The 53,423-nt window shown below is 66.1% G+C and carries 59 protein-coding genes (1 of these 59 running past the window's edge); 28 read left to right on the top strand and 31 right to left on the bottom strand.

What is annotated here, in order from left to right:
* The 9 genes from BLV97_RS15635 to BLV97_RS15595 all read left to right on the top strand — a co-directional run.
* Positions 1-2,103: the 3' portion of a phage tail protein gene (locus BLV97_RS15635; protein ID WP_092164139.1), read on the top strand. 237 nt of this gene lie to the left of the window's left edge; 2,103 of the gene's 2,340 nt are visible here — the last part of the coding sequence; the start codon falls outside the window, past its left edge; its stop codon occupies positions 2,101-2,103.
* Positions 2,100-2,645, top strand: coding sequence for a hypothetical protein (locus BLV97_RS15630; protein WP_051645829.1), 546 nt, complete (start codon positions 2,100-2,102; stop codon positions 2,643-2,645). Before BLV97_RS15635 ends, BLV97_RS15630 begins: the two co-directional genes overlap by 4 nt.
* Entirely contained in the window at positions 2,642-4,663 is a 2,022-nt protein-coding gene (locus BLV97_RS15625) for a tail fiber domain-containing protein (protein ID WP_035838082.1), read from the top strand. Before BLV97_RS15630 ends, BLV97_RS15625 begins: the two co-directional genes overlap by 4 nt.
* 19 nt (positions 4,664-4,682) lie before the next feature.
* Entirely contained in the window at positions 4,683-4,973 is a 291-nt protein-coding gene (locus BLV97_RS15620; RefSeq protein WP_035838083.1) for a hypothetical protein, read from the top strand.
* Positions 4,970-5,287, top strand: coding sequence for a DUF7936 family protein (locus tag BLV97_RS15615; protein ID WP_035838085.1), 318 nt, complete (start codon positions 4,970-4,972; stop codon positions 5,285-5,287). Before BLV97_RS15620 ends, BLV97_RS15615 begins: the two co-directional genes overlap by 4 nt.
* Before the next feature lie 302 nt (positions 5,288-5,589).
* Positions 5,590-6,093 (top strand): type III secretion system chaperone family protein, encoded by a 504-nt coding sequence (locus tag BLV97_RS15610; RefSeq protein ID WP_035838087.1) that lies wholly within the window; start codon positions 5,590-5,592, stop codon positions 6,091-6,093.
* A gap of 220 nt (positions 6,094-6,313) precedes the next feature.
* The gene (proC, locus tag BLV97_RS15605; protein WP_035838089.1) at positions 6,314-7,138 is read left to right on the top strand and encodes a pyrroline-5-carboxylate reductase; all 825 of its coding nucleotides are present in this window, start codon (positions 6,314-6,316) and stop codon (positions 7,136-7,138) included.
* Complete coding sequence (locus tag BLV97_RS15600) at positions 7,135-7,470, top strand: tRNA-binding protein (RefSeq protein WP_035838090.1); 336 nt, start codon at positions 7,135-7,137, stop codon at positions 7,468-7,470. The genes proC and BLV97_RS15600 overlap by 4 nt, the downstream gene beginning before the upstream one ends.
* Positions 7,470-8,423, top strand: coding sequence for a 2-hydroxyacid dehydrogenase (locus BLV97_RS15595; RefSeq protein WP_035838092.1), 954 nt, complete (start codon positions 7,470-7,472; stop codon positions 8,421-8,423). The genes BLV97_RS15600 and BLV97_RS15595 overlap by 1 nt, the downstream gene beginning before the upstream one ends.
* Before the next feature lie 130 nt (positions 8,424-8,553).
* On the opposite strand, the gene BLV97_RS15590 is transcribed toward BLV97_RS15595, so the two are convergent.
* Positions 8,554-8,973, bottom strand: a complete 420-nt coding sequence (locus BLV97_RS15590; protein WP_051645830.1) for a hypothetical protein — start codon at positions 8,971-8,973, stop codon at positions 8,554-8,556.
* Positions 8,970-9,314, bottom strand: a complete 345-nt coding sequence (locus BLV97_RS15585; RefSeq protein WP_051645831.1) for a PAS domain-containing protein — start codon at positions 9,312-9,314, stop codon at positions 8,970-8,972. Before BLV97_RS15585 ends, BLV97_RS15590 begins: the two co-directional genes overlap by 4 nt.
* Before the next feature lie 383 nt (positions 9,315-9,697).
* On the opposite strand from BLV97_RS15585, the gene BLV97_RS15580 reads away from it, so the two are divergent.
* The 4 genes from BLV97_RS15580 (at position 9,698) to BLV97_RS15565 (ending at position 13,202) form a co-directional block, all read left to right on the top strand.
* Complete coding sequence (locus tag BLV97_RS15580; protein ID WP_092164140.1) at positions 9,698-10,093, top strand: hypothetical protein; 396 nt, start codon at positions 9,698-9,700, stop codon at positions 10,091-10,093.
* Positions 10,090-11,100 (top strand): sterol desaturase family protein, encoded by a 1,011-nt coding sequence (locus tag BLV97_RS15575; protein ID WP_051645832.1) that lies wholly within the window; start codon positions 10,090-10,092, stop codon positions 11,098-11,100. The genes BLV97_RS15580 and BLV97_RS15575 overlap by 4 nt, the downstream gene beginning before the upstream one ends.
* Before the next feature lie 160 nt (positions 11,101-11,260).
* Complete coding sequence (locus BLV97_RS15570) at positions 11,261-12,424, top strand: aromatic ring-hydroxylating oxygenase subunit alpha (protein WP_035838108.1); 1,164 nt, start codon at positions 11,261-11,263, stop codon at positions 12,422-12,424.
* Between the two features lie 106 nt (positions 12,425-12,530).
* Entirely contained in the window at positions 12,531-13,202 is a 672-nt protein-coding gene (locus BLV97_RS15565; protein ID WP_035838110.1) for a DUF1028 domain-containing protein, read from the top strand.
* A gap of 3 nt (positions 13,203-13,205) precedes the next feature.
* Here the strand turns inward: BLV97_RS15565 and BLV97_RS15560 are convergent, their stop codons facing one another.
* On the bottom strand, positions 13,206-13,409 hold the full coding sequence (locus tag BLV97_RS15560; protein WP_035838112.1) for a YgaP family membrane protein: 204 nt from the start codon (positions 13,407-13,409) through the stop codon (positions 13,206-13,208).
* Between the two features lie 116 nt (positions 13,410-13,525).
* On the bottom strand, positions 13,526-14,680 hold the full coding sequence (gene argE, locus BLV97_RS15555; RefSeq protein WP_035838113.1) for an acetylornithine deacetylase: 1,155 nt from the start codon (positions 14,678-14,680) through the stop codon (positions 13,526-13,528).
* 162 nt (positions 14,681-14,842) lie between these two features.
* Here argE and cueR point away from each other — a divergent pair, with 162 nt between their 5' ends.
* Positions 14,843-15,280: a Cu(I)-responsive transcriptional regulator gene (gene cueR, locus BLV97_RS15550; protein WP_051645833.1), complete on the top strand. Its 438-nt coding sequence runs from the start codon at positions 14,843-14,845 to the stop codon at positions 15,278-15,280.
* 119 nt (positions 15,281-15,399) lie between these two features.
* Here cueR and BLV97_RS15545 read toward each other — a convergent pair whose 3' ends face one another.
* Positions 15,400-16,137 carry a 3-methyl-2-oxobutanoate hydroxymethyltransferase gene (locus BLV97_RS15545; protein ID WP_092164138.1) on the bottom strand — a complete coding sequence of 246 codons (738 nt, stop codon included), beginning with the start codon at positions 16,135-16,137 and terminating at the stop codon, positions 15,400-15,402.
* Positions 16,138-16,390: 253 nt separating this feature from the next.
* Between BLV97_RS15545 and BLV97_RS15540 the strand changes: the two genes are divergently transcribed.
* Positions 16,391-17,863: an ABC transporter substrate-binding protein gene (locus BLV97_RS15540; RefSeq protein ID WP_035838114.1), complete on the top strand. Its 1,473-nt coding sequence runs from the start codon at positions 16,391-16,393 to the stop codon at positions 17,861-17,863.
* A gap of 31 nt (positions 17,864-17,894) precedes the next feature.
* On the opposite strand, the gene BLV97_RS15535 is transcribed toward BLV97_RS15540, so the two are convergent.
* The 10 genes from BLV97_RS15535 to efp form a co-directional block, all read right to left on the bottom strand.
* Positions 17,895-18,917 carry a response regulator gene (locus tag BLV97_RS15535; protein ID WP_051645835.1) on the bottom strand — a complete coding sequence of 341 codons (1,023 nt, stop codon included), beginning with the start codon at positions 18,915-18,917 and terminating at the stop codon, positions 17,895-17,897.
* 57 nt (positions 18,918-18,974) lie between these two features.
* Entirely contained in the window at positions 18,975-19,994 is a 1,020-nt protein-coding gene (locus BLV97_RS15530; RefSeq protein WP_035838118.1) for an alpha/beta fold hydrolase, read from the bottom strand.
* Positions 19,995-20,138: 144 nt separating this feature from the next.
* Positions 20,139-21,026 (bottom strand): polysaccharide deacetylase family protein, encoded by an 888-nt coding sequence (locus BLV97_RS15525; protein WP_035838120.1) that lies wholly within the window; start codon positions 21,024-21,026, stop codon positions 20,139-20,141.
* Entirely contained in the window at positions 21,023-21,448 is a 426-nt protein-coding gene (locus tag BLV97_RS15520) for a nuclear transport factor 2-like protein (RefSeq protein WP_035838122.1), read from the bottom strand. The genes BLV97_RS15525 and BLV97_RS15520 overlap by 4 nt, the downstream gene beginning before the upstream one ends.
* A gap of 2 nt (positions 21,449-21,450) precedes the next feature.
* Entirely contained in the window at positions 21,451-22,116 is a 666-nt protein-coding gene (locus BLV97_RS15515) for an aspartate/glutamate racemase family protein (protein WP_035838189.1), read from the bottom strand.
* An 11-nt stretch (positions 22,117-22,127) separates the two neighbouring features.
* Positions 22,128-23,027 carry an ABC transporter permease gene (locus BLV97_RS15510; RefSeq protein WP_035838124.1) on the bottom strand — a complete coding sequence of 300 codons (900 nt, stop codon included), beginning with the start codon at positions 23,025-23,027 and terminating at the stop codon, positions 22,128-22,130.
* Between the two features lie 3 nt (positions 23,028-23,030).
* Positions 23,031-23,909 carry an ABC transporter permease gene (locus tag BLV97_RS15505; RefSeq protein ID WP_035838126.1) on the bottom strand — a complete coding sequence of 293 codons (879 nt, stop codon included), beginning with the start codon at positions 23,907-23,909 and terminating at the stop codon, positions 23,031-23,033.
* Positions 23,910-23,986: 77 nt separating this feature from the next.
* A complete protein-coding gene (locus BLV97_RS15500; protein WP_035838132.1) occupies positions 23,987-25,270 on the bottom strand; it encodes an ABC transporter substrate-binding protein in 1,284 nt (427 codons plus the stop codon).
* 57 nt (positions 25,271-25,327) lie between these two features.
* Positions 25,328-26,311 carry an ABC transporter ATP-binding protein gene (locus tag BLV97_RS15495; RefSeq protein ID WP_035838133.1) on the bottom strand — a complete coding sequence of 328 codons (984 nt, stop codon included), beginning with the start codon at positions 26,309-26,311 and terminating at the stop codon, positions 25,328-25,330.
* Positions 26,312-26,724: 413 nt separating this feature from the next.
* A complete protein-coding gene (gene efp / locus BLV97_RS15490; RefSeq protein WP_035838134.1) occupies positions 26,725-27,291 on the bottom strand; it encodes an elongation factor P in 567 nt (188 codons plus the stop codon).
* 99 nt (positions 27,292-27,390) lie between these two features.
* On the opposite strand from efp, the gene epmA reads away from it, so the two are divergent.
* Positions 27,391-28,428 (top strand): EF-P lysine aminoacylase EpmA, encoded by a 1,038-nt coding sequence (gene epmA / locus BLV97_RS15485; protein WP_035838136.1) that lies wholly within the window; start codon positions 27,391-27,393, stop codon positions 28,426-28,428.
* A gap of 171 nt (positions 28,429-28,599) precedes the next feature.
* Here the strand turns inward: epmA and BLV97_RS15480 are convergent, their stop codons facing one another.
* From BLV97_RS15480 to BLV97_RS15470, 3 genes are read right to left on the bottom strand one after another with little or no spacing between them, the layout of a single operon-like run.
* Positions 28,600-29,217 (bottom strand): class I SAM-dependent methyltransferase, encoded by a 618-nt coding sequence (locus BLV97_RS15480; RefSeq protein ID WP_035838137.1) that lies wholly within the window; start codon positions 29,215-29,217, stop codon positions 28,600-28,602.
* Positions 29,218-29,233: 16 nt separating this feature from the next.
* Complete coding sequence (gene pssA / locus BLV97_RS15475) at positions 29,234-29,974, bottom strand: CDP-diacylglycerol--serine O-phosphatidyltransferase (protein ID WP_035838138.1); 741 nt, start codon at positions 29,972-29,974, stop codon at positions 29,234-29,236.
* A gap of 2 nt (positions 29,975-29,976) precedes the next feature.
* Positions 29,977-30,669 (bottom strand): phosphatidylserine decarboxylase, encoded by a 693-nt coding sequence (locus BLV97_RS15470; RefSeq protein WP_035838139.1) that lies wholly within the window; start codon positions 30,667-30,669, stop codon positions 29,977-29,979.
* Between the two features lie 208 nt (positions 30,670-30,877).
* Here BLV97_RS15470 and BLV97_RS15465 point away from each other — a divergent pair, with 208 nt between their 5' ends.
* Positions 30,878-31,504: a DedA family protein gene (locus BLV97_RS15465; RefSeq protein ID WP_035838141.1), complete on the top strand. Its 627-nt coding sequence runs from the start codon at positions 30,878-30,880 to the stop codon at positions 31,502-31,504.
* Between the two features lie 89 nt (positions 31,505-31,593).
* Here the strand turns inward: BLV97_RS15465 and BLV97_RS15460 are convergent, their stop codons facing one another.
* Together BLV97_RS15460 and rpmB are read right to left on the bottom strand one after the other, a co-directional pair.
* Positions 31,594-32,064, bottom strand: a complete 471-nt coding sequence (locus tag BLV97_RS15460; RefSeq protein ID WP_035838143.1) for a copper chaperone PCu(A)C — start codon at positions 32,062-32,064, stop codon at positions 31,594-31,596.
* A gap of 157 nt (positions 32,065-32,221) precedes the next feature.
* Complete coding sequence (rpmB, locus tag BLV97_RS15455) at positions 32,222-32,509, bottom strand: 50S ribosomal protein L28 (protein WP_035838145.1); 288 nt, start codon at positions 32,507-32,509, stop codon at positions 32,222-32,224.
* Between the two features lie 211 nt (positions 32,510-32,720).
* Here rpmB and BLV97_RS15450 point away from each other — a divergent pair, with 211 nt between their 5' ends.
* Positions 32,721-33,068, top strand: a complete 348-nt coding sequence (locus BLV97_RS15450) for an antibiotic biosynthesis monooxygenase family protein (RefSeq protein ID WP_035838147.1) — start codon at positions 32,721-32,723, stop codon at positions 33,066-33,068.
* Positions 33,069-33,103: 35 nt separating this feature from the next.
* On the opposite strand, the gene meaB is transcribed toward BLV97_RS15450, so the two are convergent.
* Positions 33,104-34,084, bottom strand: coding sequence for a methylmalonyl Co-A mutase-associated GTPase MeaB (gene meaB, locus BLV97_RS15445; RefSeq protein WP_035838149.1), 981 nt, complete (start codon positions 34,082-34,084; stop codon positions 33,104-33,106).
* A gap of 128 nt (positions 34,085-34,212) precedes the next feature.
* Here meaB and hrpB point away from each other — a divergent pair, with 128 nt between their 5' ends.
* Positions 34,213-36,681 (top strand): ATP-dependent helicase HrpB, encoded by a 2,469-nt coding sequence (gene hrpB, locus BLV97_RS15440; protein ID WP_035838191.1) that lies wholly within the window; start codon positions 34,213-34,215, stop codon positions 36,679-36,681.
* 51 nt (positions 36,682-36,732) lie between these two features.
* Here the strand turns inward: hrpB and gndA are convergent, their stop codons facing one another.
* The 3 genes from gndA to BLV97_RS15425 all read right to left on the bottom strand — a co-directional run bounded on the left by gndA (position 36,733) and on the right by BLV97_RS15425 (position 40,402).
* Entirely contained in the window at positions 36,733-38,130 is a 1,398-nt protein-coding gene (gene gndA / locus BLV97_RS15435; RefSeq protein ID WP_244521043.1) for an NADP-dependent phosphogluconate dehydrogenase, read from the bottom strand.
* A 90-nt stretch (positions 38,131-38,220) separates the two neighbouring features.
* Positions 38,221-39,147 (bottom strand): ornithine carbamoyltransferase, encoded by a 927-nt coding sequence (gene argF, locus BLV97_RS15430; protein WP_035838153.1) that lies wholly within the window; start codon positions 39,145-39,147, stop codon positions 38,221-38,223.
* A gap of 79 nt (positions 39,148-39,226) precedes the next feature.
* On the bottom strand, positions 39,227-40,402 hold the full coding sequence (locus BLV97_RS15425; protein ID WP_035838155.1) for an aspartate aminotransferase family protein: 1,176 nt from the start codon (positions 40,400-40,402) through the stop codon (positions 39,227-39,229).
* Between the two features lie 411 nt (positions 40,403-40,813).
* Here BLV97_RS15425 and BLV97_RS15420 point away from each other — a divergent pair, with 411 nt between their 5' ends.
* The 3 genes from BLV97_RS15420 to BLV97_RS15410 all read left to right on the top strand — a co-directional run bounded on the left by BLV97_RS15420 (position 40,814) and on the right by BLV97_RS15410 (position 43,054).
* On the top strand, positions 40,814-41,251 hold the full coding sequence (locus BLV97_RS15420; protein ID WP_244521042.1) for a DsrE family protein: 438 nt from the start codon (positions 40,814-40,816) through the stop codon (positions 41,249-41,251).
* Between the two features lie 302 nt (positions 41,252-41,553).
* The gene (locus tag BLV97_RS15415) at positions 41,554-42,597 is read left to right on the top strand and encodes an aldo/keto reductase (protein ID WP_035838158.1); all 1,044 of its coding nucleotides are present in this window, start codon (positions 41,554-41,556) and stop codon (positions 42,595-42,597) included.
* A 109-nt stretch (positions 42,598-42,706) separates the two neighbouring features.
* On the top strand, positions 42,707-43,054 hold the full coding sequence (locus tag BLV97_RS15410) for a hypothetical protein (RefSeq protein WP_035838160.1): 348 nt from the start codon (positions 42,707-42,709) through the stop codon (positions 43,052-43,054).
* Positions 43,055-43,157: 103 nt separating this feature from the next.
* On the opposite strand, the gene BLV97_RS15405 is transcribed toward BLV97_RS15410, so the two are convergent.
* Positions 43,158-44,018, bottom strand: coding sequence for a helix-turn-helix domain-containing protein (locus tag BLV97_RS15405; protein ID WP_035838161.1), 861 nt, complete (start codon positions 44,016-44,018; stop codon positions 43,158-43,160).
* 83 nt (positions 44,019-44,101) lie between these two features.
* On the opposite strand from BLV97_RS15405, the gene BLV97_RS15400 reads away from it, so the two are divergent.
* The 3 genes from BLV97_RS15400 to BLV97_RS15390 all read left to right on the top strand — a co-directional run bounded on the left by BLV97_RS15400 (position 44,102) and on the right by BLV97_RS15390 (position 46,224).
* Entirely contained in the window at positions 44,102-44,317 is a 216-nt protein-coding gene (locus BLV97_RS15400; protein WP_035838162.1) for a DUF2061 domain-containing protein, read from the top strand.
* Positions 44,310-45,242 carry a fatty acid desaturase gene (locus BLV97_RS15395; RefSeq protein ID WP_035838164.1) on the top strand — a complete coding sequence of 311 codons (933 nt, stop codon included), beginning with the start codon at positions 44,310-44,312 and terminating at the stop codon, positions 45,240-45,242. Before BLV97_RS15400 ends, BLV97_RS15395 begins: the two co-directional genes overlap by 8 nt.
* Positions 45,243-45,312: 70 nt before the next feature.
* The gene (locus BLV97_RS15390; RefSeq protein ID WP_035838166.1) at positions 45,313-46,224 is read left to right on the top strand and encodes a DMT family transporter; all 912 of its coding nucleotides are present in this window, start codon (positions 45,313-45,315) and stop codon (positions 46,222-46,224) included.
* Between the two features lie 8 nt (positions 46,225-46,232).
* Here the strand turns inward: BLV97_RS15390 and BLV97_RS15385 are convergent, their stop codons facing one another.
* The 3 genes from BLV97_RS15385 to BLV97_RS15375 all read right to left on the bottom strand — a co-directional run bounded on the left by BLV97_RS15385 (position 46,233) and on the right by BLV97_RS15375 (position 47,863).
* Positions 46,233-46,910 carry an NUDIX hydrolase gene (locus tag BLV97_RS15385; protein WP_035838167.1) on the bottom strand — a complete coding sequence of 226 codons (678 nt, stop codon included), beginning with the start codon at positions 46,908-46,910 and terminating at the stop codon, positions 46,233-46,235.
* A gap of 1 nt (position 46,911) precedes the next feature.
* A complete protein-coding gene (locus tag BLV97_RS15380) occupies positions 46,912-47,376 on the bottom strand; it encodes a DUF983 domain-containing protein (RefSeq protein ID WP_051645836.1) in 465 nt (154 codons plus the stop codon).
* A gap of 79 nt (positions 47,377-47,455) precedes the next feature.
* Entirely contained in the window at positions 47,456-47,863 is a 408-nt protein-coding gene (locus BLV97_RS15375) for a VOC family protein (RefSeq protein WP_035838169.1), read from the bottom strand.
* Positions 47,864-48,022: 159 nt separating this feature from the next.
* On the opposite strand from BLV97_RS15375, the gene BLV97_RS15370 reads away from it, so the two are divergent.
* A complete protein-coding gene (locus BLV97_RS15370; RefSeq protein WP_035838171.1) occupies positions 48,023-48,604 on the top strand; it encodes a GcrA family cell cycle regulator in 582 nt (193 codons plus the stop codon).
* A gap of 151 nt (positions 48,605-48,755) precedes the next feature.
* Here the strand turns inward: BLV97_RS15370 and yghU are convergent, their stop codons facing one another.
* Complete coding sequence (gene yghU, locus BLV97_RS15365; RefSeq protein WP_035838173.1) at positions 48,756-49,628, bottom strand: glutathione-dependent disulfide-bond oxidoreductase; 873 nt, start codon at positions 49,626-49,628, stop codon at positions 48,756-48,758.
* A 340-nt stretch (positions 49,629-49,968) separates the two neighbouring features.
* On the bottom strand, positions 49,969-50,715 hold the full coding sequence (gene fnrL, locus BLV97_RS15360) for a transcriptional regulator FnrL (RefSeq protein ID WP_035838175.1): 747 nt from the start codon (positions 50,713-50,715) through the stop codon (positions 49,969-49,971).
* Between the two features lie 58 nt (positions 50,716-50,773).
* Between fnrL and hemN the strand changes: the two genes are divergently transcribed.
* Positions 50,774-52,129 (top strand): oxygen-independent coproporphyrinogen III oxidase, encoded by a 1,356-nt coding sequence (gene hemN, locus BLV97_RS15355; RefSeq protein ID WP_035838177.1) that lies wholly within the window; start codon positions 50,774-50,776, stop codon positions 52,127-52,129.
* 190 nt (positions 52,130-52,319) lie between these two features.
* On the opposite strand, the gene BLV97_RS15350 is transcribed toward hemN, so the two are convergent.
* Entirely contained in the window at positions 52,320-53,084 is a 765-nt protein-coding gene (locus BLV97_RS15350; protein WP_035838179.1) for a DeoR/GlpR family DNA-binding transcription regulator, read from the bottom strand.
* Positions 53,085-53,249: 165 nt separating this feature from the next.
* On the opposite strand from BLV97_RS15350, the gene BLV97_RS15345 reads away from it, so the two are divergent.
* A partial coding sequence (locus BLV97_RS15345; protein ID WP_143037557.1) for an FAD-dependent oxidoreductase occupies positions 53,250-53,423 on the top strand: 174 nt, incomplete at its 3' end.

Raw genomic sequence — 53,423 nt, 5'->3', positions numbered from 1 at the left:
ATGCTCGGCCGGTTCATGACGCCCGGCTGGATCTCCACGCCCGATCGGGATCACGGCACCGCCGGGGGCGTGCCGAATGCCTATCACACCCAGGTGCGGGAATTGTGCGGCGTGCCCGGGGCGCAACTGACCCGCGTCGCCCTGAACGGCGAATGGGTGACCCTCGGCCCCGACGACGGCAGCGGGTATGGGCAGCCCGTTCAGGGCAAGTATGCGGGCTATGCCTGGATCAAGTATTATGACGGCAGCCAGACCGTCGCGGATCCGATGCTGCTCACGAAATACGGCGGCGCCGCCGAGCGGCCCTGGACGAACACGATGATCGGCCACGGCCTCTGCTACGCGATCGCCACCTTCCGCATAAATCGAGATCTGTTCTCGACGGTACCGCAGGTTCTCTATGAGCTGCAGGGCATCCCGCTCTATGACCCGCGTTCCGACAGCACCGTGGGCGGCACCGGGGCGCAACGCTGGTCCGACAGCACCACCTGGGCGGCAACCGACAACCCCATGGTGATGTGCTACAACATCGCCCGCGGGATCACGGTCGGCACCGAGGTCTGGGGCGGCGAATACTCGGCCGACGACCTGCCGCTTGCCGACTGGTTCACCGCGATGAATGCCTGCGATGCGACTGCGACCAATGGCGGCGGCAGCCCCGAGCCGATGTTTCGGGCGGGCTACATGGTCTCGGTCGACATGCAGCCGGCAGATGTCATGGAGGCGCTGGCGGCGACGTGCTCGGCCGAGTTCGCCGATGTGGGCGGCGTGCTGAAGCCGCGCGTGGGCGGCCCCGGGCTTCCGGTCTATTACTTCACCGACGACGATGTCCTGGCCACCCAGCCCGAGGACTACCAGCCGTTTCCCGGCCTCGACCGCACCTACAACGCGGTGAGCGCGAACTATCCCGATCCGAGCACGCTCTACCAATCGCGCGGCGCGCCGCTTCGGACCGATGCCGCCTACCAGGCCGCGGATGGCGGCCGCCTGCTGGCCGCGGACCTGCAGTTGCAGGCCTGTCCCTACGAGAACCAGGTGCAGCGCCTTCAGACCTTCTTGCTGAAGGACAACCGCCGGTTCCGCCAGCACACGGTCACGCTGCCCCCCGACGCAACGCCACTGGAGCCGCTGGACGCGGCCGGCTGGACCTCCGCAGAGAATGGCTACACCAGCAAGACCCTCGAAATCACGGCCACTGCCGAAGACCAGGCAACGCTGGTGACGACGCTGAGCCTGCGGGAGCGGGACGGCGCCGATTACAATTGGGCGGGCAGCGACCAGATCGCGACCACGCCGGCGCCAGCGCTCGGCATGGCGGTCGTTCCCGCCCAGTCCCTGAGCGGATTTGCCGCCGCCGCGACGACGGTTGACGATGCTGGGGCCGTGGCGCGCATCCCCGGGCTGCAGATCAGCTGGGCCGCGACCGGCTCGGACGATATCCGCGCGATCCGCATCGAGATCCGGCGCCAGAGCGACGGCACGATGATCAACGCGATCGAGGTGGCTCCGGAAAACGCCTCGATCATCGCCACCCAGGGCATCGTCGCCGGTATCACCTATGAAACGCGGGGGCTCATTCTGCCCTATTCGGGCCGGGCGACCACATGGACGGGCTGGGTCGCCGTGGTTGCCCCCACGGCCGTCGTCACGCCCTCCACCAACGAGGTCACCACAGACACGATCGCGCCGAACGCTGCCACCCAGGATGGCACGATCGATGCGAGCATCAGCTTCACGTCGGCCGATCCCGACCCCTATGAGGTTGCCAGCGTCACAATCGCCTCGATAGGTGGCCGGCCGCTTCTGATTTCCGCGAAGGGCAGCCTGAGCTTCTACCAGGATCCGGTGCCGGCGGTCAGCAACCAGTCCTACATCGGCCTCCTCGTGCAGATCTTCCAGGGGGCGACAAAGATCTACGAGTCGATGACCTATTCGTTCAGCCAGTCGACCTCGACGCAGACCTGGACCTTCCCGCCGATCTCGATTTTCGGCACGTCCGACGCCGGCTCGTCGGCGGTCAGCATGAAGATCCGGCACTATGGTGGCCAGAACATCAACTACACCTTCACCGGGTCGCTTTCCCTGCTGGAGGTGAAGCGATGAAGCCTTGGGTGATCTATCACAAGAAGACGGGCGCCATCCGCGGCATGTTTCGCTTCGTCAACGAGAAGGCCGTCAACCTGCAGATCCGGCCCGGCGAAGCCGCGATTGAAGGCACGGCAGACCCCCTGCGAGATCGTGTCGAAAAGGGCAAGGTGGTGGCATGCGCGCGCCTGGCAGGTGATGCCGCGACGCGCGCCACCCGGCAGCTGACTGGCGACATGTCGCGCGCGTGCGGGCAGGCGATCCGTGCCGGCTTCTATTCCTCGGCACTCGGCGCGGCGCATTTCTATCGGAACCGCGAGTCGGATCAGCTCACGCGCCTCACCGCGCTGACGCTCGAAATGAGCATGGATCTGCCCTGCACGGACACCGCCGGAAACCGGACCTTGCGGCGCCACTCACCGACGCAAGTTCAGGCGGTATGTCGCGACCAGCTCGCATGGATCACCGCCTGCCACCGTCACCTTGAAAAATCGAACGCCGATCGCGGCGTGACCAACTGGACCACACCCTCGACCGATCACGCGGAGGCCGATCAATGACCAAGATCACCATGAAACGGGGCGACACCTTCGCCGTCTACTGCCAGCGCCTCGATCCCGATGGGAACCCGAAACCATTGACGGGCGTGGCGATCAACTCGACGATTTCCGTGCTCACTTTCAGTGACACGCTGACCGCAACGGTTACCGACGCAGCCAACGGGAAGTTCACCCTGTCCGCGACACCGGCCGCAACGGCGATTTGGCCGGTTACCGGATCACAGCAGATGCTCTTCGACGTGCAGTTCGACGACGGCACCTATGTCGTCAGCACCGACAGCATTCAGGTCGTGGTTCAGCAAAGCCAGACGCAGGTGGCCTCCACCTCCACGGGCCTCCCCGGCCAGAGCGGCAATCCGCTGATCTTCCAAGATATGCCGAACGCTGCCGGCAACATCGCGGCTGGCGCCAACGTCCAGAGCGGGAATGCCCTCTACAAGTTCGCCGCCGCCTACATGGGCGCCCTCGTTGCCGACCCGGCGACCCGCCCAGATGGGTCCGCCCTGCAGACCGGCGACATCTACTGGAATACCGCGCTCAACGAGCAACGGACTTGGAACGGCACAACCTGGCAGGTGGTCTACACCCCCAGCCCGACGACGACCGGCGACATCAATTACACCGGCACACTGACCGGCGGCACTGGCGTGATCAACATCGGTGCGGGGCAGGTCTACAAGGATGCCTCGGGCAATATCGGGATCGGAACAACTAGTCCTTCGCAGGCTCTGGAGATTGCGGGCAATATGCAGCTTCAGAACGGGCAGTATCTTTACGGCCGAAACTTCGCCGGTAGCGCCGTACGCCTAGTCGGCATAAACGCTTCGGATGTCGCATATATTGGGCCTATCGACGCCGGGACGACCACGACTATTATTTCGGCTTCAAGTTCAAATACCACGACTGCATTCTACACCTCCGGGGCAGAGCGGATGCGGATCACCAGTGCCGGCCGCGTCGGGATCGGGACGGCAAGCCCAACGTCACGATTGCAGCTTGGTGACGGAACAGTCTCGGCTGACAATGTCATTACTCTCGGGAAAACCGTCACTGCGGCCGAGGGGGGACTTCCGACTATCAAGCAGATTTCGCTCACCATTGCCGGTACGGTAAATGACATCGAGATTGCAGGCAACGGATCTGGTGGCGGCGTTGTTTTGTCTGGTAGGACCATCGTTTTACGTAGCAATGCCGCGAACGGCAATGTCGAGCGTCTTCGCGTAGACTCCGCCGGCAACCTTGGCCTCGGCGTCGTGCCGAGCGCTTGGGATAGTGGGACTGGCTGTCTCGAGATCGCACCCGGTTACGGATTTGCAGCTGGGTCCGCGCAGGGGCTCAACGTCACCTACGGCACATATTACTCGGCCACTGGATGGCTGTATGCTGTCGCCAGCCCCGTCACGAGGTATAACCAGATTTCAGGATCGCACCGCTGGTACATTGCGCCCACGGGGACAGTCGGTGCCGCTGTCAGCTTCACCCAGGCGATGACACTGGACGGCAGCGGAAACCTGCTTGTAGGGGCTACTTCGACCACGGGCATGAACACCGGCACCTCGGTCAATACCGGATTTGCACTCGCGCCGCAGGGTACCCTTTTGGCTCAGCGCAACGACGACAGCTGCGTGTATCTGAGTAAGGCGACGGGCTACACCAGCGGCTCCTTCCAGCAGTTCTATGTCAATGGTGCAGTTGTTGGCGGCATCTCCACCGACGGCACGACGACAACCTTCGCGACCACCTCCGATGCTCGCGCGAAGTCCGACATCATTGATGCGACGCAGCCTGGCAAGCTGATCGATATGATCAGGGTGCGTCAGTTCAGGATGAAGGCCGACAACTCCTATCACCGGTTTGGCTTCATCGCGCAGGAACTGCGTCAGATCGTGCCGGAGGCGGTAACCCGTCCCGCCGCCGCGCATGAGATGCTCGGTGTCGATTATTCGAAGATCGTCCCGATTCTCACTAAGGAAATCCAGTCGCTACGCAAGCGAGTGGCCGCACTGGAACCCGCTTAACCAAAGGAGAACGAGAACCATGGCAAGAGCCACCGCAGCGGCGAAGAAGGCCGCACCGCCGCGCGCGAAGAAGACCGAGGCCGTGGCGCCGATCCCGACGCGCCAGCAGACCAAGGTCATGATCGAAGGCCGCGAGGTGGTCTTCGAGAACCTGACGCCGGATCAGCAGTACCTGTTCCGCATGGCAATGGATCTCGACGAGAAGATCGCGCGCACCCGCATGGAGCTGGATCAGTTCAGTATCGCCCGCCAAGTGGCCGGGCAGCAGTTGGCCGGGTCGCTCGGCATCAGCCAGGGGGATGCGAAATGACCGCGCCCGTCATCACCTGGCTCGTCGAGAACATGGTCCGCGACACATCCGATGGCATGGTCACGGTGCTGAGCTGGCGGGCCAACGCGACCGATGGCACCAATACCGCGACCCGCTATGGCACCGTCGAGCTTCCGCCCAAAGCCCCGACCGACAAGACCTTCGTGGCCTATGCCAGCATCACCGCCGACCTCGCGGTGACCTGGGCCAAGAATCAGATCGGCGCGGACACCGTTGCGGCCCACGAGGCGGCGCTGACGCAGGAGCTGGCCGACAAGGCCGCACCTGTGACCGCTTCCGGTGTGCCGTGGTAGCGGCATCGCGCATGGCACCCATCGAGCAGGCGGTAACGCCACATTGAACGCCCTGTTTACGCCTTTGCCATCGAAAACCGCTGTGCTGCAGGTTTGCGTGTCAAACTCTGCCGAAATCGGTGGCGAGCTACAAAAAATACACGGTTTTCCACAGATATTTTCGGAAATAGTGCTTTACAGAACCCCTCGCCACATACACCATATATAGTAAGGACGGACGCAAACAAACGCCGCTCCTTGTAGGGCGCCCATGGTTTTGTTGGGGTTCCCCTGCAGGGGGATAGATTTCGAGAGGCCGGGCCATGTCAGTTTCAGAAGAATTCGTGCTCAGTGACGAACTCCACCCAATCGACATCGTTGAAACGCTTGCCGAATATCGTGACTGGGATTTCGACCGCATCACCGACGACCAGATCACGATGCAGGTCGAGGCGCAGTGGCGCAGCTACTCGATCACCCTCGCCTGGTCGCCGATGGACGAGACGCTGCGCCTGATCTGCACCTTCGAGATGGACCCGCCCGAGGCGCGCATGTCCGAGATCTACGAAACCCTGAACCGTATCAACGATACCTGTTGGGCCGGCGCCTTCACCTTCTGGGAAGAGCAGCGCCTGATGGTCTGGCGCTACGGCCTGGTGCTGGCGGGCGGGCAGATCGCGTCGCCGGAACAGATCGACCGGCTGATCGCGGTCGCCGTCGGCACGGCCGAGCGCTTCTATCCGGCCTTCCAGCTTGTCGCCTGGGCCGATCGGGCACCCGCGGACGCCATGCAAGTCGCCATTGCCGAAGCCTACGGGCACGCCTGAACACCGAAACCTTGCAGTAGGTCAGACCTGCCCGCCTTTCGAGGCGGGCGCTTTTTTCCAAGACCATACCAGCCCGCCCCTGCCGAACATCGACCCTGGCTCAGGGGCCGCGAAGGCGCGCTTGGATACGGGCGGGCATGCCCCCACAAGACTTTTTCCGCGCCACCTCTTCCGCCTTTCGCAGATGCGCACTAGTCTCCGCGCCGCAACGGAGGGCGGGATGAACGGACTGGAACTGGTGGCGGCGCGCGGGCTGGTATTGCTGGGCTGCGGCAAGATGGGTTCGGCGATGCTGGCGGGCTGGCTGGAACGAGGGCTGGCGCCGGGCGCGGTCTGGGTGATCGACCCGCGTCCGTCCGACTGGCTGCAAGGGTTGGTGGGCACGGGTCTGCATCTGAACGACGAACTGCCGAAGGATCCGGCAATCGTGCTGATCGCGGTCAAGCCGCAGATGATGGAGACCGCGTTGCCTGCGCTTGCCCCGCTGGGTGGCGGTGGCACGCTGTTCCTGTCGGTCGCCGCGGGCACCACGATCGCGCATTACGAATCCGTCTTCGGCGTCGATACCCCGGTGATCCGCGCCATGCCCAACACCCCCGCCGCGATCGGTCGCGGCATCACGGCGCTGACCGGAAACGCCTGCGCCTCGGCCGCCGATATGGACCTGGCCGAGACGCTGCTTTCCGCCGTGGGCCAGACCGTGCGGCTGGAGGGCGAGCATCAGATGGATGCGGTCACCGCCGTCTCGGGCTCTGGTCCCGCCTATGTGTTTCATCTGATCGAGACATTGGCCGCCGCCGGCGCGGCCGAAGGCCTGCCGCCGGATCTGGCGATGACACTGGCCCGCGCCACCGTCGCGGGCGCCGGCGCGCTGGCGATGGAGGCGGCGGAAGACCCGGCACAGCTGCGCGTCAACGTGACATCTCCGGGCGGCACGACCGCGGCGGCACTGGCGGTGTTGATGGATGAGGCAACCGGTTTCCCGCCGCTTCTGAAACGGGCGGTGAAGGCGGCGGCGGATCGCGGACGGGAGCTTGGCAAATGACGATTACCTTCGATGATTTCCTGAAGGTGGATATCCGTGTCGGCCGCATCGTGCAGGCCGAACCCTTCCCCGAGGCGCGAAAGCCCGCCATAAAGCTGTGGGTCGATCTGGGGCCGGAACTTGGCGTGAAGAAAAGCTCGGCCCAGATCACCCGGCATTACACGCCGGAGGCGCTGATCGGCCGCCAGGTGCTGGCGGTGGTCAACTTCCCCCCGCGCCAGATCGGCCCGGTGATGTCCGAGGTTCTGGTGCTGGGCGTGCCCGACGCCGAAAACGAGGTCGTGCTGCTTGCGCCCGACCAGGACGTGCCGCTGGGCGGGAGGCTTTATTGATGAAACTGCTGATCACGCGCCGCCTGCCCGATCCGGTGCTCGAAGCGCTTGCCCCCGAGTTCGACGTCACCCTGCGAGACGATGTCCGCCCCCTCGACCGCGACGAGATCCACGCGGCGCTGCGCGACTACGACTGTGTCCTGCCGACCCTGGGCGATCGCTTCGATGCCGCCGCCTTCGCCGCGGTGCCGGCCCCGCGCGCCAGGCTGCTGGCGAACTTCGGCGTGGGGTACAACCATATCGACGTGGCTGCGGCGAAGGCCGCCGGCATTGCCGTGACCAACACGCCCGGCGCCGTGACCGATGCCACTGCCGATATCGCCATGACCCTGATGCTGATGTCCGCCCGCCGCGCGGCGGAAGGTGACCGTCTGGTGCGCGCGGGCCGCTGGCAGGGCTGGTACCCGACCGAGATGCTGGGCCTTCACGTCACCGGCAAGACCCTGGGCATCGTCGGGATGGGCCGCATCGGCCAGGCAATCGCAAAGCGCGCGCACCATGGCTTTGGTATGGGCGTGGTGTTCTTCAACCGTTCGCAGGTGGCCGATCCCGGCGTGCCCGCGCACCAGCTTGCCACCCTGGCCGAGGTGATGGCCGCCGCCGATGTGGTGGTGATCGCGGTGCCCGGGGGTGCGGGCACCCGCCACCTGATCGACGCCGCCGCACTTGCCGCAATGAAGCCCACGGCGCATCTGGTGAACATCTCCCGCGGTGACGTTATCGACGAACAGGCGCTGATCGGCGCGCTGCAGTCCGGGCAGATCGCCGGCGCCGGTCTCGACGTATACGAGAATGAGCCCGACGTGCCGCAGGCGCTGCGCGATCTTGACTGCGTTACGTTGCTTCCGCACCTGGGCACCGCCGCGCTGGAGGTCCGCACCGCGATGGGAATGGTCGCGGTGGACAACCTTAAAGCCTTCGCACGCGGGGCGCCTCTTCCGACGCCCGTCTGAGGCGCTCTGCCGCCAATGCGCCCGGGGTCGGTTGCCCACGCCGGCTGATCCGAGATCCGTTCAAGCCGCCCTTCGGTGTCGACATGGAAGGAAACGAGTTGGCGGCCTCGGTCGCCATCAGGCGGAAATTCTAGGAGATCGCGGTGATCGGCCCGCCCGCCGGTTCCAGCCGCGAAGCGGCGATGCGCATGTTGGTCGGCATAAGCCGGATCGTCACGAAGCTGTCGAACAGGGTGATGATCTCGCCATGGATGCGGGCCAGGGCCTCCTCGATCATGCGGATCGCCGCCAGCACCGGATCGCCGGCAAGCCCCATCGCCGTGTCGCGCGCGGTCAGCTCCTCGGCCAGGGCGTGGGACATGAAGCCATCGCAATCGTCGAAGCCGAGCGCCTTCAGCCGCCCGAGCAAGCGAGTTGCGCTATCCTCGGGGGTAGGATCCTGCGCGTTTTCGGCCTCGCGGATGGCGGCCAATTCCTCCGTCACGGTGGCAAACAGCTTGGAGCTGGGCTTGATCCGGATCGAGAGGTAGCCGCCCTCGATCGGCGTCATGGCGGCGAAGACCCAGTAATGCAGCCCGTCGGATGGCGGTTCTTCACATAGGCGCCGATCGGGCGGCCTTGCTGAATGGTCTGCCACAGCAGCCAAAACACCGCGCGCGGCATGTCGGGGTGACGGATCACCTTGTGCGGCGCGCCGATCAGCCGGTCCCAGGGATAGTCCGCAACCCGCTGAAACACGTCGTTGCCCGACTGGATCACGCCGCGCGGATCCGTACGGGAATAGAAGATCTCGTGAATCGCGAAAGGCGCTTCTCCCGCGTTCGGCCGTGAGCTGGACCGTATGCTTCGCGTATCGGGGCTGGTGTCCGGTCCCATGACCGTGTTTTTCATTCCTGCCCCTGTTTGCCGCCCCACGATCGCGCGCCTTCGGGGAATATCGCCAGATAATCTCGCGGTCGCATAAATGATACCCGCAGGGCGATGCCGGAAATGCCGACCGCAGCCTTGGGGCGCATGCCGATCGGTCAGGCATGCCGGTGCGACCGGGCGATGATTTTCCGAAGGAGCGGGCGCCAATCGAAGCGCCCGGCAACAGGTGTTGCCCCATCCCTCGTGTCCCGCGCCAAGGGTGTTTCGCGGGGCCCGCGTCTCGGCGCGGTCCGCTTTCCGTGGCGCGCCCCGAGATCAGGCTTTCGGACAGGTCCGTTTCGCCGCCGCAGAGGTTGACACTCCCCCCCGACACAGGGCCATTGTTTACCTCTATGGAGGGCAAGATGCCGCTTGAGATTCTGCTCATCGTCGTCGCCGCGGGCATGATCGGCATCACTTTGATGCTGCATCTGGCCGGCCAGACGCGCGCCTTCGAGATTGCCGACGAGGAAACCGCGCGCGGCGAATGGTTGCGCCACTTCCCCGACGACGAAATTCACGAGGTCACCCTTGCCCCCGGTAACAACGCGGCGCTGATCAGAACTGCGCAGGGCCCCGGGCTGCTGTGGTCGCTGGGCGCCGATACGGTGGCCTATCACATGGCCCATCCGAGCGCCCGCGCCTGCCGCAAAGGGCTGCGTGTCGAGATCGGCGATTTCGCCGCCCCCGCCGTCACCCTGCGCCTGCCGCCGGAAGAGCGCATCCGCTGGGCCGCCCGCATCGAAGGAACAACGCCATGACCGATCCGACCTTCCCAGATGTCGTGAACCTGTTCGTCCCCGGCTTCATCGGCCTGATCCTGATCGAATTCGTCTGGATCATGTTCAAGAAGCGCGAGGACCGTCACGCGGGCCGCTACGAGACGCTCGACTCGCTGACATCGCTGACGATGGGGGCGGTCAGCGTGGGGCTGGGGCTGGTGCTTGGGTTCATCACCTGGGGCTTTCTGATGGCGCTGTGGTGGATCACGCCATTCAATCTGGGCACCTCGATCTGGGCGATCCTGGCGTGCTTCATCCTCGATGACCTGCGCTATTACTGGGTGCACCGGATCGGACACCGTTCGCGCTGGGTCTGGGCAAGCCATGTGAACCACCATTCCAGCCAGCATTACAACCTGTCGACGGCGCTGCGCCAAAGCTGGACCGACACCTTCACCTTCATGATGATCGTGCGCGCGCCGCTGGTGCTGATCGGCTTCCATCCGGCGCTGGTGCTGTTTTGCGGCGGGCTGAACCTGATCTATCAGTTCTGGATCCATACCGAGGCGATCAAGAAGATGCCGCGCTGGTTCGAGGCGGTGATGAACACGCCCTCGCATCACCGCGTCCACCATGGCCGCAACCCCCGCTATCTGGATGCGAACTACGCCGGCGTCTTCATCATCTGGGACAAGATGTTCGGCACCTTCGTGCCCGAACTGGAAGACGACAAGCCGGAATACGGGCTGGTCCACAACCTGGGCACCTTCAACCCGCTGCGGGTGGCGTTTCACGAATGGGTCGGCCTGTTTCGCGACGTGTTTCGCCCTGGTCTGACGCTGCGCCAGCGGTTGATGTATGCCGTCGCCCCCCCAGGCTGGAGCCATGACGGAAGCCGCGATGATTCCAACCACATCCGCGCCAAGTATGTCGCCCGCCACCCTGAGGCGCGCGGCACCCCAGGGCTGGAGCCGCACCGTCTGGGCAAGGTGTCCGAGGCCGAATTCGCGCCCCGCGTGTCGCCGGTCAGTGAGCCGGCAGAGTAGCACGGGGCGCTTCCGGCCTTCGGTCGCACAGGCGTGGCAGCCGGGGTGCGCAGCCGTCACTGCGGGCTGGCCGTGGTTCTGGACGCATTGATCATTCCTCATGACTTGTTTGTATGGAAATGATCTAATGCGCTGAAACTCAGGTCGGAGGACACTCGCCATGACCCATCACGACAGCCGCCTGACCCCGCTGCAGGAATTGCAGAAGAATGTCTCGGTGCCGTTCGAAGAAGCCATGGCGATGCCCAAATCTGTCTATACCTCGGCCGCGTTCGCCGAACTGGAACAGACGCAGATCTTCGCGCGCGAATGGCTGTGCGCCGGCCGGGCCGAGGCGCTGCCCAACCCCGGCGATTACCTGACCATGACCATCGCCGCAGAGCCGGTGATCGTGCTGCGCGACAACGACGGCGCGATCCGCGCCTTGTCGAACGTCTGCCGCCATCGGATGTCGACCCTGCTGGAAGGGCGCGGTCATGTCCGCGCGATCGTCTGCCCCTATCACGCCTGGACCTACAACCTGGATGGCGCGCTTCGCGGGGCGCCGGCAATGACGCTGAACCAAGGCTTCTGCAAGGATCAGATCGCTCTGCCACAACTGCGTTGCACGGTGTGGCTGGGCTGGATCATGGTCACGCTCAACCCGGATGCGCCGGACCCGGCCGAACGGCTGAAAGGCGTCGAAGCGCTGGTCGGCGATCTTCACATGGAGAATTACAGGGAGGCCTTTCGCGAAAGTTTCCACTGGCATACCAACTGGAAGGTGTTGGCCGAGAACTTCATGGAAAGCTATCACCTGCCGGTCTGCCATTCGGGGACCATCGGTCATACGGTGGATCTGACCAAGATGACCTGCCCCGAAGGCGACCCGGCCTTCAACTATCACTACATCATCAAGAACGACGCGCTGGACCTGACCCTGGCGCACCCGACCAACACCGCCCTGACCGGCGACATGCGCCGCACCACCTGGCTGATCTCGATCTATCCGTCGCTCATGATCACGCTCAGCCCGGGCTATTTCTGGTATCTCTCGCTTACCCCCGACGGGCCGGGTCATGTGAATGTGCTCTACGGTGGCGGCCTGGCGCCGGAATTCGTGGCCGACCCGAAGGCCAGGGACCATTTCGCGAGGCTCAAGACGCTGCTCGACGAGGTCAACCAAGAGGACAAGGGTTGCGTCGAGAAGGTCTATCAAGGTCTCTGCGCCGGTTTGTCGAAGCCCGGGCCGCTCAGCCATCTGGAGCGGCCGAATTTCGACTTTGCGCGCTACATCGCCGGGCGCCTGAGCGCTGAGGATGCGGCGCCCGCGAATACACTCTGATACCGCCCCGCCCATGGCCCGCGCCACCGGCGATTTGCCTTTTTGCGGCGGGCCCTGCTTCAAGCCCCGTGCCCCGCACCGCCCAGATGACAGGAGCGAGCCTCCCATGACCTTCTCTCTCGTCGCACGCTGCCCTGGGACCGGGCGCCTGGGAATGGTGATCAGTTCCTCCTCGCCGGCGGTCGCGGCCCGCTGCGCCCATGCGCGCGCCGGTGTGGGGGTAGTGGCCAGCCAGAACGTGACCGACCCGCGCCTGGGGACCCGGGCGCTTGACCTGTTGGAAGGCGGCGCCCGCGCGCCCGAAGCCGTGGCGATCCTGGCGCGCGAGATGGCGCATCCCGAGTATCGGCAATTGCTGGTCGTCGACCGCCTCGGCGGCGCGGCGATCCATTCCGGCACGAAAGCCCTGGGAACCTGGGCCGAGGCGGTCGGTGAAGGCGTGGCCGCCGGCGGCAATCTGCTGGCCGCGCCGGATGTGCCCGCCAAGATGGTCGCGGCCTTCGCCGCCACGCGCGCGGCCTTTGGCGACCGGCTGATCGCAGCTTTGGAAGCCGGCCTTGCCGCGGGCGGAGAGGCCGGGCCGGTGCATTCCGCGGGCCTGCTGATCGTCGATGCCCAGCCCTGGCCCTGGGCCGATCTGCGCATCGACTGGTCAGATGCCCCGATCGCGGAATTGCGAAAAGCCTGGGAGGTCTACGCCCCCCAGGCCGACGATTACGTCACCCGCGCCCTCGATCCGACCGCGGCCCCCAGCTACGGCGTGCCGGGGGACGAATAGCGATCAGCGAAAGGCGCAGCCGGCCTTCAGGCCGAACATCTTGAAGATCGCGGCCGCCGGGCACAGGCCGGTAAAGCCGGTCTGCAGCAGGTTCAGCCCGATGAAAGCCGTCAGCCACATCCACAGCGGCGAGACCCAGTAGGTCAGGGCAAGGCTGATCAGGATCATCGCCCCAGCGAAGGAGAATACGGCGCGCTCGACAGTCATTGGCGTCTCCAAACAATACAGCCGGGCACCCCGCCCGGCCTTTGGCCGCTGGTACCATTGCCACAAATTAAATTCAATATATTGAATGTGATTTCATCATGCGACATTATGTCGCATCAGGCGTCCTGTTCCAGACGATCGAGCAGTGCGGCGAGCATGGCATCACAGCCGGCCAGTTGGGCTTCGGTGACGAATTCATCCGGCTTGTGGCCCTGCGCCATGCTTCCCGGCCCGCAGATCACGGTGGGAATTCCGAGCCGCTGGTGAAACAGCCCGCCTTCCGTCCCATAGGCCACCTTGATCGTGCCGTTCGCGCCGGTTAGGGCCTTCACGAAGTTGACCACCTCCGCGTCGGTGGGGGTGCCAAGCCCGGGATAGGCCCAAAGCACTTCGATCGTGATCGCGGCTTCGGGGAAGTCGGACCTGTGGGCGGCGACGATCGTTTCGGCCTGCTCGCCAAGGATCGCCAGCAGCGCCTGGGGATCGTCTTCGGCGAGGGCGCGGATCTCGAATTCCAGGACGCAGCGGTTGGGGACGATGTTGACCTGCACGCCGCCCTGCATCTTGCCGACATGCAGCGTGGTATAGGGCACGTCGTAATCGCCGTCCTTGCGCCCGGTGGCGGCCAGTTCCGCCTGCAGCCCGCGCACGGCGTTCAGGAAATCCGCCCCCAGATGCAGCGCGTTCAACGCCAGCGGCGCCAGGGCCGAATGCCCCTCGCGCCCGGTGACGGTGGCGCGCAGGGCGGTCTTGCCCTTGTGGCCGGTCGCGACCTGCATCGAGGTCGGCTCTCCGACGATGCACATGGCGGGGCGGATCGGGGCTGCCTCTAGCATGTCGATCAGCGAGCGCACGCCCAGGCAGCCGACCTCCTCGTCATGGGAAAAGGCCAGGTGCAGCGGCGTCTTCAGGGGGCGCTTCGTGGCCGCCAGCGCCGCCGACAGCGCCGAGGCCACGAAGCCCTTCATATCGGTGGTGCCGCGCCCGTAAAGGCGGCCCTCGCCGCGCGACAGCCGGAATGGATCGCGCGTCCAGGCCTGGCCCTCGACCGGCACCACATCGGTATGGCCCGACAGCATGACCCCGGCGCGTTCCTGCGGTCCGATCGTGGCAAAGAGATTGGCCTTCGTGCCGCTCTGATCACGGATCAGCTGCGCCGTCACCCCCGCATCGGCCAAGACGTCGCGCACCCATTCCATCAGCGCGATATTGGGCAGGTGGCTGACCGTCTCGAAGGCGATCAGGCGGTCCAGGATGTCGATCGTGCGCATGTGAACCTCCGGCTGCGACCCTGACATACCTCAAAGCGCACGCGGGGGCACCCAGGTCGCGCATGTCAGAAGTCCGGCCCACCCCTTGACCTTCCCGTCACGGGAGCCTTTATCCAAGGCATGGCGGTACCAAACCGCCCTGTGCAGGAAAGGACTGCCCCCGTGAAGATCGCAGAGGTTGCCAGCCAGACCGGCCTGCCGGCCAAGACTATTCGTTATTATGAGGAAATCGGCCTGATCCATCCGGATCGCCACGCAAACGGCTACCGCGACTTTTCCGAAAGCCATCTGCACAAGCTGGCGTTTCTCGGCCGCGCTCGCTCACTCGGATTTTCGATCGAGGAATGCCGCGCGCTGATGGCGCTATACGAGGATCGTGACCGGGCCTCGGCCGATGTGAAGGTGATCGCGCAAGAACATCTGGGGGCGATCGATTCGAAAATTTCCGAATTGCAGGCAATGCGCCAGACCTTGGCGCATCTCGTGTCGTGCTGCGCGGGCGACGACCGGCCGAATTGCCCGATTCTAGCCGATCTGGCCGGCACCACGACCCCGATGCGCACCACCTCGCACGACAAGGAGAAGCTCTCTGCTGCATAGCGCTTGGGCCTTCGACCACCTGCCGTGACGACGGGCATGGAACCGGCCGGCGCCCCACGCAGCGGGCACGCCGCGCGGGCCCCGGGGCAGGATCCAGCCAGATGCCCGCCCCGTCGGCCCTATTCGGTCGGCGGGCTTCGAACTTCTTTGGCAAAGGCGGCGATCTTGCCGCTGTCCAGCGGGCCCAGCAACGCGTCAGCGTCGCGCAATTGACCGTCGCAGGTGGCCGGAACACCATAGCCGATCGCCGGGATCTCGACTTCGGCGCTGATCGCCGCCGCCAGCGGTGCGCTTAGCGATTCGAGAACCAGGGCGAATGCGCCGGCTTCGGCGACAGCAAGCGCGTCGGCGGCGATCCTCACGGCCTCTTCCCCGGGGCCGATGACAGCGGTATCGGATGCGGACCTGTCTGCGCGCGATGCCCCCCCGACATGGGCCATCACCGGGATACCGCGCGCCGACAGAAAGGCGATCGTTTCGGCCATCACCGCGCCGCCGCGCAACTTCACCGCCATGGCGCCGGTATCGGCCATCAGCGCGACGGCACTGCGAAAGGCCCGGCGCGGCGATTCCTGATAGCTGCCGAAGGGCAGGTCGATCACCGGCATCGCATGGCTCAGCCCCCGCACCACCGCGCGGCCGTGCAGACGCATCATCCCCAGGCTGGTCGCCATCGGAGAAGACAGTCCGTGCAACGCCGGCCCGACGCCATCGTCGATGATGACGACATCGCAATGCTGATCCGCGATCCGCGCCACGGGCGTCGTGTAGGCCGTCACGCAGACCAGCGGCCTTCGCCCCTTCCGGAACCGGATTTCCGCGGGCGCGGGGGCATGGCTGGGGGCCGTCACGCTCATTCTGAAGTCCTCGATTCCCTCACCTATATTTAGCCGCGGGCGGGGTCCGGGACCAGCCGTCCCTGTCGGCGTCAACGCTCCGTCCACGGGAACGAGACAGCCACGCACCCCGCGTGACGGCGTCAAGACGGGCCGCCGTTCCGGGCCACGCGGGATGAACCCGGCTTGATCCGGGGCGGCAGTCGGTGGATCATGCCGCCGTCGCCCGCGCCGGGACCCCCCGAGACGCGCGGCGCAGGACAGGAGGGTAGCAATGTTCAATCGCCTCACGCTGGTGGCGGCCGCACTGATGGCCGTCGCCGCGCCGGCCTATGCGGCCAAGGATTCGATCACCCTGGGCATGGTGCTGGAACCGCCGGGTCTTGATCCCACCTCAGGCGCCGCCGCCGCGACGGATGAGGTCACCTATGCCAACGTCTTCCAGGGCCTCACCCGCTTTGGCCCCGAGGGTCAGGTGGAACCCGATCTGGCGAAAAGCTGGGATATCTCGCCCGATGGCAAGGTCTGGACGTTCCATCTGCACAAGGGGGTGACGTTTCAGGACGGATCGCCCTTCGATGCCAGCGTGGTGAAATTCAGCCTCGACCGGATCAACGCGCCTGGGTCGACCAACGCGCAAAAACCGCTTTACGCGGAGATCGAGAAGGTCGAGGTCATCGACCCGCTGACCGTCAAGATCATCCTCAAGGCGCCGGTGGGCGATTTCGCGGCGAACCTTGCCTGGGGCGATGCCGAGATGGTCTCGCCCAAGTCGATCAAGGACGAGGCGACGCATCCGGTCGGCACCGGGCCCTTCATGTTCAAGGATTGGGTGAAGGGCGACAAGGTCGATCTGGTGGCCTATCCCGGCTATTGGGGCGAAAAGCCAAAGCTGAAGAAGGTGACGTTCAAGTTCATCTCGGATCCGACGGCGGCCTTTGCCGCGATGATGTCGGGCGATGTCGACGCCTTCCCGAACTTTCCCGCGCTCGAGACACTGAAGCAGTTCGAGAACAACCCCCGCTTCAAGGTGATGATCGGCAACACCCAGGGCGAGACGCTGCTGTCGATGAACCACCGCAACAAGTACCTGGCCGATATCCGGGTGCGCGAGGCGATCGCCCATGCGATCAACCGCCGTGACATCATCGACGGCGCGATGTTCGGCTACGGCACGCCGATCGGCACCCATTTCCCGCCCTTCAGCAAGGATTACGTCGATCTGCGATCGCTGTCGGCCTATGATCCGGCGCTTTCGCGCGAACTCTTGAAAGAGGCGGGCGTCAAGGACCTCAAGCTTCGGCTCGCGCTGCCGCCGCCGGCCTACGCGCGGCGTTCGGGGCAGATCATCCAACAGGAACTGAAGGCCGTGGGCATCGATGTGGAGATCACCAATCTCGAATGGGCGCAATGGCTGAGCCAGGTGTTCAAGAACCACGATTTCGACCTGACCATCGTCAGCCATACCGAGCCCAACGACATCGGCATCTACGCCCGGCCGAACTACTACTTTGGCTATGACAACCCGGGCTTCCAGGGGCTGATGAAGCGTCTGACGGTCGAGACCGACAAGACCAAGCGCGCGGCGATGCTGCGCGAGGCTCAGGCGATCATCGCCAAGGATTATGTCAACGGCTTTCTGTTCCAGCTGCCCAAGACGGGCGTCGCGAACGCGAAGATCATGGGCCTGTGGAAGAATGCGCCGACGCAGGCGAACGACATGACCCAGGTCTACTGGAAGGACTGAAGCCCTGGCTGAGCGGCCTCGCGCCGGCCGCTCAGCCGCTCACGAGTCCCAGCCGGATGCTGAGCGTTTCTTGCTCGGCATTCTCGATCGCGCGGTACATCGCCGTCACGTTCTGCTGTTCGTTCCGGCCGCCAAGGCGGTGCGATTCCATCATCATAACAGTGACATCGATGGCGCGACCCGCATCATCCGCAAGCGCCTGGGCGGAAAGCTCTGCATTGATCGCCGTCTCGATCGCATCGCGTTGTTCCGTGCTTATGGCGGCCGCGTCCGATACGATGAGAAAGACACCGGACCCGCAATAGGCGATGAAGGGATGCGGCAGCCGGGCATGCGCAAGTATCGCCCGCGCGGTCGCGGCAAGCACCCGGGTGAACGCCTCGGGCGAACACCGCCGATGCAATTCGGCCCCCTCGCGCATATGAAAGGTCACCACCGAAAGCTTGTTCTCGCTTGAACGAGACAGTTGCGCCACATAATTCGCCAGCGCGTCCAGTTTCACCGAACGCTTCACGCCCTCGATCTGGATCGGATCGAAATAGGTCGGCGCCCGCTGATCCGCCGCGCCGGCGCCGTCCGCCATCGCGCCCGACCGCGCGCCACTGCCGCCGCCCGCCAGCGCGATCTGCCGCGCCCGCGACAGCAACTCGGTGGCGTCGACCGGCTTGGTGATGTAGTCGGATGCGCCGGACATGAATGCCCGCTGCACGTCTTCCTTCTTCCCGCTTGCCGTAAGCATCACGATGCTTGCATCATGGTATTCCGGCAGACGCCGAAGCCAGCGGCAAAGGTAGTCTCCCTCGATTTCAGGCATCCGCAGATCGATAAAGGCACAGTCGAACGGCTGCGCGGCGCTCGACACGATCTGCGCCGCCTGCTGAGCCGAGACCGCCGAAGTCACATCGTTGAAACCGCCCGTGTCGAGCATCGCCTCCAGGATTTCCAGAAAGAACGGGTCATCATCGACCGCGAGAATTTTCATCGCCGGCTTCCCCTCCCTCGTCGGAGTCGAATTCTGGAACGACGAATGGCCTGTTTCGCCGCCGAGGTCCATCCAAGACTGATTTGCGCATCGATCTTCTTTGCAAATCAATCCGGTCAGTCACAGATATCACCTGTCGAACAGATCCGACACCGCCTTGCGCAAGGTAGTTTCATCGTCCGGATTGAAAACCGGATTTCCGGCCCGATGCCCCCAGATCGACTCGATGGGCCGGAATTCGGCATTGGGCATCATCGCGGTCTCGATCTCGCTGTCTTCAGGCGTGAAATACAGATCGGTGCGCGATGGCATGACGATCGCGCGGGCGGTGATCGCGCCGAGCGCCGCCGCCAGGTCGCCCTTGTAGATCTCGTTGTCGGATAGGTCCGAGCCCATCCAGGTTTCCAGGCCGGCCAGCAGATCATGCGCGTCGCGACGCAGAAAGTTCGCCTCCCACGAGCGCACCAGGAAATCTTCTAGCGAGGCGAAGCCCGCCCGTTCGTACAGCCGCTCGCGGTAGAACGCCTGCGACATCGCCCAGCCGGCATAGACCCGCCCCATGGCGCGAAGGCCACGCACCGGATGGGCATCGAAATGATCGCCGCGCCAGGCGGAATCGCCCGTCAGCGCGGCACGCACGCCTTGCAGGAACACCTTGTTGTGGATCGAGGTCCGGGCCGAGCCGCAGACCGCGCAGATCCGGGCCACGCGATCGGGGAAGATGGCGCCCCAGTGCAGCGCCTGCTGCGCGCCCATCGACCAACCATAAACCATCGCCAGACGGGTGACGCCGAAGACGGCCTCCAGCATCGTTGCCTGGGCGCGGACGTTGTCCCAATGGGTGAAGGTCGGGAAGCGTCCCGGGCCGAAGGGCGGATCCATGTTCGACGGCGAAGTCGACAGGCCGTTGCCGAACATGTTGGGGATGACGATGAACCAGTCACGCGGGTCCAGCACCCGGCCCGGACCGATCAACCATTCGGTATCCGTGTGCTGGGCGCCATAGGACGTGGGGTAGAGGATGACATTCGACTTGTCCGCCGCAAGCTTGCCATAGGTCTTGTAGGTGATCTGCGCGCGCGGCAGGGTAAGGCCGCGCTGAAGCGTCAGGTTCTCGAATTCAAAGATCCGGGGATCCGCAGAGGTCATGAGATGTCCTGCCTTTCGGCTTGCGTGGCGCGCCGGCGCCCCGGGTCTGACGTGTCCTAGCGCAACGGTGCGGGCCTTGGCAAAGCGCATCTTCGCCCCGCCCGACGCCCGCGGCTTCACCGCGACGGCCGCGAACTTTTGGCTTCAGCCCGGGAACAGGTCGGGCTGCGCATGGCAGAAGCGGCTGATCGCGCCCGCATGGGTGAACCAGACGTCATCTCGCCGTGCAAGCATGTGGGCGATGGCCGCGCGCAGATGGCGAAGCCGGAAGGGCTGCCCCACGATATACGGGTGCAGCGCGATCCCCATGACCAGCGGCTGCGCTTGCGCCTGGTCAAGCATTTCATCAAAACTGTCCACGATCATCGCGGCGAAATCCTCGGCCGATCCACGCCGCGCCGCGATCGCCGGGATATCGTTCAACTCCTGCGGATAGGGGATCGACAGGATCCGCCCCGAACGGGTGCGCATCCAGACGGGTTGATCATCCATGCACCAGTTCAGCGTGTAGCGATAGCCCGCCTCGGACAGCAGATCGGGGGTAACCGGGCTTTCCGCGATCCAGGGGCTCAGCCAGCCCTCGGGGGCCGCGCCCTCGGCGGCGGCGATCCGGCGCGTGGCCTCAGCGATCAGCGCGCGTTCCTCGGCCTCCGGCAGGGTGCTTTGACGTTCGGAATTGGTGCGGCCGTGACCCGCGATCTCGTCGCCGCGGTCGCGGAAAGCGGCCAACAGCGCGGGGGCATACTCATACATCGCGCTGTTGGCCAGCACGGTGACGGGCAGATCGAACCCCTCAAACAAGTCCAGCATCCGCCAGGCGCCGACGCGGTTGCCCCAGTCGCGCCAAGCGTAGTTCAGCACATCCGGCTGCGGGCCGCCCGGGGCCAGTTCGGCACCCAGCCCCTCGCCAAAGGCGAAATGCTCGAGATTCAGGCCGACATAGACTGCCAGGCGCTTGCCCTCGGGCCAGCTGAAATCCGGCCGGGCGACGATCGGGCTGTAGCCGTAGCGGCCATGTGTCGAAAGCTTCATAGCGGTGCCTCGCTCAGGGCGTGGCGGTCCAACAGGATCTCGGCGCTGTCGTTCCAGACCTGCGTTTCGGTGATGCGCCCGCCGCGGACGGTGAAGACATCGATATAGCGGTTGGTCTCGAACGGCGTGCCATCGGGCCATTCGCCGTAAAGATAACCGGTATTGTAGACGCGGACCTCGCCGGTTTCGGGGTCGATCGCGGCGTCGGTGCGCAGAAAACACTTTTTCACCCAGTTATAGCGCCTGACATTGAAGGCGGCGCTGTCGGCGGGCGAGGCAAAGCGCCGGCCGCCGGTGAAGATCATCCGAAATCCCGGCGCGACATGGCGCGCGGCACCCTCGGGGTCGGGGATCATGGAAAGATGCAGATAGGTCTCGACGATCTGCTTCGCCGCGGCGACCGGATCGGGCAGGTCGGTCATGGCTATCCCCCTTCACGAGCGGTGAAATCCACCGCGGCACGGGCCAGATGCGCGGCGGCGGCGACGCCGTCGATCAGCCGCATCCCGGTACGTGCGGTCAGTTCGGGCGCCAGCGCCGCCATCCCGGCGCAGCCCAGCACCACCGTCGCGGCGCCGTCCCGGTCACGGGCCAGGGCGATTTCCTCGGCCAGCCGGGCGCAGACCGCCGCACCGCCCGCGTCGATTTCCAGCACGGGCAATCCGCAGGCCCGCACCGAGGCACAACGCCCACCAAATCCCTGTGCCCGGATATTGCCCGCGATCACCGGGACCGAAGCGGCGGTCGAGGTGACGACCGAGAACCGCACCCCCAGCGTCGCGGCCATCAGATAGGCGGACTGGCCGATCCCCAGCACCGGGCAATCGGCGATGCCCTGTGCCTCGGCCAGGCCGGTATCGTCGAAACAGGCGATCACGATCGCCTGGGCACCCCCCGCCCGGGCCTTGGGAATGCGCGCCAGAAGGCCCGCGATCGCGGCCTCGCCATCCGCCGCGCCCTGGATCGCGGGTGGGCCGTCGGTATTGGTCGCGCCGGTGATCCGCGCCGCCGGCAGCGCCGCGCGGGCGGCGGCCACGATATTGTCGGTCATCGCCTCTGTCGAGTTGGGGTTGATGAAGGCCAGGTGGATCATGCGCCCCCTCACACACCCTTGCCCGCGTCCGATCCCAGCCGGCGCCGGCGCCGCTGCACGATCGAGACGATCGCCAGCATGGTGCCGATCACCGTGAAGGACACCGCAGTTGTCACCGTGCCCAGCGCATAGATCGCCGGGGTAGTCACGGTGGTGGTCAGCGCGCGCAACGTGATCGGCAGCGTGTTGTCGGCGCCCATCGCCTGGCTCGACCGGGCGATCTCGTCCCAGGACAGCGTGAAGCCGAACAATGCCACCCCCGCGATCGCCGGCGCGATGATCGGCAGCACGACATGACGGAAGGTCTGCCAGGGCGTGGCGCCCAGGTCGCGGGCGGCTTCCTCATAGGCCGGGTTGAAGCGGTTGAAGACCGCGAACATGATCAGAAGGCCGAAGGGAAACGTCCAGCTGAGGTGCGCGCCGAGGCCCGAGGTGAACAGCCCCATCAGCGTGGTGAAGTTGTTGTAGACCCACTGGATGTCGAAGGCGGCGCCGACGGCCTTGACGGTGTCGTCGGCGATGCGGAATTCCAGCGCGATGCCCAGCGAGACCACGATCGAGGGCACGATCAGGCTGGCGATGGCGGTATAGAACAGAAGTGTTGCGCCGCGGAACCTTCGCCGGAATGCCAGCCCCGCCATGACCGAGGCAACGACCGTCAGGATCATGACCGTCACGCCCAGGCGCAGCGAATTCCACAGCGCGGAGCCAATATCCACCACGCCGATGCCATGAAAAAGCTGCGCGAACCAGTGCAGCGACACCCCGCGCATCGGGAATGTCAGCCCCCCCTGCGGCCCTTGGAAGGACAGGATCAGGATGGTGATCGTCGGCCCGTAGAGGAAAACCACGAACAGCGCGAAGAACACGGCGAGCAGGTAGAAGGCGGGCGAGCGGCGCTCATGCATGGCTCATAGCTCCTTGCGGATGTCGACCAGCCGGGTCAGACCGAAGATCAGGGCCAAGACGGTCGCCAGCAGCACCACCGCGTTCGCCGCCGCCAGCGGGAATTGCAGGAAATTGGTCTGCACCTGGATCACCTTGCCGACCGAGGCGATTTGCTGCCCGCCCATGATGCCGATGGTGATGTAATCGCCCATCACCACGGTGATGACGAAAATCGAGCCGATCGCGATCCCCGGCTTCGACAGCGGAACCAGCACGTTCCACAGCGTCTGCCAGCCCGAGGCACCGCCGTCCCGCGCCGCCTCGATCAGCGACCGGTCGATGCGGGCCATGGAATTGAGGATCGGGATGATCATGAAGACGGTGTTGAGGTGCACGAAGGCCAAAAGCACCGAGAAATGCGAATAAAGCAGCCATTCGACGGGATGATCGGTGACCCCCAGCGCCAATAGCCCCTGGTTGATCAGCCCGTTGCGGCCCAGCAGCGGGATCCAGGAAATCATGCGGATGACGTTCGAGGTCCAGAACGGGATCGTGCAGATCAACGCCAGCACCACCTGCATCATGGGCGTGCGGACCTCGAACACCAGGAAATAGGCGATGGCGAAGCCGATCACCAGGGTCAGGGCCCAGACCTCGGCGCAGAAGATCAGCGTCTGCAGGTAGGTGGCGAAGGTGGTGCACAGATCCGGCAATTGGCGGACGCAGCCGCTGAAGATGTCGGTGTAATTGCTGAGGATGAAGGCAGGCGTGATCGAATACTGGTTGTATTGCCAGAAGCTGACGATCACGATCACTGCCAGCGGCACCACGAAGAACAGCGTAAAGACCGCCGCCATCGGCGCCGCCTGCCAGTAAGAGGTCTTGGTCGATTTTGCTTTCATCGCCGATCCCGCGTCAGGGGGCCGCCCATCCCGAAGGCGGAGCGGCCCGGTCATAGGCGCCTTGCGTCACCGTGGCCTTAGGCCGCGATGAACTGGTTCCACTTGCGCACCATGTATTCGTTTTGCTCCATGACCGAGTTCCAGCACGCCACATGGCCCATGCGCGCCGCGTAGGACCCGCCGTCGCGCACCGCGCCGGCCTTCTCGATCAGGGTGCCGTCGGGGGCGTGGATGTCATGCGCGGCGGGCTTGCCTTCCATCCAGAAAGCCCATTCATAGGGCTTCATGTAGTCCTTCGCCGTTTCCAGCACGGCCGAGTAATAGCCCTGGCGGTTCAGATAGGCCCCGGCCCAGCCCGACAGGAACCAGTTCACGAAGTCATAGGCCGCGTCGATCTTCTTGCCGCGCGTGGTCTTCGGAATGCCGAAGCCCGACGCCCAGCCGCGATAGCCCTCGACCAGGCCTGGATAGGCGCATTTGATGCCCTTCGAACGCACTGCGGTCACCGCCGGCGACCACATGGATTGCAGCACCACCTCGCCCGAGGCCATCAGGTTGACGCTTTCGTTGAAATCGGTCCAGAAGGCGCGGAACTGACCCGCCTTCTTGGCCTTGATCAGCGTGTCGATGGTGAAATCGATCTCGGCCTTGGTCTGGTTGCCCTTGTCGCCGTATTTGATCAGCCCCGCGGATTCGATCGCCATGGCCGCGTCCATGATGCCGATCGAGGGCACGTTGATCAGCGCCGTCCTGCCCTTGTATTCGGGGTCCAGAAGCGCCTTCCAGTGCTTCACCTCATGGCCGATCAGATCGGGCCGCATGCCCAGCGTATCGGCGTTGTAGGTGGTCGGGATCAGGGTGATCCATTCGGTCTGGTCCTTGGCGAACTTGGTAGAATGCTCGCCTTCCAGATAGAACACCTTGGCCGGTGCGGTGCCCTGCATGCCCACCTTCTTGCCGTCCACCGTGCCCTTGGTCAGCACCGTGGACAGCTTGTCGGCATATTTGATCTTGTTGGCATCCATCCCCACCAGGTTGCCCGAGGGGATCAGGTTGGGCAGCGAGAAATATTCGCTGTCGACCATGTCGAAGGAATTCGGCTGGGTGATGATGCGCTTGGCCACCTCGTCGGTGGTGACCGGGATATATTCGATGGTGATTCCGGTGTCTTCCTTGCATTTCTTGGCGATGTCGGCGGATTGGTTCACGGCGGTGCCCAGATAGCGCAGGGTCACACCGTCGGCGGCCAGCACCGCGGGCGCGCCAAGCACCTGCGCCCCCAGCACCGCTCCGCCCGCGGCCGCGCCGCCTTTCAGAAAGGTCCGTCGGTCGACCGATTTTCCGTTCAAGCGATAGCTCATGTCCAAACTCCTCTGTTGATTGCGTCCATTCTTGGGCGTCTGTGGATGGTTCGGGGATCAGGCCTCCAGCGGATGCACGTCCGTCTCGGGCCAGGCGACGCTTGCCAAATCGCCGACCTGCAGGGGCTGGCTGAAGAAGTCGCGTTCCGGAAGCACGACGGACAGCTCTTGCGCCTGCCCGGTCTTCAGCACCAGCTGCACCGTCGTGCCCTGGTATTCTATGCCGAAGATCGCGCCCTCGATCGTGCCGCCCGCGCCGCGTGTCAGGATCATCCGGTCGCTGCGCACCGCGATGGCGCGGCCGTCGCGGCGGATCACGTTGTGGCCCCCCAGAAAGCGCGCGACGAATTCGGTGCGCGGCGCGTTGAACAGCGCGCGCGGGGGGCCGGATTGCTCGATCACCGCGTTGTTCATCACGATCACCTCGTCGGCCAGCGCCAGCGCCTCGTCCTGGCCGTGGGTGACGTGGATGAAGGTAATGCCCAGCTCCCGTTGCAGCCGCTTCAGTTCCACCCGCATCCGGACGCGCAGGAACGGGTCCAGCGCCGAAAGCGGCTCGTCCAAAAGCAGCACCTTGGGCTGGGTGATCAGCGCGCGCGCCAGCGCCACGCGCTGCTGCTGCCCGCCCGACAACTGATCGGGGCGCCGCGCGGCATAGGGCGCCATGTCGACCAGTTCCAGCAGCTCATCGGCGCGCACGTGGCGCTTGGCCTTGGCGACGCCCCTCATCTTCAGTGAAAACGCGACGTTGTCGCGCACCGTCAGATGCGGGAACAGTGCGTAATTCTGGAACATCATCGCGGTGCCACGGCCGGCCGGTGGCAGCCCCGAGATATCCACCCCTTCCAGCAGGATCGCGCCTTCGGTCACGCTTTCATGCCCCGCGATCATCCGCAGGGTCGAGGACTTGCCACAGCCCGACGGCCCAAGCAGGCATACATAGGTGCCCGCCGCGATCAGGTGATTGAGATCCCGCACCGCGACGGTGTCGCCGTAGCGTTTCGTCAGGCGGAAAAGTTCAAGATCGTTCGCCGTGCGCATTCTGTCTCCGCGGCTGTTTCGCCTTGCAGACTGTCGCGACACGCCGGCCGCCGGCAGATTTTTCACACCGCCCCGGCACGACAGCGGACGGCTGCGGAATTCTTGGGCGGCCGTCGCGGCCAGTGCACAGTTTCAAGCCAGAAAACGCACCCCGCGGCAGGGGCGCAGGGACGGCGGCGATACCCCGAAGGCCCCCCGGGGCGGATTTCATTGCATCCAGAACCACCTGCGACGGCACGGCCTGGTTTCGGCCGCAAGGGGGCAAGCGGTCAGGCTTTCGCCATGCCGCGGGTTGGAAGGCGGGAAAGATCCCCGCCGCGACAAGAGACAAGCGCCAGAGAATAGACAAGGGCCAGGCGAGGGCGCCAGAGCGGCCCCGAACCGGCCGCCCGACGCGACTTCGCGCGGCGACCTCAGTCCTTCGCGCGCTCGACGTAGCTGTTGTCGGCGGTGTTGATCACCACGCGGGTGCCCGCGTCGATATGCGGCGGCACCATCACCCGCACGCCGATATTCGTCATCGCCGGCTTGTAGCTGGACGAGGCCGTCTGCCCCTTCACCACCGGTTCGGTCTCGGTGATCTCGACGGCGATCTTCTGCGGCAGTTCGATCGAGATCGGGCGCCCCTCATAGGTTTGCAGCATCACCTTCATGCCCGGCTCCAGATAGGGCGCGGCATCGCCCACGACCTCGGGGGTGGCGGCGACCTGGTCGTAGGTCTCGGGGTTCATGAAGTGAAAACCCTCGGCGTCGTCATAGAGGAAATCCCAGGTGCGTTCGTCGACATTGGCGCGTTCGACCTGCTCGGTGGTCTTCCAGCGCTCGGTCGTCTTCACGCCGTCGACGATGCCGCGCATGTCGACCGAGGTGGTAGGCGTACCCTTGCCGGGGTGGAAGTTCTCGGCCTTGAGAACGACATAGAGCTTGCCGTTCATTTCCACGACGTTTCCCTTGCGCAGGGAAGAGGCGATGACTTTCATCGGATGGTCCTTGTCGAAGCCTGCGGCGCAGCCTATGCGCCTGTCTGAACCCGGCCCTAGCCGAACTGGGCGGGGATTTCCAGTCAAGAGGTGCAGGCAATGACCGAGACCCCATGGTGGAGCCCTTCGCGCCACGCCGACCGCCGCCCCGTGTTGCTGGCCCGCAACCGCGCCCAGGCGGCGATCCGCGCCCTGCTGGCCGCCGAGGGCTTCGTCGAGGTCGACCCCCCAGCCCTGGTGACAAGCCCCGGAAACGAGGCGCATCTGCATGCCTTTGCCACCGATCTGATCGGCAACGACGGCGCGGCGCGGCGGATGTATCTGCACACCTCGCCGGAATTCGCGATGAAGAAGCTGCTGGCCGCGGGCGAGCAGCGGATCTTTTCCTTCGCCCATGTCTGGCGCAACCGCGAGCGCGGGGTACGGCACAGCCCGGAATTCACGCTGCTCGAATGGTACCGCGCGGGCGAGGACTACACCGTGCTGATGGAGGATGTTGCGCAGATGGCGCGCCGCGCCTGCGAGGCGGCGGGAACGGCGCTGCTGCGTTTCGGCGATCACGCCTGCGATCCTTTCGCGCCGGTCGAGCGGCTTTCGGTCAGTGAGGCCTTCGCGCGTCACGCGGGTGTCGATCTGCTGGCCACGCTGGGCCCGGGCGGGGTGGCCGACGGCCCGGCGCTGGCTGCGCAGGCCGGCGCGGTGGGGCTGCGCACCGCCCCCGACGATACCTGGTCCGACATCTTCTCGCGCGTGCTGTCGGATCGGGTAGAACCGCACCTGGGCCATGGCCGGCTGACCATGTTGGACCGCTACCCCGCAGTCGAAGCGGCGCTGGCGCGCACTTGCGCAGATGACCCGCGCGAGGCCGAGCGCTTCGAAGTCTATGCCTGCGGGGTGGAACTGGCGAACGGCTTCGGCGAATTGACCGACGCGGTCGAACAGCGCCTCCGGTTCGAGGCCGAGATGGACGAAAAGGCCCGCATCTACGGCGAACGCTACCCGATCGACGAGGATTTCCTGGCCGCCCTGACGATCATGCCGCCGGCCTCGGGCATCGCACTGGGCTTCGACCGCCTGGTGATGCTGGCCACCGCCGCGCCGCGCCTCGAAGACGTGCTCTGGGCGCCGGTGGATTAGCGCGCCGGGCAATCACCCCATCGCCGCCGCCCCGCGGGCGGCCACAAGAGGCACGTTGTCCAGGGCGATAGGCCCAGGGCAATCTTGCTTTCATCGTTCACGAAATACGCCGCTGAAGCAAAGTTCAGCGGCTTCGTCGCCGCCTGGGCCTTGCGAAAGGACCCGCCGTCCCTACCCCGCCTTGCGGAAGGCCAGGAAGGTCATCATCCGCAGCGGCGGAAATGCCCGGCGTTCCACCAGCGTCAGGGACGGCTCGCCCATCACGGTCGCCAGCGGGAAGTCGGAATGCCAGCCGATCAGGTTCGACAGCGGCGCCATCAGGCGCTCCAGCCCGGCAAGGACACCGCTTTCGCGCGCGAAATGGTTGGTGATCACGACGTTACCGCCCGGCTTGCAAACCCGGGCCATTTCCGCCAGCACCTTCTCGGGCTCGGGCACCACCGACATGATGTGCATGGCGACGACGGTATCGAAGCTTTCCGGCGGGAAGGCCAAGTCGCGCGCATCCATCTGCTGCAACGCCTTCACCTGGGTCAGGCCATGCACGCGCACCTTTTCGCGCGCCTTGTCAAGCATCTCCTCGGAATAGTCGACGCCGGTGACCTCGACCTCTCGCCCGTAGAACGGCAGCGCCAGCCCGGTGCCGACCCCCACCTCCAGCGCGTTGCCACCCTTGGCGTTGACGTAGGATACCGTCCGGCGGCGGCCACGTTGGGTCACTGCGCCGAAGGTGTTGTCGTACACCGGCGCCCAGCGCGCGTAGGATTTCTCGACGGCCCGTAATTCCATGACCAGGAGCCTTACCTCAGCTTAACGATTTTGCAACCCTCCAGGACCAGAGCATCCCGGCCAGATAGGCGAAATCCAGCACAGTCAGCGAAATCCACGGAAAGCTGAGCAGTGCCGCCAGCACGGCGACGAACCCGACGATGAACAGCCGCGCGTTCTCGCGGTAGATTGTCAGCGATTTCAGCGACCAGGTCGGAATGCGGCTGATCATCAGCATACCGACCGCCACGATATAGATCGCGATCAACGGTTCGGGCAGCAGCGGCACCTGCGACCAGGTGAAGGACGCGAAGATCGGCAAGAGAGCCAGAAAAGCCCCGGCCGGTGCAGGCACGCCGGTGAAGAAGCGCTTGGCCCCGCCGCCCGCGTCAGCCTTGCTGTCGACATTGAACCGCGCCAGCCGCAGCACGCAGCAAACGACATAGATCACCACGGCGACCCATCCCTGATCGCGCAGCTCGGCGAAGGCCCAGACATAGATCAGGATCCCCGGAGCCACACCAAAGTTCAGGAAATCGGCCAGCGAATCAAGCTCGGCCCCCAGCGGGCTTTCGCTTTTCAGCATCCGCGCCAGCCGCCCGTCGAGCCCATCGAACACCGCGGCCACGATGATCAATTGCACCGCGACGACATAATTGTGCTGCAGCGCGAAGCGGATCGCCGACAGGCCCGCGCAGATCGCAGCCACCGTGATCAGGTTCGGCAACAGGGTGACAAGCGGCAGCTCCACCCTGCGTCTGCTACGACGTTCGGGCATGCTCAGCTCACCCGGGCCTGGCGGCGGGGCTCATCCGCGCGCAGATCGGCAAGGATGGTTTCGCCCGCGACCATGGTCTGGCCCAGCGCGACCAGCGGCGCGACGCCCGCGGGCAGGTAGACATCCAGCCGCGATCCGAATCGGATCAGGCCAAAGCGCTCTCCGGTCTGCAGGCTTTGCCCCGGCTTGGTCCAGCACACGATCCGCCGCGCCACCAGCCCCGCGATCTGCACGACGGCGATATTGCGGCCGTCCTCCAGCTCCAGCCGCAGGCTGTTGCGTTCGTTGTTCTCGCTGGCCTTGTCGAGCGAGGCGTTGACGAAGGTGCCCGGATGATAGGCCACCGCCGCCACCCGGCCGGCGACCGGGCTGCGGTTCACATGGCAGTTGAAGACGTTCATGAAGACACTGACCCGGGTCAACGGCTCTGGGCCCATGCCCAGCTCTGCCGGCGGGATCGCCGGTTCGATCAGCGACACGACCCCATCGGCGGGGCTGACGATCAATCCCTCGCGTGTCGGCGTCGCGCGCTTCGGGTCGCGAAAGAAGTAATAGCACCACACCGTCAGCCCGACCCCGACCCAGCCAAGCGGCGCCCACAGGAAGAACAGCGCCAGTGTCACCGCCGCGAAGATCGCGACGAACTTGATCCCCTCGCGGTGCATGGGCTTGAGGAAGGTTCCAAGCATGGTCATTCGCGCAATATCCCCAAATCGACGCCGGGCTTCCCCCTGCCCCTGTCCCATAGCAAGAACCACGGCGTCCCGCCACATGCCTGTGCCGCGCCGCCGCGCCGCAGCCGGCAAGGCAGTGCCGCATTTGCATCCCGCGATGACGCGGAGGCTTGAGTTCATCCCGCCTTGATGGGATCTTCGCGCCCCGACAGCGCGCGAGGGAACAGAGATGACTGCAGCATTGATGACGGCCCTCGCGGGCTTCATCACCGGGGTGATCAGCACGCTCGGCTACGGCGGGATCGCGCTTCTGATGGCGATCGAATCCGCCTGCGTTCCGCTACCGTCCGAGATCATCATGCCGTTCTCGGGCTATCTGGTGTCGACCGGGCGGTTCTCGCTGCTGATGGTCGCCACGGTGGGGGCGATCGGCTGCAATATCGGCTCGACGCTCGCCTACCTCGTCGGCGCCTATGGCGGGCGGCCGCTGGTCGACCGGTGGGGGCGCTATGTGTTGCTCAGCCCGGCCGATCTGGACCGGGCCGAGCGTTACTTTGCCCGCTACGGAAGTGTGACGGTCTTCGTCGGGCGGCTCTTGCCGGTGGTGCGCACCTTCATCTCGCTACCCGCGGGAATCGCACGGATGCCCTTTGCGCGGTTCCAGATCTATACCTTCCTCGGCTCCTGGCCCTGGTGCTTCGCACTGGCCTATGTCGGGCTGAAGCTGGGCGAAGCCTGGAACCGCAGCCCCGCGCTGCGCCGGGCGATGCACGCGCTGGACGGCGTGGTGCTGATCGCCCTACTGGCCGGCGCCATCTGGTACGGCCGCCACCTTTGGAAAGGGCGCGGCACCTGACTGTGGCGCGACCGGGGCGCGATCAGATCGGCGTCCCGGCCAATCGCGGCCCCGCCACCGCGCCGGCACGGTGGAACGCTCCGCCCTTGTCAGTCGCCCATCTTCATCGGCGCCATCGGGCCCTGGCGGGTGTTGTCCACCGGGACATCCACTTCAACCGCACCCGCCCTTTGGAACGACAACGTCAGGTGCACCACATCGCCCTGCTTCAGCGGGTGCTTCAACCCCATCAGCATCACATGATCACCGCCCCGCGCCAACAGCGACGAGCCATGGGCGGGCACCAAAATGCCGCCCTTCACCTCGACCATTCGCATCACGCCACCGGCGCTTTCTTCATGAGTATGCAATTCGGCCACCGCCGACACGTCGGCCGTTACGCCGATCAGCCGATCAGCGTCTGCCCCCGAATTCTCGATCTCCATGAAGGCCGCGGCGGATTTCGACATCGGCGTCGAGACCCGCGCATACGGCGCCTTGATCACGATCGCGCCTGCCTGAACGGCCCCCGCCAGCCCGACGATCGCACCGGCCAGCAGAAGCGACTTTACAAAAGTCATGCATCTTCCTTTCGCTTGGTCGGGCGCTCGCGAAACCGGACCTGCCAGCACTGTAGGGTCCGGGACTGCATGGTAAAGGCGACAAAATCGCCCGGCCCGCATGCAAACGCAAACGGCCCCGCCGAAGGCAGGGCCGGGCATCGGGCTTCGGAAAGGCTCAGGCCGCGGCCTGAGCCTTCGCGATTTCCTTCTTGATCTTCAGCGCCTTCACCGACAGCTCTTCGTCCTTCGCCTTGGCGAGGAAAGCGTCGAGACCGCCACGGTGATCCACCGTACGCAGCGCCGAGGCCGAGATCCGCAGCTTGAAGGCGCGACCCAGCGCTTCCGATTGCAGCGTCACCTCGTTGAGGTTCGGCAAAAACCGCCGCCGGGTCTTGTTGTTGGCGTGGCTGACGTTGTTGCCCGTCATCGGGCCCTTACCGCTCAGTTCGCAGACGCGCGACATCGTCCTGATCCTTGTCTTTTCGAGTCTTTTCGATACTCAATGGCGCCGCGAACGGCGGCGCGCCGAATTCCATCCGCGCCGTTTAGGGGGAATCCCCCCGGGCGTCAAGCGATTCACACACCCTCCCCCACGATCCCCCGCATTTGCCGCCTGCGGAGCCCTTGCCACCGACCGCCGCACCCAGCAATATGCCGCCAACACGGAGGCGGGCATGATCGCAATCATATTCGAAGTTACCCTAAAGGCCAGCGAGCGCGACAATTACCTGGCCATCGCCGCCGACCTGAAAGCTGATCTTGTACGTCAGGACGGCTTCATCTCGATCGAGCGGTTCGAAAGCCTGACCACGCCGGGCAAACTTCTTTCGCTATCGTTCTGGCGCGACGAAGAGGCGGTGGCGAACTGGCGCAAGCTTGAAAAACACCGCCGCGCCCAGGTTGCCGGGCGGGGCGGGATGTTCGCCGACTATCGGCTGCGCGTGGCCGGAGTGATCCGCAATTACGGCATGGAAGACCGCGCCGAAGCCCCCGAGGACAGCGTCGCCGCCCACGGCGTCTAAGACCCGCGACCGCAGCCCCCGCCCCGGCGCCCGCGCTAGCCCCGCCCCAGGAGGCGCAGCATCTCGTCCGCCGCGGCCACCGCGGTCATTTCGCCCGCCTGCACGCCGGCGCCCAGCCTCGCCATCGCCTCTTGCGCCGGCCCGGGGCGGCGCAGGTCGGCCAGAAGGCCTGCGCGAACCTCTTCCTCGAACCAGGCGCGGGCCTGTTCGGCGCGGTTGGCCGCGAAATGCCCTTCCGCCCGGCGCCAGTCAGCCAATTCGGTCATCGCGGCCCAGGCCGCCGCCAGACCGGTTTCCTCGATCGCCGAGACTGGCATCGCGCGGGTGTAACCCTCGGGATCCTGCGGCCGGCGGCGCAAAAGCCGCAACGCGCCCGCGTAATCGGCCTGGGTGCGCGCGGCGACGGCCTTCAGGTCTCCGTCCGCCTTGTTGACCAGGATCAGGTCGGCCATCTCCATGATGCCGCGCTTCACACCCTGCAGTTCGTCGCCACCGGCGGGGGCCAGCAGCAGCACGAAAAGATCGGACATGCCCGCAACCATGGTCTCGGACTGCCCCACGCCCACCGTCTCGATCAGGATCACGTCATAACCGGCGGCCTCGCACAGCAGGATCGCCTCGCGCGAGCGGCGTGCGACGCCACCCATCTGCGCCTGGCTGGGCGAAGGGCGGATGAAGGCGCGCGCTTCGCGACTGAGGCGCTCCATCCGCGTCTTGTCGCCCAGGATAGAACCGCCGGACCGGGCCGAGCTTGGGTCGACCGCAAGCACCGCGACCTTCAGCCCAAGGCCGGTGAGCATCAGTCCGAAGGCTTCGATGAAGGTCGATTTACCCACGCCGGGGGTGCCCGACAGGCCGATGCGCAGCGCTTCGCGGCCGTCGCGCGCCAGACGGTCGATCAGCGCGGTGGCCTGGGCGCGATGATCGGCGCGCGCGCTTTCCACCAGGGTGATCGCCCGGGCCAGCGCGCGGCGGTCCCCGGCCAGAACCCTTTGGGCGATATCCTCGATCTCCATGGGCTGCCTTTTTCAATCCCTCGCGCCGTTTTCCCCTTCCATGACGGCCATGTCCAGTGGCCGGTGCCCCTACGATGCCCGCACATCCGCCACTGGCCAAGCACCGCGCGATCCCCGATAACCGGCCCATGGCCCAAACCTTGCCCATCGAAGACGCCCTGCCCGACCTTCTTGCCGCGCTGCGCGCGACGGGGCGGGCCGTGCTGCAGGCCCCCCCGGGCGCGGGCAAGACCACGCGGGTGCCGCTGGCGCTGCTCGAAGCCGGCGCCATCAAGGGCCGTCTGCTGATGCTCGAACCCCGCCGCCTTGCCGCCCGCGCGGCGGCCGAGCGCATGGCCGAAACCCTGGGCGAACCCGTCGGCCAGACCGTCGGCTACCGCATCCGGGGCGAGGCCAGGATGTCGAAATCCACCCGTATCGAGGTGGTGACCGAAGGCATCCTTACCCGCATGATCCAGTCGGACCCGGGCCTTTCGGGCATCGGCACGGTGGTCTTCGACGAATTCCACGAACGCTCTCTCAACGCCGATCTGGGCCTTGCCCTGACCTGGGAAATCCGCGGCGCCCTGCGCGACGATCTGATGCTTCTGGTGATGTCCGCCACGCTGGACGCGGCCCCCGTGGCGGCGATGCTGGACGCCGCCCCCGTGGTCACCTCTGAAGGCCGCGCCTGGCCGGTCGAGACCCGCTGGCGGCCGACCCCCCTGCCCCCCCGCGCCCGCCTGCCCGAAGCCACCGCCGATCTGGTCGCCCAGGCCCTGGCCGAGACCGAAGGCGGCGTCCTTGTCTTCCTGCCCGGCGAGGCCGAGATCCGGCGGACCGAGGCGCTGCTGCGCCCGCGCCTGCCCCCGGACGCCACATTGCACCCGCTGTTCGGGGCCCTCGATTTCAAGGCGCAGCGTGCGGCCATCGCGCCGGCGGCTTCGGGGCGCAAGGTGGTGCTGGCCACCGCAATCGCCGAGACCTCGCTGACCATCCAGGATATCCGGGTGGTGGTGGACGCAGGCCGCGCCCGACGCGCGCGGTTCGATCCGAACTCCGGCATGTCGCGGCTGGTGACCGAACGCGTCAGCCGCGCCGAGGCCGAACAACGCCGCGGCCGCGCCGGCCGGGTGGCGCCCGGGGTGTGCTACCGGCTGTGGACGAAGGGAGAGGAAGGCGGTCTGCCGCCCTTCCCGCCGGCCGAGATCGAATCTGCGGATCTGACCGGGCTGGCGCTGGAACTGGCGCTGTGGGGCGCGCGCGGCCCCGGCGATCTGGCCTTTCTGACGCCGCCCAATCCCGGCGCCTTCGCCGAGGCGCGGGCGCTGCTGGCGGATCTGGGCGCGCTGGACCCGGGCGGCGCGATCACCGATCACGGCCGGGCGTTGGCCGCGCTGCCGGTGCATCCGCGCCTGGCGCATATGCTGCTGCGCGCAGGGCCTTCCGCCGCGCCACTGGCGGCGCTGCTGGAAGACCGCGACCCGCTGCCGCGCGCGGCCCCCGTCGATCTGGCCCTGCGCCTGCGCGCCTTGGCCGATTCGAAGGGCTACGCGGACCGCCACCCCTGGCCCGCCGACCGCGGCGCGATCGAGCGCATCCGCGCCGAGGCAAGGCGCCTTTCCCGCCTGACCCGGGCGCAGGATGCCGGGCTGGAACCGGCAGAGATGGCGGCGCTCGCCTATCCCGACCGGGTGGGGCTGCGCCGCAAGGGCGAGGCCGCACGCTGGGTGCTGTCGGGCGGCAAGGGCGCGGCGATGGCCCAGGACGACCCGCTGGCGGGGGCGCGGCTGATCGTGGCCACCGATCTTGATGGCGACACCCGCGAGGCAAAGATCCGGCAGGCGGCGATGATTTCCGAGGCCGGCCTTCGTGCGCTTTACGGCGACCGGATCCAGTGGCGCGAAATCTGCGAATGGTCGCGGCGCGAACGGCGCGTCGTGGCGCGTCGGCAAGAGGTCTTCGGCGCGTTGGTGCTGGATGACCGGCTTTGGCCCGAAGCGCCGGCCGAAGCGGTGGCGCGGGCGGCGCTGGACGGTGTGCGCGACCTGGGGCTTGAGGCGCTGGATTTCTCGGCCGCGGCGCGGCGGTTCCAGGCGCGGGCGGAACTGCTGCGCGGCCAGGGCGCGGACGTGCCGGACCTGTCGGATGCCGCGTTGATCGCGCGGGCCGAGACCTGGCTGCTGCCCCACCTGACCGGCCGCAAGACCGCGGCGGATCTGGCAACGCTGGATCTGCTTGAGCCGCTGCGCCAAAGCCTGTCATGGGACCAGATGCAGTTGCTCGACCGCCTGGCGCCGGCGCATTTCACCACACCGCTGGGCCGCAAGGTGCCGATCGACTACGGCGGCGAGGCGCCGGGGATCGAGGTGAAACTGCAAGAGCTTTTCGGCGTGACTCGGCATCCGACGGTCGGGCCCGGGCGCCTGCCGCTGCGCATCACGCTGCTCTCGCCCGGGCACAAACCGGTGCAGGTGACGATGGATCTGCCGGGCTTCTGGGCGTCGTCCTATGCCGATGTGCGCAAGGACATGCGTGGCCGCTACCCGCGCCACCCCTGGCCCGAGGACCCGACCGAGGCCCAGCCCACCACCCGGGCGAAACCGCGCGGAACCTGAAAGCGGCGCGGCGCGGTCGCCCAAGCGCGGTCCTTGCCGAAGGCGCCCCGGTCAATCCCACCAGGGGCCATGATGGCTGTCCTTTCCGTCGCGCCGGTCAAAGCCGTGACGGCCGAAATAGTCGCGCTGCGCCTGGATCAGGTTCGCCGTGCCCCGCGCCTGGCGCAGACTGTCCCAGAAACCCAGCGCAGCCGATAGCGCCGGCACTGCCACCCCCGACGCGATCGCCTTGCCCACCACGTCGCGCAGCGCCGGGATGCCATCCTCCAGCACCGCCCTGAAACGCGGCGACAGCAGCAACTGGCCCTGCGGTGCGCCCGCGCGGAAAGCGTCCGAGATGTCGTCCAGCAGCGCCGCGCGGATGATGCAGCCCGCGCGCCAGATCTCGGCGATCCGGGCCGGGTCGAGCGCCCAGTCATATTCTTCTGACGCAGCCCCCAGTATCCGGAAACCCTGGGCATATTCCAGCACCCGTGCCGCCAATACGGCGCGTTCCAGATCCTCGGCCCGCAATTGCAGCGCCCCGCGCGCGCCACCGAAGGCGCGGTCGGCGGCGGCGCGCAGATCGCGCTCGGCCGACCAGGCGCGCGCGGCCACCGCGCCCTCGATCATCGAGGCCGATTGGCCCAGCCGCACCGCCTCGATCACCGTCCAGCGGCCGGTGCCCTTCTGCCCCGCCGCATCGACGATCGCATCCACCATCGGCCCCGGGCCGAAGGGATCGCCGTAGCGCAGCACCTTGGCGGTGATTTCCATCAGGTAGGACGCCAGCGGACCGCGATTCCAGGCATCGAAAACCTCTGCGACCTCGGCCACGTCGCGGCCGGTGCCGAAGCGCAGCAGATCGTAGCATTCCGCGATCATCTGCATGTCGGCATATTCGATGCCGTTGTGAACGGTCTTGACGAAATGCCCCGCCCCGTCGGGCCCCAGCCGCGCCACGCAGGGCGTGCCGTGGAAACGGGCCGCGACCGGCTCCAGCAACGGCTGCAGGCCTTGCCAGCTTTGCTCGGTGCCGCCGAACATCATCGAGGGGCCGTGGCGCGCGCCGGCCTCGCCGCCGGAAACGCCAAGGCCCACGAAATGCAGCCCCGCGCCGTCCAGCCTGGCGGCACGACGCCGGGTGTCGTGGAAATCGGCATTGCCGGCGTCGATCACCGTGTCGCCCGCGTCGAGCATCGGAATCACGTCGTCCAGCAGCGCATCCATCGGCGCGGTCGAGGGGATCATCGCCAGCACAAAGCGTGGCCGCGGCAGCGCGGCAACCAGCCCGGCCAGATCGTCGCAGCGGGTGATCCGCGCCGCATGATCAGCTGCTCGGGCCATGAAGGCGTCGATCAGGTCGTCGGACCGGTTCGAGACGGCGACCGGGATGCCCTTCTCGGCCATGTTGAGCGCCAGCGCCGCGCCCATGGTTCCCAGCCCGTAGATGCCGATCTTCGCCGTCATGCCTTCCTCCATATCGCCCTCCGGAATGTACCTAGGGGCCCGGCGGACCCGGGCAACGGGCGGGCGACGAAAGCGGCAACTGCCCGCCGGTCACACGCCGAGACACCAGCGAACGATGGCCTTCTGCGCGTGCAGGCGGTTCTCGGCCTCGTCGAAGATCACCGAATGCGGGCCGTCCATCACCTCGCTGGTAGCTTCGTCGTCGCGGTGCGCCGGCAGGCAATGCATGAACAGCGCATCGGGTTTGGCGCGGCGCATCAGGCGTTCGTTCACCTGGTAGGCGCGCAGCTGGTTGTGCCGCCGTTCGCGCGCCGACTGGGGATCGTGCATCGACACCCAGGTATCGGTGACGACCAGGTCGGCGCCCGCGACCGCGCGTTCGGGGTCGCGGTCGATGGTGATCGGGTGGCCCTTGGCGGCGGCGAAATCGAGCCAGGTCTTTTCCGGATCCAGCGTCTCGGGGCCGGTGAAGGTAAGGTCAAAGCCGAACTGACCCGCAGCGTGGGCGAAGGATGCGAAGACATTGTTGCCGTCGCCGGACCAGACGACCTTTTTCCCGGCGATCGGGCCGCGGTGTTCCTCGTAGGTCATCACGTCGGCCATGATCTGGCAGGGATGGGTGCGGTTGGTCAGCCCGTTGATCACCGGCACATCCGCATGTTCCGCCATTTCCAGCAGCGTCTGTTCCTCGAAGGTGCGGATCATGATCAGGTCGACATAGCGGCTGAGGACGCGCGCGGTATCGGCGATCGTCTCGCCGTGGCCCAGCTGCATGTCGGCGCCCGAAAGCACCATGGTCTGGCCGCCCATCTGGCGGATGCCCACGTCGAAGGAGATCCGCGTGCGGGTCGAGGGTTTCTCGAAGATCAGCGCGACCATGCGGTTCGCCAGCGGCTGTTCCGCGTCGGGGGCGCCCTTGGGCTGGCCGGCGCGGGCGTCCTTCATGGCGCGGGCGCGGTCGATCATGGCCCGAAGGGCGGCGGGGTCGGTGGTGTGGATATCGAGAAAGGACTGCATGCGTTCGGCTTCTTTCTGGCGGTGGCGCCGGGGGCTGCCTGCCCCCGGACCCCCGGGAGTATTTGGACCAAGATGAAGATCAGGAAGTTTCGAGCCGGGTCGCGGCGCGGTCGAGGCGGTCGACGGCCTCGGCGATCTCTTCCTCGGTGATGATGAGGGGAGGAAGGATGCGGATCACGTTTTCTGCCGCCGGGACGGTGAGCAGATGTTCCGCGTAGCCCGCCTTGACGACATCGGCGGGGGCGATCTTGCATTTCAGCCCCAGCATCAGGCCGGTGCCGCGCACGCCCTCGAAAACATCGGGATGGGCGGCGACCAGGCCTTCGAGCTTCTGCCGGAAGAGGCCGGCCTTGCGGTTGACGGCGTCCAGGAAGGCGGGCTGGGCGATGATCTCCATCACCCGGGCGCCTACCGCGCAGGCCAGCGGATTGCCGCCGTAGGTGGAGCCGTGACTGCCCGCGACCATGCCCGAGGCCGCGTTTTCCGTGGCCAGCACCGCGCCCAGCGGGAAGCCGCCGCCGATGCCTTTGGCGACCATCATGATATCCGGGGTGATGCCCGCGACCTCATGCGCGAAGAGGCGGCCGGTGCGGCCCATGCCGCATTGCACCTCGTCGAGGATCAGAAGCGTGCCGGTCTGGTCGCAGAGCGCGCGGATTTCCTTGAGGTCGGTGTCGGGCCAGACCTTGATACCGCCTTCGCCGACGATCGGCTCCAGCATCACCGCGGCGGTGGTTTCGGACAGCGCCGCCTTCAGCGCCGCCATGTCATTCCAGGGCAGATGGGTGAAGCCCGGCATCAGGGGCCCGAAGCCCTTGACCATCTTCTCGCCCCCCGCGGCGGCGATCGCGCCGGTGGAACGGCCGTGGAAGCTGCCCTCGAACGTGAGGATCTCGATGCGGTCGGGCTGGCCCTTCTCGTACCAGTACTTGCGCGCCATCTTGATCGCGAGTTCGGCGGATTCGGTGCCCGAGTTGGTGAAGAACACGGTATCGGCGAAGGTGTGGGCGACCAGCAGGTCCGCCAGCCTCTGCTGGTTGGGGATCTGGTAGAGGTTCGAGGTATGCCACAGCTTGCCTGCCTGTTCGGTCAGCGCCGCGACCAGATCGGGATTGGCATGACCCAGCGCGTTGACCGCGATGCCGGCGCCGAGGTCAAGATATCGTGAACCATCCGCCTCGACCAGCCAGGAGCCCTCGCCCCGCTCGAAGGATAGGGGCGCGCGGTTGTAGGTGGGAAGAACCGTGGTGATCATCGGGAAATCCTCGGGAATGAAGGCCTAGGGGTGCCAAAGGCAGGGGGCCAAGTCAACGTGGGATGTTCGGTCGGGGGGCTGTGCGGCGGCCCCACGGGATCGGGACGTCAGGCGCGGGTGCGGCGGCGTCGGGGAAGCGTGATATGGGCGTTCCGGTCGATCATCCGCTTCGATTAGCCGCTTTTCGCGTCCGGGTCCAGAGCCATATCGACGTACGCACGAGGTCGTGCCCGGCGGGGTTTTGGTCTTAGCAGCGCCGGACCGGGCGGGGCGGGGCGCAGTTTGCGGGCAGGTGCCTGCCGCTTGTGCGCGCGCGCAACGTTTACGCGCGCAAGGCCGAACGGAACTTGCTTACACATCCGCATAGATGCATACAGAATGTGCGGCAGCTTGCCGCAAGGGAGGAAAAGCATGATGATACGCAAGACCGCAGCCGCAGCTTTGTTCTGCGCCACCATGGCAGCCACCGGCGCCCATGCCAAGGAACACCGCATCGTTTTCCAGATCAGCGACGGTAGCCCGCAGCGCATGAATCTGGTGCTGAACAACGTCAGCAACATCGAGCAATATTATAAATCGCGCGGCGACACGGTGAAGATCAACGTCGTGGCCTATGGTCCAGGCCTGCAAATGCTGATCAAGGACAAAAGCCCCGTGGCCACGCGGATTGCCGCCATGTCGCTGGAGTATTCCGACCTCGAATTCGACGCCTGCCACAACACGATGCTGGCGATTGAAAAGAAAACCGGCAAGCCGGTAAAGCTGATCGGAGAAGCCACGGTCGTGCCCGGTGGCGTCGCCAAGATCGTGGAATTGCAGGAAGAGGGCTACGCCTACGTCAAGCCCTAGGGCCATGAAATTGGCCGCAAGTCGGTCTGCCACTTAGGGCGGGGAGGGTCGCCCTTAGCATGGCAGGCCGCGTTGGCCCGACCTGCGGGATCCCGTTTGCGGGGCGCCCGCAGGTCGCGACCCGTTGGTCGACCGCGCGTCCTGCCGCCTTTCGCCCTGTCCCGGGATTTCTGCCTGCGATTTGCGCTTTCTGGCGCGACAGGGAGGCGCTTCATCGCCACGCGGATGACGGCCCCGGACATCGGGCTTGCCCTTGATGCCGGCGACGCTAGGGTCTGCACTGACCAAATCGGGAGATCCGCATGAAGCTTGTTCCACTTGGCCGAACGGGGCTGTCTGTTTCGGAAATCTGCCTCGGTTCGATGACCTGGGGCAGTCAGAACACGGAAGCCGAGGGCCATGCCCAGCTTGACGAGGCCGTGGCGGCGGGGGTGAATTTCATCGACACCGCCGAGATGTACCCCACCAATCCGATCCGGCCCGAAACGGTTGGCGGCACCGAGAAGATCATCGGCACCTGGCTGGCCGGGCGCGGCAGGCGCGACGATCTGGTGATCGCCACCAAGATCACCGGCGCCGGTAGTTCCCATATCCGCGGCGGCGCGCCGATCACCGGCGCCAATCTGCAATCGTGCTGCGAAGAATCGCTGCGCCGCCTGCAGACCGACGTGATCGACATCTACCAGCTGCACTGGCCGAACCGCGGCTCTTACCATTTCCGGAAATCCTGGTCCTACGACCCTTCCGGGCAGGACCGGGTCGAGACGCTGAACCATATGCGAGAGGTGCTTGCCGCCGCCGCGCGACTGATCGAGGCGGGCAAGATCCGTCATCTGGCGCTGTCGAACGAAACCGCCTGGGGCGTCGCGCAATGGCTGCGTCTGGCCGAGGAAGAGGGGCTGCCGCGGGTGGTCTCGGTACAGAACGAATATTCGCTTCTCTGCCGGCTGTGGGATACCGACATGGCGGAGTTGTCGGTCAACGAAGAGATCCCGCTGCTGTCCTATTCGCCCCTGGCCGCGGGGTTGCTGACCGGGAAATACGCCGGCGACGTCACCCCTGAGGGGTCGCGCCGGTCGCGGACGCCGGATCTGGGCGGGCGCATCACGCCCTATGTGTTCGAGGCGGTCTCGGCCTATCTGGGGATCGCGCAACGCCACGGGCTGGATCCGGTGCAAATGGCGATCGCCTGGCAGCGCACGCGACCGTTCGCGGTGATCCCGATTGTCGGCGCGACCTCGACCAAGCAATTGCGTAACCTGCTGGGCGCGGCGGGGCTGACCCTGTCGCCCGAGGTGCTGGCCGAGATCGACGCCGTCCACCGCGCCCACCCCCAGCCGTTCTGAGGGCCTGCCGCCGCTGCGTGCCGAGGGGTGGCAAAGGCCGCCTCGACCTTGCCGTGCGCGGCGTTTTCGGATCCTGTGACACCCGAGAAGCCGCGCGACCGGAGGCACCATGATCCGAGCGATTCTTGCAGGCCCGATGCTGACCCTTGCCCTGGGCGCGCTTGCCGCGTGCCAGATGGACGCGCCGCCGCAATTGCCCCCCGCAGGAAAGGCGATGTCCGTCCATCAGGACGACTCCTGCATCGCCTCGGGCGGGGTCTGGAGCAACGAGTACGGCAAACGAAACAAGGTGTGCATCCACTACACCACGGATGCGCGCAAGATGTGCACGCGCTCCAGCCAGTGCCAGGGCGCCTGTCTGGCGCGCTCGCACAGCTGCTCGCCCATACGCCCGCTTCTTGGCTGCCAGGACATCCTTACCGATTCCGGGTTGCGGATGACCCAGTGCGTCAACTGATACCCCCGCGCGGCGCCGGCCGGACATTGCGGTCGGGGGCGACGCGCACCCATCACGCGCGTCGCCCGGCGCTGGTGGCCCCACGGCGCCGGCCCGAATCCCCTCAGGCGATCCGGGCCCGCAGCTTATCGAGATGGGCAGGCAGCGCGTGGGCCTGCACGGCGGCTTCGCGTACCAGCCAGTCGAACTGCGCCGCGAAGCTGGCCACCCGGCCGCTGTCGCGAAACGCCATGTAGTGGCGGCCAAGATAAAGCACGGCAAGCAGCGGCCCGAACACCGTGATCGGCGCCGAGAACACCCGCCGCGCGTCGAACAGATAAATCCGCAGTGAGGGATAGAGCTGATCCGCCAAGGCCTGCAGGTGGTCCAGCTGTTCCAGCCGCAACTCCAGTGGCAGCCCCTCGTAATAGCCGGTGGCCGTGGCGAAGGCGGTCAGCTCATGCACCGGCAGGGCGATCTCGTAATCCGAACGCGCGCCGCGCATCCACGCCAGCCGGTCCTCGGACGCGCCGATCGCCTGATCGACCGTGCGGCCCAGATGCGGGGCATATTCCCAACGCAGCACCTCATGCGTCTTCAGCATGTCCGGCAGGGCGGCAGGGACATGGCGGATCTTGTAGCCCGCGGCCTCGCGGTGCCAGGCAAAGATCTGTTCGTCGACCAGGGCGCGCGGCGCCTCGGTCATGGTCAGCGAGGTTGCCAGCAGGTCCGCGATCCGCTCGGGCCGGTCCGAAAGCCCCAACAGCCAGTCCGCGCTGACCCCCAGCGCCGCCGCGCATTCCGCCGCGACCTGCGCATTGGGCAGGCGCGCCTGCGCCCCCCCAAGCAACTGCGACACGGTCGAACGATCCACCCCCACGATCCGGCCCAGGGCGCTTTGGCTGACCCCTTTTTCAGCCATCGCCGCAGCCAGCCGCTTTCGGAACAGATCAGATCGGGCACGTTTGTCGAGCTTTTGCTGCATTTGTTCAATATACAAACATCTCGATGGCTTTGTTAAGCAAATTCGGAATTCCCTCCCGCTATGGGCGGGGGCACCTTCGCGGCATGGGGACATTTTCGGAAACTCGTGGGCGCACCCTGCTGAAAGCGGTGCTGTGGAACCTGTTGGGACTTGCCGTAATGGCGCTGGTTGGGCTGGCGATGACGGGCTCGGCGGCGCTGGGCGGGGCGATGGCGTTGGTCAATACGGCGCTCGGCTTCCTGTGCTACGTCGCGTATGAGCGGATCTGGGCCCGCATCACCTGGGGTCGTCATGGCTGAGCCCGGCCGGATCCCGCGCCGCGACTGGCGCACCGAAACGCCGACGCTGGCGTTGATCGTCGCGGTCTATGCGCTTTGGCTGTGGGGCACCTCGGGGCTTTGGGCGGCATATCCACTGCTGGGCTGGCTTCTGACGATGGTGAGCATCGCGCAGTTCTCCTCGCTCCAGCATGAGGCACTGCATGGCCATCCGTTCCGAAGCCGACTGGCGAACGAGGCGCTGGTGTTCGCGGGACTTACCCTGTTCGTGCCCTACCGGCGGTTTCGCGATACCCATATCGCCCATCACGACGACCCCAGGTTGACCGATCCCTATGACGACCCGGAAAGCAATTATCTGGACCCCGAAGCCTGGACCCGGCTAAGCCGGTCGCTGCGGCGCCTGTTGCGCGCCAACAATACGCTGCTGGGGCGGATCTTGCTGGGGCCGGCGATCTCGACCGTGGTGTTCGTGCGCACCGATCTGCGGATGATCCGCCGCGGTCCGCGCGAGGCGGCGCGCCGGGTGGCACGGGCCTGGGCGTTGCACGGGTTGGGCGTGGCGCTGGTTCTGGGCTGGCTGTGGCTTGGCGGGGCGATGCCGCTATGGGCCTATGTGCTGGCCGCCTACGGGGCGTTCGGGCTTTTGAAGATCCGCACCTTCCTGGAACACCGGGCCGAGGAAGCGGTGCCCGAACGCACCGTGATCGTCGAGGACCGAGGGCCGTTGGCATTGCTTTTTCTTTTCAACAATTTGCATGCGGTGCACCATCTTTATCCCGGCGTCGCCTGGCATCGGCTTCCGCGCCTTTATGCCGAAGGCCGCGAGAGGTTCCTCGCGCAGAACGGGGGCTATGTCTATCGGTCCTACGCGCAGATCTTCCGCCGCCATCTGTTGCGCGCGAAGGATCCGGTGCCCCATCCGCGATACCGCCGCGGGCGCTAAGGCCGCGGGCGTATTTGGAGAACGATGAACGGGACTTTCGCGGCCAGGGCGGGCATGCGATAGCTTGCGCATGGTACCGCCCCTGTGGATATTCGCGACGCTTGCCGCGGCGGCGGTGCAGACCGTGCGTTTCAGCCTGCAAAGGCAGTTGAAGGGCGTCGGGCTGTCGACCGGCGGCTCTACCTTTTCGCGCTTTCTGTTCGGCGCCCCGCTGGCGGCATTGGCGATGGTGGTGCTGCTGACCACCACCGGCCAGGGGGTCGCGTTGCCCGGGGCGCGGTTCTGGGCCTTCGGGATCGCCGGCGGATTGGCGCAGATCGCGGCGACCTTCTGCACCGTCGCGCTGTTCTCTGAACGCAGTTTCGCCGTCGGCATCGCCTTTACCAAGACCGAGACGGTGCAGGTGGCGATCTTCTCGACCCTGGTGTTCGGCGATCGCATCCCGTTGCCGGGCTATGTCGCGATCGTCATCGGCGTGGCCGGGGTGATCTTGCTGTCGCGTCCGCCTCGGCGGCCAGGCGAGGCCAAGGCGACGGTCTTCAACCGCGCGACCTTCCTGGGGCTGATCGCGGGGGCGCTGTTCGGGGTCGCGGCGATCGGCTATCGCGGTGCGACGCTTGAAATCGCCAGCCCCGATCCGCTGATCCGCGCCGCCGTGGCGCTGGCCTGTGTCACGGCCTTCCAGACCCTGGCAATGGGGATGTGGCTGGCCTGGCGCGAACCCGGAGAGCTTGGCCGCGTGCTGACCGCCTGGCGCGCGACCGCGCTGGTCGGCCTTACCGGGGTGCTGGGGTCCTTCGGCTGGTTCGTGGCCTTCACGTTGGAGAACGCGGCCTATGTGCGCAGTTTGGGTCAGATCGAGTTGATGTTCAGCTATCTGGTCTCGACCCTGATCTTCCGCGAGAGGAGCCACCCGCGCGAGATCGCAGGAATGATCGTGCTGGCACTGTCGATCGTGATGATCGTCTGGGTCACCACCTGACGGCGGCGTCAGGCGATCCGGCGAAAGACCGACTCGGGGCCCGAATTGTCGAAGAACGGCACCGGGCCGGGGGTGCCCCCGCTGCGGATCACCGCCGAGACCTCGGCCAGGACGACTTCGGTGATGAAGGGCAGATCGAAGCCACGCGCAGCCTCGAGGCCGATCCATTGCAGATGCGAAAGCTCGTCCGAGGCGCGCGAGAAATCGTCGAGATCGCCGACGATCGCACTGGCATCCGCCAGGAAGAAGCGCGCGTCGAACCGGCGCGGGCGACCGCCGGGCGTGATCGCGCGAAACACATAGGTCAGCCCCGCCGCCGAGGGCACTAGCCCCAGCCCGGCAAGGCCTTTCCAGTCGGGCGCGGGATCCGTCGGCCAGGTGCCGGGCACACCCATCGGCAGGCCGGTTTCCTCCCACAGCTCGCGGATCGCGGCAGCGGCCAGGGCGCGGGCCATATCGGGGGAGACATCGCAAGCCAGCCGGCCGGCGCAGACATCTGGCAGCGGCCCGGCCAGGGGCACCATCGCATCGCCGGGATCGACCGCCCCGCCGGGGAAGACGAACTTGTTGGGCATGAAGGCCGCCTTGGCGCCACGCTGCCCCATCAGCACCTGGGGTTCATCGCGGTCGCGCCGCACCAGAAGGATGGTCGCCGCGTTGCGCAGGGCGGCTTTGTCTTCGCTCATCTCAGGCCTCGATGCGGGGTTTCGTCGGATCGGGCGCGCCCGGCGTGGCCTTGCCCGCCGGATCTGGCCCGCCGAAGCCGTGCATGCGCCTGGCCCATTGGATCGCCACCAGGACGCCCTTGAGCCTGGGCAAGAGGTAGAGCGATAGCGCCACCGTGCCAAGAGAAAAAACCCCCGCCAGCACGCCGGGCGAGGGCCGGAACTCGACGAAGACGATCACCAGAAGCGGCGCCATGATGTGGCCAACGATCAGGATCGTCAGATAGGCGGGTCCGTCATCGGCGCGCTGGGGGCGGAAATCCTCTTTGCAGGCCGGGCAGGCGGGGCGCACCGTCAGGTACCCCGTCAGCAGCCGCCCCTTGCCGCAGGAAGGGCAGCGCAAGCGCCAGCCGCGCCAGATCGCGGGCTTCACCGGGCGCTCGGCCTGGGGCGCGTCATCGTGCCGTGGGTGCGTGTCCCTTTCCATCTGTCCTCCCTGCGCGCAAGGTAGCGCCGAACCCTTGGGTCGCGCCAGCCTGCCCTTTGCCGCCGGCGATCTTCTGCGCTTAGTCCAGGCCCCACATCTTCGGCTCGCCGATCTCGATCGAATTCCCGGCCGGGTCACGCAGGTAAAGCGACCGCGCGCCACCGGGCCAGACGTGAAGGGTCTCGATCGCGACGCCTTGCGCCGCGAAATGGGCGCGCCAGGCCTCGATCGTCTGGCCCGGCCCGGTCGCAAAGCAAAGATGGCCCGCACCTACGGCACCATGGCGCGGGATCGGGTTCGCGGGGTCAACGGCCGCCGATTGCACAGGATCGAAAATCAGCAGCATCCCCGCCCCGCAGCGGAAAAAGACGAACTTGCCGGCCAGGCGACGGACCACTTGCAGGCCGAACACGCGGGTATAGAAGGCCTCGGCTGCCTCCAGATCGGTGGCATAAAGGACGGTTTCCAGGATCGCGGTGGCCTGCATGGCAACAACTTGCGCCCGCCTGCGGCAATTCGCAAGGACCGAGGCCTTGCACACGGGGCCCGTGCCTTGTATCTCGTTCCGTCCCGATTAGAATGGGGCAAAGCCCGCCCGGCCGCCGTACGGCCGCGCGAGGAAGGCAATCCAGACCGGAGGTCAGCCATGTCCTGGACGGACGAGCGTGTCGAAACGCTCAAGAAGATGTGGGCCGAGGGCCAGTCGGCCAGCCAGATCGCGAAAGAGCTGGGCGGCGTGACCCGCAATGCGGTGATCGGCAAGGTCCACAGGCTGGGTCTGTCGAACCGCACGCCCGGCAAAGGCGAAGGCGAAGCCGATCCCGCGCCGGAGGCCGCGAAAGCCGCGGCGCCGCAACCGAAGCCCGCTGCCGCCCCGAAGGCCGAGGCGCCGCGCCCACCCCGCCCCGAGCCCGAGGTGCGTCCCGCCGCGCCCCCCACGCCGATGCGAAAGCCCGTGGTGCCCGCGGGCCAGCCGCTACCGCCGCAGCCCTCGGCCAACGAGATCAGCCCCGAAGCGCTGGCCAAGGTCGGCGAGATCGAGAAGAAGGCCCGGCGGCTGAGCCTGATGGAATTGACCGAGCGCACCTGCAAATGGCCGATCGGCGATCCCGCGACCGAGGATTTCTGGTTCTGCGGCCTGCCTGCGCAACCGGGCAAACCCTATTGCGAGGCCCATGTCGGCGTGGCCTTCCAGCCGATGTCGGCCCGGCGCGACCGCCGGCGTTAGGACGGGTCGGCGTCAGGGCGAGGCCGGGGAACCGCGCCGTCCCGGGCACGGGTGTCCCCGCAGCCGACCGCCGCAAGCCCCCTGCCCTGGTGGCCACCGCAGGGCGGCCAACGGCTATCGCCGGCCCTGATGCGGATCGGCCGCCCAGGTGTCACTGCGCGGCCAGTTTGTCCTGCGTCCGGGTTTCGAAATCCGAGGCGTCATGGCGCTCGTGCAGCTGTTCGTCCAGCTCGCCGGTCTTGCGGTTGACCATCCGGCCGCGCCGGACCGCGGGACGCTGCAGGATCGCGTCGGACCAGCGCAGGACGTTCTTGTATTCGGTGACCGACAGGAACTCTGCCGCGTTGTAAAGCCAGCCTTTCACCAGGCCGCCATACCAGGGGAACACCGCCATGTCGGCGATGGTATACGCGTCCCCCCCCAGATATTCGTTTTCCGCCAACCGCCGGTCGAGCACGTCGAGCTGGCGCTTGGTTTCCATGGCGAAGCGGTCGATCGCATATCTGATCTTGACGGGCGCATAGGCGTAGAAATGTCCGAAACCGCCACCCAGATAGGGCGCGCTGCCCATCTGCCAGAACAGCCAGGACATCACCTCTGCGCGCCTGGCGGGATCGGTGGGAAGGAATTCGCCGAACTTTTCGGCCAGATGGACCAGGATCGCACCGGATTCGAAGATCCGTATCGGTGTTTCGCCCGACCGGTCCATCAACGCCGGGATCTTCGAGTTCGGATTGATGTCGACGAAACCCGATCCGAACTGGTCGCCCTCGCCGATGTCGATCAGCCAGGCGTCGTATTCGGCGCCGCCATGGCCTTTCGCCAGCAGTTCTTCGAACATGATGGTTACTTTTTGCCCGTTCGGCGTGGCCAGAGAATAAAGCTGGAACGGATGCTTTCCGACCGGCAGATCCTTGTCATGCGTCGGGCCGGCTACCGGCCGGTTGATATTGGCAAAGCGCCCGCCGTTGCCTTTTTCCCAGACCCAAACCTTGGGCGGCGTATAGTCGGAATTCTCGCTCATGTCCCGGCTCTCCCTATGTGCACGATTCAGCCAGACCTATCGCGGCGAGCGCGGAGATCAAGCGCCAGCAGCGGGCGCGGGCCGCAGTTGCGCGGCGCGGCCTGGATGACGGGGCTTGCGGATCGGGGCGGTGGGCCCGGCATCGCCCGGTGCGGACGTTCGGCAGCGGGCACGGGAGATCGGCCAGCCATGCCCGGGGGCGATATCGTTCATCCTGGCGGCGCCGATCGGGACATACAGAAGCGGGAAATACAGTAAGGTGGCACCGTCACTTCCGCACGCGCAGTTGGGAAACGCCGATGCGGTGCCGCCGTCGGCGTACCCGCCCGGTGCCCGGTTCTCAGGCGGGAATGCCGCCGTCGGCGTCGTCGCCGGCCTCTTCCAACAGGCGATCCATGTCGGGGATGGTGACATGGCGCTTGCCCTCGATCACGATCACCTTGTCACGGCGCAGCGCCGATATCTGGCGGCTCACGGTTTCGAGCGTCAGGCCCAGATAATCCGCCATCGCCTCGCGCGTCAGCGGCAAGTCGACGGTCACGCCGCCGCCACGACCCGCGGCATGGGCCGAGGCATCGCGCTTGGCGATGATCGTGATCAGCGACGCGATCTTCTCGCGCGCGGTCTTGCGGCCCAGAAGCAGCATCCATTCGCGCGCCGCATCCAATTCATCCAGCGTCATCTCCAGCAGGCGCTGGGCCAGATGCGGCGTGCCCTCCATCATCTCTTCGAAGGGTTTCTTGCGAAAGCAGCACATCACGATGTCGGTGGTCGCGGTCACGTCATAGGCCGCGCAGGCCCGCCCCGGACGGCCGACGAAGTCCGACGGCAGAAGCAGCCCGACCATCTGCCGGCGCCCGTCCTCCATCGTCTGGGTCAGCGTCGCGATCCCTGTCACGACCGACGCCACGAAATCCATCTGATCGCCGGACCAGACCAGCGTCTGCCCCGCCTCGTAGCTGCGGTAATACTTGATCTGCTCCAGCGCTTCCAACTCTCGGTCGTCGCAGCGCGCGCAGACTCCGCGCTCTCGGATCGGGCAGGTTCCACAATCGTGTGTGTTGAAGCGGGCAGGTGCCAGGTCCATCGACGGCTCTTTGATCTGCGTCAAGGCGTCATAGGCCCTGCGGCGTCACCTTATGTCAATGGACTCTGAATCGCAACTTTCGCGCCTCGGTCTTTTTGACGCGCAGGTACCTCGCTACACCAGCTATCCGACGGCGCCGCATTTCTCGGGCGATGTCGACGCGGGGGTGTTCGAGGCATGGCTTCGCGAAATCCCGGCCGGGGCTTCGATCTCGCTTTATGTGCATATTCCATTCTGCCGCCGATTATGCTGGTTCTGCGCATGTCGGACACAGGGCACCTCCTCGCTGGAGCCGGTGCAGCGCTACCTGCAGGGATTGAAAGCCGAAATCGCGCTGCTGAAGGAACGGCTGGCGCCGGGCGTACGGCTGTCGCGGCTGCACTGGGGCGGAGGCACGCCGACGCTGCTGTCGGCGGCGATGATCGCGGACCTTGCGGGCGCAATCTTCGATGCGGTCCCGATGAAGGAAGACGCGGAATTTTCGGTCGAGATCGACCCCAACGAATTGGACAGCGCGCGGTTGGAAGCGTTGCGGGCGGCAGGGTTGAACCGCGCCTCGATCGGGGTTCAGGATTTTGACCCCGAGATCCAGACCGTGATCGGCCGGCTGCAAAGTTACGAGGTCACGCGCGACGCCGTCGACGCGATCCGCGCCACCGGGGTCGGCAGTCTGAACGCCGATATCCTTTACGGCCTTCCGCATCAGACCCAGGCGCGGATCGCGGAAACGGTGCAGAAGCTCTTGTCGCTCTCGCCCGACCGGGTGGCCCTGTATGGCTATGCGCATGTGCCCTGGATGGCACGGCGTCAGGTAATGATCCCGTCCGAGGCGATGCCCCGCCCCGAAGAAAGGCTGGCCTTGTTTGAATCCGCGCACGCGCTGTTTGCCTGGGACGGCTACCGCGCCATCGGCATCGACCATTTCGCCCGCCCCGGGGACAGCCTTGCCCGGGCCCAGGCCGAAGGACGGCTGCGGCGGAATTTCCAAGGCTATACCGATGATACGGCCGAGATCCTGGTCGGCCTCGGCGCCTCATCCATCTCGCGGTTTTCGCAGGGCTATGCGCAGAATGCCTCGGCCACGGCGGATTATCTGCGCGCGGTGGATGCAGGGCAGTTCGCGACCCGCCGCGGCCATGTCCTCGGCGGCGACGATCGCCTCCGTGGCCGGATCATCGAGGCCCTGATGTGCGATTTCCACGTCTCCAGCGACGAACTCGTGGCCCGGTTCGGCCTTGCGCCAGCCGAGCTTGCGGCGATGTTCGAGGCGGTCGAGAAGGCATTTCCGGGGATGCTTGACGTTTCCGCCGAGGGGCTTGAGATACCACAGCGCGCGCGGCCGCTGACGCGGATGATCGCGCGCCGCTTCGACGCCTACGATCTGTCAAGGGCGGGGCACAGTTCGGCGATCTGAAGGGCCGCGCCCTTGCCGGCCCCGGTCGGCGGCGCTCCTCTCGTCCCGCGCCATCAGGCATCTTGGCCAAGACCGGGGGGGCTGCCTCCCGTCCGCGTGGCGCCATTCGTGGCGGTGGCACGCGGGCCCGACCGGGTGCGATCATTGGCCGCCCCCCAGCACGCGCCGGGCACGCCACGCCGCATCTGCCTCAATCCTCGGAGATCGCGATCTCGGTGCCCCATTCGGCGCAAAGTTGCCCTACCCGTTGCGGCGGCGGCGCGTCGGTGAAAAAGCAATCGACCGCCGCCAGCGACCCGATGCGCACCGGCGCGGTGCGGCCGAATTTCGAATGGTCCGAAACCAGGAACCGCTTGCGCGCCTGTTCCAGAATCGCCTGGCTGACGCGCACCTCGCGGAAATCGAAATCCAGCAGATCGCCCTCTTCATCCATCGCCGATGTGCCGATCACCGCGAAATCCACCTTGAAATGGCGCACCATCTCCAGCGTCACCTCGCCTACCAGGCCGGCATCCGCGCGCCGCAGCACGCCACCCGCGACGATCACCTCGGCACTGGGATTTTGCGCCAGGATGTTCGCGACATTCAGGTTGTTGGTCACCACCATCAGGTTGCGATGGCCCAGAAGCGCGCGCGCCACCGCTTCGGTCGAGGTGCCGATATTGAGAAACAGCGAGGCCTCGTCCGGGATCGACCGGGCGCAGAGGCGGCCGATGCGATCCTTCTCTTCCGCATTCAGGCGGCGGCGGTCCTCATATCCGATGTTGGCCACGCCCGAAGCCAGGATCGCCCCGCCATAGACGCGGGTCAGCTGCCCGGAATCGCACAATTCCGTCAGGTCGCGTCGGATCGTCTGCAAGGTCACGCCGAAATGACCGGCCAGATCCTCGACCACCACCTTGCCTCGATCGCGCGCGAGCTGAAGGATTTCCCCATGCCGAAAATTCTGTGCCATATGTGCCGTCCGTATCACTTCCTGTGCCTTCCTAACAAAGCCCGCCTTCGCTGGGAATTGTCTTCGCTCTTGCATCTTCCTGCGACATTCGTGTTACAAACGAACACGATACTTGACGAAACGAACACTGGCGCCGATCTTCGCGCGCAAGAGCGGGAGCACGGAATGAAGCCGGTAGATCTTTTCATCATCGGCGGCGGGATCAACGGCTGCGGGATTGCGCGGGATGCGTCGGGCCGGGGGCTGAGCGTGTGCCTGGCCGAGCAGGACGATCTTGCCCAGGCGACCTCGTCGAAATCGACCAAGCTGTTCCACGGCGGGCTGCGCTATCTGGAATAT

Source organism: Allgaiera indica (genome assembly GCF_900106675.1).
GTDB classification, from domain to species: Bacteria; Pseudomonadota; Alphaproteobacteria; order Rhodobacterales; family Rhodobacteraceae; genus Acidimangrovimonas; species Acidimangrovimonas indica.
This window is presented reverse-complemented; position numbering and strand designations above follow the sequence as displayed.

What these genes read in the sequence shown, in the direction of transcription:
- BLV97_RS15630 (WP_051645829.1), top strand. Translation starts at nt 2,100, where the DNA reads ATGAAGCCTTGGGTGATCTATCACAAGAAGACGGGCGCCATCCGCGGC.
- BLV97_RS15625 (WP_035838082.1), top strand. Translation starts at nt 2,642, where the DNA reads ATGACCAAGATCACCATGAAACGGGGCGACACCTTCGCCGTCTACTGC.
- BLV97_RS15620 (WP_035838083.1), top strand. Translation starts at nt 4,683, where the DNA reads ATGGCAAGAGCCACCGCAGCGGCGAAGAAGGCCGCACCGCCGCGCGCG.
- BLV97_RS15615 (WP_035838085.1), top strand. Translation starts at nt 4,970, where the DNA reads ATGACCGCGCCCGTCATCACCTGGCTCGTCGAGAACATGGTCCGCGAC.
- BLV97_RS15610 (WP_035838087.1), top strand. Translation starts at nt 5,590, where the DNA reads ATGTCAGTTTCAGAAGAATTCGTGCTCAGTGACGAACTCCACCCAATC.
- proC (WP_035838089.1), top strand. Translation starts at nt 6,314, where the DNA reads ATGAACGGACTGGAACTGGTGGCGGCGCGCGGGCTGGTATTGCTGGGC.
- BLV97_RS15600 (WP_035838090.1), top strand. Translation starts at nt 7,135, where the DNA reads ATGACGATTACCTTCGATGATTTCCTGAAGGTGGATATCCGTGTCGGC.
- BLV97_RS15595 (WP_035838092.1), top strand. Translation starts at nt 7,470, where the DNA reads ATGAAACTGCTGATCACGCGCCGCCTGCCCGATCCGGTGCTCGAAGCG.
- BLV97_RS15590 (WP_051645830.1), bottom strand. Translation starts at nt 8,973, where the DNA reads ATGACGCCGATCGAGGGCGGCTACCTCTCGATCCGGATCAAGCCCAGC.
- BLV97_RS15585 (WP_051645831.1), bottom strand. Translation starts at nt 9,314, where the DNA reads ATGAAAAACACGGTCATGGGACCGGACACCAGCCCCGATACGCGAAGC.
- BLV97_RS15580 (WP_092164140.1), top strand. Translation starts at nt 9,698, where the DNA reads ATGCCGCTTGAGATTCTGCTCATCGTCGTCGCCGCGGGCATGATCGGC.
- BLV97_RS15575 (WP_051645832.1), top strand. Translation starts at nt 10,090, where the DNA reads ATGACCGATCCGACCTTCCCAGATGTCGTGAACCTGTTCGTCCCCGGC.
- BLV97_RS15570 (WP_035838108.1), top strand. Translation starts at nt 11,261, where the DNA reads ATGACCCATCACGACAGCCGCCTGACCCCGCTGCAGGAATTGCAGAAG.
- BLV97_RS15565 (WP_035838110.1), top strand. Translation starts at nt 12,531, where the DNA reads ATGACCTTCTCTCTCGTCGCACGCTGCCCTGGGACCGGGCGCCTGGGA.
- BLV97_RS15560 (WP_035838112.1), bottom strand. Translation starts at nt 13,409, where the DNA reads ATGACTGTCGAGCGCGCCGTATTCTCCTTCGCTGGGGCGATGATCCTG.
- argE (WP_035838113.1), bottom strand. Translation starts at nt 14,680, where the DNA reads ATGCGCACGATCGACATCCTGGACCGCCTGATCGCCTTCGAGACGGTC.
- BLV97_RS15545 (WP_092164138.1), bottom strand. Translation starts at nt 16,137, where the DNA reads ATGAGCGTGACGGCCCCCAGCCATGCCCCCGCGCCCGCGGAAATCCGG.
- BLV97_RS15540 (WP_035838114.1), top strand. Translation starts at nt 16,391, where the DNA reads ATGTTCAATCGCCTCACGCTGGTGGCGGCCGCACTGATGGCCGTCGCC.
- BLV97_RS15535 (WP_051645835.1), bottom strand. Translation starts at nt 18,917, where the DNA reads ATGGACCTCGGCGGCGAAACAGGCCATTCGTCGTTCCAGAATTCGACT.
- BLV97_RS15530 (WP_035838118.1), bottom strand. Translation starts at nt 19,994, where the DNA reads ATGACCTCTGCGGATCCCCGGATCTTTGAATTCGAGAACCTGACGCTT.
- BLV97_RS15525 (WP_035838120.1), bottom strand. Translation starts at nt 21,026, where the DNA reads ATGAAGCTTTCGACACATGGCCGCTACGGCTACAGCCCGATCGTCGCC.
- BLV97_RS15520 (WP_035838122.1), bottom strand. Translation starts at nt 21,448, where the DNA reads ATGACCGACCTGCCCGATCCGGTCGCCGCGGCGAAGCAGATCGTCGAG.
- BLV97_RS15510 (WP_035838124.1), bottom strand. Translation starts at nt 23,027, where the DNA reads ATGCATGAGCGCCGCTCGCCCGCCTTCTACCTGCTCGCCGTGTTCTTC.
- BLV97_RS15505 (WP_035838126.1), bottom strand. Translation starts at nt 23,909, where the DNA reads ATGAAAGCAAAATCGACCAAGACCTCTTACTGGCAGGCGGCGCCGATG.
- BLV97_RS15500 (WP_035838132.1), bottom strand. Translation starts at nt 25,270, where the DNA reads ATGAGCTATCGCTTGAACGGAAAATCGGTCGACCGACGGACCTTTCTG.
- BLV97_RS15495 (WP_035838133.1), bottom strand. Translation starts at nt 26,311, where the DNA reads ATGCGCACGGCGAACGATCTTGAACTTTTCCGCCTGACGAAACGCTAC.
- efp (WP_035838134.1), bottom strand. Translation starts at nt 27,291, where the DNA reads ATGAAAGTCATCGCCTCTTCCCTGCGCAAGGGAAACGTCGTGGAAATG.
- epmA (WP_035838136.1), top strand. Translation starts at nt 27,391, where the DNA reads ATGACCGAGACCCCATGGTGGAGCCCTTCGCGCCACGCCGACCGCCGC.
- BLV97_RS15480 (WP_035838137.1), bottom strand. Translation starts at nt 29,217, where the DNA reads ATGGAATTACGGGCCGTCGAGAAATCCTACGCGCGCTGGGCGCCGGTG.
- pssA (WP_035838138.1), bottom strand. Translation starts at nt 29,974, where the DNA reads ATGCCCGAACGTCGTAGCAGACGCAGGGTGGAGCTGCCGCTTGTCACC.
- BLV97_RS15470 (WP_035838139.1), bottom strand. Translation starts at nt 30,669, where the DNA reads ATGACCATGCTTGGAACCTTCCTCAAGCCCATGCACCGCGAGGGGATC.
- BLV97_RS15465 (WP_035838141.1), top strand. Translation starts at nt 30,878, where the DNA reads ATGACTGCAGCATTGATGACGGCCCTCGCGGGCTTCATCACCGGGGTG.
- BLV97_RS15460 (WP_035838143.1), bottom strand. Translation starts at nt 32,064, where the DNA reads ATGACTTTTGTAAAGTCGCTTCTGCTGGCCGGTGCGATCGTCGGGCTG.
- rpmB (WP_035838145.1), bottom strand. Translation starts at nt 32,509, where the DNA reads ATGTCGCGCGTCTGCGAACTGAGCGGTAAGGGCCCGATGACGGGCAAC.
- BLV97_RS15450 (WP_035838147.1), top strand. Translation starts at nt 32,721, where the DNA reads ATGATCGCAATCATATTCGAAGTTACCCTAAAGGCCAGCGAGCGCGAC.
- meaB (WP_035838149.1), bottom strand. Translation starts at nt 34,084, where the DNA reads ATGGAGATCGAGGATATCGCCCAAAGGGTTCTGGCCGGGGACCGCCGC.
- hrpB (WP_035838191.1), top strand. Translation starts at nt 34,213, where the DNA reads ATGGCCCAAACCTTGCCCATCGAAGACGCCCTGCCCGACCTTCTTGCC.
- gndA (WP_244521043.1), bottom strand. Translation starts at nt 38,130, where the DNA reads ATGACGGCGAAGATCGGCATCTACGGGCTGGGAACCATGGGCGCGGCG.
- argF (WP_035838153.1), bottom strand. Translation starts at nt 39,147, where the DNA reads ATGCAGTCCTTTCTCGATATCCACACCACCGACCCCGCCGCCCTTCGG.
- BLV97_RS15425 (WP_035838155.1), bottom strand. Translation starts at nt 40,402, where the DNA reads ATGATCACCACGGTTCTTCCCACCTACAACCGCGCGCCCCTATCCTTC.
- BLV97_RS15420 (WP_244521042.1), top strand. Translation starts at nt 40,814, where the DNA reads ATGATGATACGCAAGACCGCAGCCGCAGCTTTGTTCTGCGCCACCATG.
- BLV97_RS15415 (WP_035838158.1), top strand. Translation starts at nt 41,554, where the DNA reads ATGAAGCTTGTTCCACTTGGCCGAACGGGGCTGTCTGTTTCGGAAATC.
- BLV97_RS15410 (WP_035838160.1), top strand. Translation starts at nt 42,707, where the DNA reads ATGATCCGAGCGATTCTTGCAGGCCCGATGCTGACCCTTGCCCTGGGC.
- BLV97_RS15405 (WP_035838161.1), bottom strand. Translation starts at nt 44,018, where the DNA reads ATGCAGCAAAAGCTCGACAAACGTGCCCGATCTGATCTGTTCCGAAAG.
- BLV97_RS15400 (WP_035838162.1), top strand. Translation starts at nt 44,102, where the DNA reads ATGGGGACATTTTCGGAAACTCGTGGGCGCACCCTGCTGAAAGCGGTG.
- BLV97_RS15395 (WP_035838164.1), top strand. Translation starts at nt 44,310, where the DNA reads ATGGCTGAGCCCGGCCGGATCCCGCGCCGCGACTGGCGCACCGAAACG.
- BLV97_RS15390 (WP_035838166.1), top strand. Translation starts at nt 45,313, where the DNA reads ATGGTACCGCCCCTGTGGATATTCGCGACGCTTGCCGCGGCGGCGGTG.
- BLV97_RS15385 (WP_035838167.1), bottom strand. Translation starts at nt 46,910, where the DNA reads ATGAGCGAAGACAAAGCCGCCCTGCGCAACGCGGCGACCATCCTTCTG.
- BLV97_RS15380 (WP_051645836.1), bottom strand. Translation starts at nt 47,376, where the DNA reads ATGGAAAGGGACACGCACCCACGGCACGATGACGCGCCCCAGGCCGAG.
- BLV97_RS15375 (WP_035838169.1), bottom strand. Translation starts at nt 47,863, where the DNA reads ATGCAGGCCACCGCGATCCTGGAAACCGTCCTTTATGCCACCGATCTG.
- BLV97_RS15370 (WP_035838171.1), top strand. Translation starts at nt 48,023, where the DNA reads ATGTCCTGGACGGACGAGCGTGTCGAAACGCTCAAGAAGATGTGGGCC.
- yghU (WP_035838173.1), bottom strand. Translation starts at nt 49,628, where the DNA reads ATGAGCGAGAATTCCGACTATACGCCGCCCAAGGTTTGGGTCTGGGAA.
- fnrL (WP_035838175.1), bottom strand. Translation starts at nt 50,715, where the DNA reads ATGGACCTGGCACCTGCCCGCTTCAACACACACGATTGTGGAACCTGC.
- hemN (WP_035838177.1), top strand. Translation starts at nt 50,774, where the DNA reads ATGGACTCTGAATCGCAACTTTCGCGCCTCGGTCTTTTTGACGCGCAG.
- BLV97_RS15350 (WP_035838179.1), bottom strand. Translation starts at nt 53,084, where the DNA reads ATGGCACAGAATTTTCGGCATGGGGAAATCCTTCAGCTCGCGCGCGAT.